This is a genomic window from Streptomyces rectiviolaceus (assembly GCF_039533825.1).
Classification (GTDB): Bacteria; Actinomycetota; Actinomycetes; order Streptomycetales; family Streptomycetaceae; genus Streptomyces; species Streptomyces rectiviolaceus.
This window is the reverse complement of sequence record NZ_BAAAUG010000094.1, coordinates 1-56,073: the sequence shown is the minus strand read 5'-3', so window position 1 is coordinate 56,073 and position 56,073 is coordinate 1. Positions and strand designations below refer to the sequence as shown.

The window sequence follows — 56,073 nt, the reverse complement described above, 5'->3', positions numbered from 1 at the left end:
GGTCGTGCACACCATTAGTCGCGGCAATCGACTTCCACGACTTAGGCGCAGCCGCCCCCGCGCCGGACCGAGCAATCCCCGCCCCCCGCGCAGCGGGAGCATCCGGCCGGGAGGGCTGGTAAAGCCACGCATCGAACAGCGAAGCCAGCGGCCGACCGGACACCTTCTCCGCGTACTTCACGAAGTCACCCACCTTCGCGTTCCCGTACGCATGCTCCTTCGGCCACCCCTTCAAAATCGCCGAGAAGGACTTCTCGCCGACCTCGTTCCGCAGCGCCTGCAGGGCCAGCGCCCCGCGGTCGTACACGGCGATGTCGAACTGGTTCTCCGGGCCCGGGTCACCCGGCTTGACCTTCCAGAACGGGTCGTCGGCGGGGTGCTGGGCGTACACGTGGTCCGCCAGCTCCTGTGCCGTACCCTCGCCCTCCTTCTCCGACCACAGCCACTGGCTGTACCGCGCGAAGCCCTCGTTGATCCAGATGTCCTTCCAGCCGTCGACGGACACGCTGTCGCCGTACCACTGGTGGGCCAGCTCATGGACCACGACGGACACGTTCGAGCCGTTCGCGAACTGCTTCGGGCTGTAGAACGGCCGCGTCTGCGTCTCCAGGGCGAAGCCGCTCGTCACGTTCGGGACGTACCCGCCCAGGGCGTTGAAGGGGTACTTGCCGAAGACCGTCTCCAGCCACTCGGCGACCTCGGTCGACCGCTCGATGCTCGCCCGCGCGGCCCCCGCGTTGTCGCCGAGGTCCTTGCTGTAGGCGTTCAGGACGGGCAGGCCGTCCGCGGTCTTGTCGGTCGTGATGTCGAACTTGCCGACGGCGAGCGTCGTCAGATAGCTGGCCTGCGGCTTGTTCGAGCGCCAGTTGAAGCGCGTCCAGCCGAGCCTCGAACTCTGCGACTGCAGAACGCCGTTGGAGATGGCCTGTGAGCCGTCCGGCACGGAGACCGATACGTCGTACGTCGCCTTGTCGAGCGGGTGGTCGTTGGACGGGTACCACCAGGCGGCCGACTCCGGCTCCTGCGCCGCCACGCCGCCGTCCGGCGTACGCGCCCACGCGGTGAAGCCGTTGATCTTCACTTCGCTCGGCTTGCCCGCGTACCGCACGACGACGGTGATCGGCGTGCCCTTGGGCAGGCCGGCCGCCGGAGTGATCTCGAGCTCCTGCTCGCCTGACTTCTTGAAGGCGGCCTTCTTGCCGTTGACGCGCACCTCGCTGACCTTCAGGCCGAGGTCGAGGTTGAAGCGGGAGAGGTCCTGTGTCGTGGTGGCGTTGATGGTCGCCGTGCCCTCGAGCAGGTCGGTCTTCGGCTGGTACTTGAGTCGCAGGTCGTAGTGCGAGACGTCGTAGCCGCCGTTGCCGCTTGCCGGGTAATAGGGATCGCCGATACCCGGGGCCCCCGGAGTGAAGTCAGCGGCCGATGCCGGGATCGCCAGCAGCAGAGAGGCCGCGAGAGCGCCCGGGGCGATGAGTCTGCGGTGCACAAGAGCTCCAAGTCGTACAAGTCGTAGGGGCACTTCGGTAGATGGGTCCGACCTTATTGAGCCCCGCGGCCACGCGTCATGTCCATGGTCGCTGCTGTCACACGATCGCCATTCGGCCGACATATGCCAAAACGCCCCATGAGGCTGTCATGGTCGCGTACCGCCCTCTGTCGCGCGCGAGTTGACCGGTGTACCTTCCGCGCCATGCCGATACGTGCGCGACGCACACGCCTGATCTGGAGATCACTGCTGACGGCGGCCCTCGCCGCCCTGTTGGCCACACTCGTGGCCCCGGGAGCCGCCCAAGGGAAACCGGGCGGCCCGCGTGAGAGCAAGCCCGTCTACTCGTACGAGAGCGCGATCCGCGAGTCCGTCTGGGTCGACACGAGGATCGACGGTGACGACGACGGGAAGTCCGACCGTGTCGCCGTCGACATCGTCCGGCCCCGCGAACCGGCGGAGCAGGGCCGGAAGATACCCGTGATCATGGATGCCAGCCCGTACTACTCCTGCTGCGGGCGCGGCAACGAGAGCCAGAAGAAGACGTACGACGCGGACGGCAACCCCGTCCAGTTCCCGCTCTACTACGACAACTACTTCGTGCCCCGGGGCTACGGATTCGTCGCCGTCGACCTCGCGGGAACGAACCGCTCCGACGGATGCGTGGACGTCGGTGGCCGCTCCGACGTCCAGTCCGCCAAGGCCGTCGTCGACTGGCTGAACGGCCGGGCCCGCGGCTACACCACCCGCACCGGGGGCAAGGGCGCCAAGGCGTCCTGGACGAACGGTGCCACCGGCATGATCGGCAAGAGCTACGACGGCACCATCGCGCAGGGCGTGGCCGCCACTGGAGTGCGAGGTCTCAAGACCATCGTGCCGATCGGCGCGATCTCCTCCTGGTACGACTACTACTTCGCCAAGGGCGCCCCGCTCTACGACAGCGGCCCCGAGTGGCTGTCGGACTACGTGGAGAGCCCCGAGGCGCGGGCCCGCTGCGGCGCCGTACAGAAACGGCTTGTCGACGAAGCGCCCCGCACCGGTGACTGGACGAGGCTGTGGGGCGAGCGCGACCACACCCCGGACGCGGACAAGGTGAGGGCCAGCGTCTTCGCCGTGCCCGGCATGCAGGACCTGAACGTCCGGATGAAGCACTTCGGCCAGTGGTGGGACGCCCTCGCCGACGAGGGCGTCGACCGCAAGGTGTGGCTGAGCCAGACCGGCCACGTCGATCCCTTCGACTTCCGGCGCGGTGACTGGGTGCGCACCCTGCACCGCTGGTTCGACCATGAACTCCTCGGCTACGACAACGGAATCGACCGCGAGCCGATGGCCGACATCGAGCGCGCCCCCGGGCAGTGGACCACCGACCGCGTGTGGCCCCCGCGCGCCACGGACACGGTCAAGCTCCGCCCGGGCAAGGGGACTTCACCCGGCGTCGGCACCCTCGGCACGCGGCCCGGCACCGGCAGCGAGACCTTCACCGACGACCCGAGGCTGAGCGAGACCGACTGGGCCGCGCAGATCGACACCTCCACCCCGTCGAAGGCCGGGTTCATCAGCAAGCCCCTGGGCAGCGACCTGCGTCTGTCCGGCTCCTCCGAGGTCACCGTCACCGCGACCCCGACGACCCGCACCGCCCACCTCTCCGCGGTCCTCGTCGACCTCGGCCCCGACACCATCCGTGACTACGCGAGCGCGGGCGAGGGCATCACCACGCTCCCCGAACGCACCTGCTGGGGCCCGAGCACCGGCGGCGACAGCTCCTGCTTCAAGGAGACGAAGGCGAAGACCGCCGACGTCGACTACACGGTCTTCAGCCGCGGCTGGGCCGACCTCGGCAACTGGGCCGACGACCACGAGGGCCGCCCCCTCACGCCGGGCAAGAAGCACACCATCACCCTCGACCTGGCCGCGAGCGACCACGTCGTACCGAAGGGGCACCGCCTCGCCCTGATCGTCGCGGGCACGGACAAGGACCTCATCGATCCTCCGGCCGACACCCCGACGCTCGCCATCGACCTGTCCCGTACGTCTGCGAAGGTCCCGCTGGTCGGCGGCGCCGACGCGTTCCGTACCTCCGACACCGTCACCCCCCGCGAATCCCGTCTCGACGGCGTGGCCCCGCCGCGTCCGTTCCGCCCCGTACCGGGAGGCAGCACTTCATGAGACCCCGCACCGGCCTCACACCCCGCACCGGCCTCACACCCCGCATCCGCACCCTGGCGCTCGCCTGCGCCACCGCCGCGCTCGCCGCACCGCTCCTGACCGTGCCCGCGCAGGCGACGCCGACCCCGCCCCGTACGGGATTCGAGGAGACCAACGGCGCACGCTGGACCAGTCAGCCCGAGGAACAGAAGTTCCTCGCGGCCGTCGACAAGGCGACCGACCGGGTCTCGGTCTCCCGCATCGGCACCACCAAGCAGGACCGGCCCGTGCAGCTTGTCCGCATCGGTGAACGCCCCACGAAGAACACGGTGTTGCTGATCTGCAGCCAGCACGGCGACGAGCCCTCGGGCCGTGACGCGTGTCTGTCGACGATCCGCGACCTGGCGTACGCGAAGGACAAGAAGACCCGGACGTTCCTCTCCCGCACCACGCTCCTCGTCGTCCCCACCGCCAACCCGGACGGCCGCGCCGCCGACACGCGCGGCAACTCCGACGGCGTCGACATCAACCGCGACCACATATCCCTGAAGACCGCGGAGGCCCGCGCCTTGGCCGCCGTCATCCGCGACCGGCAGCCGGACTCCATCTACGACCTGCACGAGTACGGAGCGACGCCCAAGTACTACGACAAAGACCTGTTCGACCTGTGGCCGCGCAACCTCAACACCGACGAGGCGGTGCACGAGGAGGCGCAGACCCTGTCCGAGGCTTATGTCAGGCCGGCGGCAAACAAGTCCGGATACACGACGGGAACATACGGAATCTGGACCGATCCCGTGACCGGTGAGCCCATCAAGCAGACGGCGGGCGACGGCCAGGAGCGCATCCTGCGCAACGTCTCCGGCATCAAGCACGCGGCGGGCCTGCTCATCGAGAGCCGCGTCGACCCGCTCACGGATGCGGAGGAGAAGGACGAGGCGCTGAACAACCGGCGCCGCGTGAATTCCCAACTCTCTGCGCTAGGCGGCCTGTTCGCCTACGCCGACGAGCGGCGCGGTCAGCTGGAGGCGGCCACGGGCGCGGCCCGCGTGGAAGGCTTCCGCGACCGCGGGCCCATCTATCTCGGCGGCGCGGACAACGACCCGGCCGAGCCGTCCGAAGTGATCCAGGACCCGCCCTGCGGCTACGGACTCGACGCCGCGCAGTACGGCGACATAAAGGACGAACTCGCCCTGCACGGAGTCAAGGTCAAGAGGGACGGAAAGGGCGCCTACGTACCGATGCGGCAATCCGCGCGATCTCTCGTACCGTTGCTTCTCGACGAACGCGCGCCCTACCACCTCGTCGCAGGTTCACCCGACACCAACTGTTGAGTGGTTGATAGGTGCGTCACATGTGGTACTGGGTAGCGGAACACAGAGTCTGTACGAATGCTTAACCGTGAGAGGTGTGCTTGTGACGCAAGACCAACAGAAAGCGGACGCCGGGGGAGGGGACGGGCACATCATGCATGCCGCTCACGGTGGCAGGCATCCCCAGACCGACCGCATCGTGTTCGGCGTGACCGCCGTGCTCACCCTGGCCTTCGTGGTCTGGGGCGCCGTGGCGACAGATTCCCTGGAGAACATCTCCACGGACATGCTCGACGGCCTGATGCACAACGGCGGCTGGTTCTTCATGCTGACCGCCAGCGGCTTCGTGGTCTTCGCGCTCTGGCTGGCCGTCAGCCGGTACGGGAAGATCACTCTCGGCAAGGAGGGTGAGGAGCCGGAGTTCCGCACCGTTTCCTGGGTCGCGATGATGTTCAGCGCGGGCATGGGCATCGGCCTGATGTTCTATGGAGTGAGTGAGCCGCTTGCCCACTTCACGACGCCACCGCCGGGCACCGATCCCGCCGACTCGGCGGCGGCCATGGAAACAGCGATGGCCACCACCCTCTTCCACTGGACGCTCCATCCCTGGGCGATCTACGCGGTGGTGGGCCTGGCGATCGCGTACAGCACCTTCCGGCGCAACCGGCGCCAGACGATCAGTGCTGTCTTCACGCCGCTCATCGGCGAGAAGCGCGCCAACGGCGGCTGGGGCCGTGTCATCGACATCCTGGCCATCTTCGCGACGCTGTTCGGCTCGGCGGCCTCCCTCGGCCTCGGCGCACTGCAGATCGGCAGTGGCGTCGAGGTGCTCGACTGGATGGACGACGCGGGCACGGGTCTGCTCGTCGTCATCATCGCCGTGCTGAGCCTCGCCTTCGTGGCGTCCGCCGTCTCCGGTGTGGAGAAGGGCGTCCAGTGGCTGTCCAACATCAACATGGTGCTCGCCGGAATCCTGGTGCTCTTCGTCTTCATCGCCGGGCCCACGGTCATCATGCTGGACATGCTGCCGACGTCACTCGGCGCCTACCTCAACGACCTGCCGCAGCTGGTGGGCCGCACCGAGGCCTCCAGCGGCAAGGGCGTCGCGGACTGGCTCAGTGGCTGGACCGTCTTCTACTGGGCCTGGTGGATCTCGTGGACGCCCTTCGTGGGCATGTTCATCGCCAGGATCAGCCGGGGACGTACGATCCGTCAGTTCGTCGGCGGCGTCATCCTGGTGCCCAGCACGGTCAGCCTGATCTGGTTCGCCGTCTTCGGCGGTTCGGCCATGACGGTCAAGGACCGGGGCGGCCTGGAGGGCGAGAGCACGCCCGAGGCCCAGCTGTTCGGCCTCCTGCACGAGTACCCGATCGCCACGGTCACGAGCCTGCTCGTGATGATCCTCGTGGGCATCTTCTTCGTGTCGGGTGCCGACGCGGCGTCGATCGTGATGGGCACGCTCTCGCAGAAGGGCGCGCTCGAACCGGGCAAGCTCGTCGTCGTCTTCTGGGGCATGACGACGGGAGCCGTCGCCGCGATCATGCTGCTCATCGGTGACGGTTCCGACGACGCCCTCACCGGGCTACGAAATCTGACGATTCTGGTCGCCGCACCCTTCACCCTGGTCATGATCGGGATGTGTGTGGCCCTGATGCGGGACCTGCGCCACGACCCGCTGATCGTCCGGGGCGAGCACGGCACGGACGCCGTCGAGAAGGCCGTGATCGCGGGCCACGAGCAGTACGACGGTGACTTCGAGCTCCGCATCGGCCCGAGCGACAGCAGCGACAACGGCGACGAGGAGGAGACCCCGGTCAAGCCGGTCTGAGTCCGCTCCGTTCTCAGGAGGCGGCCGCTTCGTCCGCGAGGCGTGCCGCCTCCTGCGCGCATCCCCAGGCCACGGTGACCCCGGCGCCTCCGTGGCCGTAGTTGTGCACCAACACCCGACCCATCGCGGGCAGTTCGCGCTCGATCCGCACCGCGGCGCGGAAGGGCCGCAGCCCCACCCGGTGGTCGAGCACCCGCGCCCCCGCGATCTCGGGCCGCACCGCCGCGCACCGCTTCACGATCGCGTCGGCCACCGCCGGATCGGGATCGAGCGACCAGTCGTCCTCCTGCGCCGTGCCGCCGAGTACGAGCCGGTCCGGCTGCGGGAAGAAGTAGGTGGAGATCTGTCCGGTGGCGTCGGCCGAGGCGAACCAGGTCCGCACGCCCGGGTTCTCCACGATCACCAACTGCCCGCGCACCGGCCGCACCGAGGCGTCGGGCACGAGGCTCCGCGCCCCGATCCCCGAGCAGTTGACCACGCAGGGCGCCTCGGTCAGCGGCTCGTCGAGGCTTCCCGCCGTCCGCGCCTCCACCGTCCCGCCCGCGCGTGCGAGGCGCTCGCGCAGCCAGGCCAGATGGACCGGCATGTCGATCAGCGGAACCCGCGCCCACACGCCGGGGCCGCCGTACTCGCCCGGGGTCGCGGCCCGCAGCCCCGGCACCTGGGCGGCCCAAGGGCCGAGGTCGTCCAGCCGGGTCTCGGCTTGTACGCCATCGACCATGCGTACGCCGGTCTCCGTCGGCCACGCCGCCAACTCCTCGTACACGGCGAGGGATTGGAGCGACCAGGCACCGACCGCCGCCGCCGGTTCGATGCGATAGGGCCACCACAGCGCACCCGCGACGGCCGAGGTCGTCCGCTCGGCGGGCTCCCGTGCCCACACCCGCACCCGGCGCCCGCGCTCGGCGAGCAGCACGGCGGTCGTCAGGCCGATGACACCACTGCCCACCACGATCACATCGCTGTCATTCATCCCGTCCATCCCGGGAACGTAGCGGAATGTGTCATGCCGTGCTCACATCACGCCCCAGATGGGGATACTCACACCATGTCTGCCGAGTACGCGACCTTCGGTCTGGCACCGGCCATGCGCGCCGGTGGAGTTCTCGCCAACGGTGACTACCAAGTCCACCGCGATTTCGTCGACTTCATCGTGAACGGGCGTCCGCTGCTGTTCCAGCTCTCCGACCTCGACGCCGTCTCCCCGCTCGCCTCCGACGTACCACCCGCGATCTTCACCCACCATGTACGCGGACTCCTCCTGGAGACGCAGGCGCCCCTGAGCGACGACCGGCACGTCATCTACGGCTGTCCCGAGTGCGAAGGCCTGGAGTGCGGGGCGGTCACCGCGGTCATCGAGCGGGCACCGGACGGCACCGACACCTACGTATGGCGTGACTTCGCCTGGCAGACGGCCGAGCGGGCCGATCTGGAACTCAACGGCTACCACGGCATAGGGCCCTTCCGCTTCAAAGGCGCCGAATACCGCGAGGCGCTGGGCCAGTTGCTGGCCGGCGGTGAACCGGCGGCGCGACGCAGGGTGCTCCTGATCGGCGCCCGCGTCGCCGTCCTCGCCAAGCTCGCGGCGGCGCTGCGCACCATCGGTGTCGGCGCCGAGATCGCCGCGGACGCGGCGGGCGTGCCGCCGGACGAGCTGCGGACGTACGGGGCGGTGGCCTTCGGGCGGTCCGTCCCCGCGGCGACGCGCGAGGGGGTGCGCGCGGCGTTCGACGGGGCGGGGCTCCAGGTCGCGTACGTCGACAGCCTGGCCCCGATCGTCCCGCTCCTGGTCGCCCAGATCGAACACGCCCTGGACCGCAGCCCGTTGGAGCAGCGGCGCCTGACGCGGCTGGCGGCGGCGGACGGCTCGGCGGACGTGGACATCACCTCGACGTGCCGGGTCCAGCTCATCGCGTACCGCCAGGACCTGCTCTCCCGCACGCAGGTCCACGAGGTCTTCGACGGCGTCCTGGAGCCGGGGGAGCACCGCATCGAGCTGGACGCGAAGGCGACGAAGGGGGAGTCGTTCGTGGTGGCACGGACGACGGACAGCGTTCTGGTGGCGCCGATAGAGAGATGATCCGCGACTCCGCGACCCCGCAGCAGTGCGGCTCTCGACCCTGTGACACAGGTCACATCATGACCTGTCACGCCAGGGCGAGCTCGTCTGTCCCATGGGCGTCACCGACACGACGCCCCCGAACCCGGGGCATGAGCGCGGGAGTTGCAGATGAAGAGCGAGCACCGGATCGTCGTCCTGGGTGCCGGTTACACCGGCCTGCTGTGCGCGATCCGCCTGGCGCGCCGCGCTCGGCGGACCGGCGTGCGCGTCACGCTGGTGAACCCCTCGCCCCGGTTCACCGAGCGGCTGCGGATGCATCAGATCGTCGGCGGGCAGGAGTTGGCGGACCACCGGATCTCTGACCTCATCGACGGGACGGGCGTCGTGTTCGTGCGGGGCACGGCGACGGCCATCGACACCGAGAGCCGGACGGTGGCGGTCGACGCGCCGGACGGCCCCGCCGAGCTCACCTACGACAGCCTGGTGTACGCCATCGGCAGCTCCACCGACACGAGCACGGTTCCCGGAGCCGACGAGAACGCGAGCACCCTGAACAGCCCGCGCGCCGCACGCGACTTCGCGGAGCGGCTCGCGGAACTCGCCGTTGCCGGCGGCACGGTGAACGTCTGCGGCGGCGGCCTCACCGGCGTCGAAGCCGCCACCGAGATCGCCGAGAGCCACCCCGGCCTCCGGGTCACGCTGATCAGCCGCGGCGAACCCGGCCCGCTGATGAACGCGAAGGCGCGCGCCCACCTGTACGCCGCGTTCGACCGGCTCGGCATCACGCTCCGAGTCGGCTCCGCCATCAGCAAAGTCCTGCCCGACGGCGTCGAGTTGGCCGACGGCACACTCGTCCCCGCCGACGCCTGCCTGTGGACCACCGGCGTACGGGTCCCGGCCCTCGCCGCGGACGCCGGCATCGCCGTCGACGAGCGCGGCCTGATCCTGGTCGACGCCACCCTCCGCTCGACCTCGCACCCGCAGATCCACGCGATCGGCGACGCGGCCGCTGTCCGCCAGGCCTGGGGGCAGGTCCACGGCACCTGCCAGAGCGGCCTGCCCACCGCCGCGTACACCGCCGACGCGCTGGCCAGGCGGCTGCGCGGCAAGAGCGTCAAGCCGTTCCGCTTCGGCTACTTCCACCAGCCCGTCAGCCTCGGCCGCCGGGACGCCGTCATCCAGTTCACCCACGCCGACGACACCCCGCGCCGCTGGTTCCTCAGCGGCAGGGCGGCCGTCACGTACAAGGAAACGATCAGTGGCAGCCCGCTGAAGATGTACCGCCTCAGCAAGCGCGTCTCCGTCTCCGCGTCGCTGTCCAAGGGCGGCCGCGCGACGCGTCCCGAGAGGACCACGCGATGAGGGTCCTGCTCGCCGGAGCCACCGGCGCGATCGGCCGCCCCCTGACCCGCGCGCTGATCGCCTCGGGCCACCACGTCCTCGCACTGTCCCGCAGCGAGGAGTCCGCGTCAGCCGTACGCGGACTCGGCGCCGAACCGGTCAGGGCCGACGCCCTGGACCGCGACGAACTCCTCGGCGCCGTCGCGGGGTTGCGGGCGGACGGGGTCATCCACCAGCTGACCTCGCTGAGGAAGCCGAGGCGCACTCTCGACGCGAACGACCCCAGCAACCTGTTGCGCACGCGTGGCACCGCCCACCTGCTGGAAGCCGCGAGGGCCCTCGGTGCGCGCCGGTTCCTCACCCAGTCGATGGTCCTCGGCCACGGGTACGCCGACCACGGCTCACGGACCTTCACCGAGGACGACGACTTCGGCGTCAAGCAAGGCAATGTCGCCGACTTCATCATCGACGGGCTCCGCTCCACCGAGGGCCAGGTCTTCGGGTCCGGTCACCTGGACGGCATCGCGCTGCGCTACGGCGTCTTCCACGGACCCGGCACCTGGTTCGACCCCACCCCAGGCAGCCGGCCGACCCCCGTGCCACGCGACGGCGGGGGCTCCGTCCCCTGGATCCACGTCGACGACGCGGCGGCCGCCACCGTGGCCGCCCTGGAGCGGGGGCGCGGCGGTGAGGCGTACACCGTCGTCGAGGACCTGCCCGCGACCTGGGGCGAGGTCGCCACCGCCACGGCGGCGGCCCGCGGCGGTCGCGCGCCGCGGCTCCCGTCCTGGCTGCTGCGCCGGATGGTCCCGTACCTCGGTGTCCTGATGGCCGACACCACGCTCCGCGCCTCGCACGCCAAGGCCGTACGTGAACTCGGCTGGCGGCCCGCCCACCACGCCACGGAGTACGGCGCGCGCCCCACCCGTACGCCCTAGGGAGCAGCCGGAGTTGTGCCCGCCGGAGGACGTGATACGCGGCGAAAACCACGATTCTCGTGAGGTCACCGCCGCACCGGAACGTCAGCAACGCACCTTCCCCATCAAGGAGTCAGCCACATGACTGCCATCGCCTCACCCACATTGGCCCCGACAGCGGCAACACGCACCGCCGGCCGCCAGGCCCTCACCGGAATCGGCTTCGCCGTCCTGTTCATCGCCGCCCTGGTCTTCTCCGGCCTCGCCGGAAGCACCACCTACCCCTCGCCCTTCGACGCGGACAAGGTGACGGAGACGTACTTCGCCCGCAACGGAGGCGTCGTCGTCGGCATGAGCGTCCTGCAGCTCCTGTCGGTCGTGCCGCTCGCCGCCTTCGTCCTGGCGCTGACCAGGAGGGCGGGCGCCGGACTCGCGCGGGCGAGCGGGCTGTGCGCCGCGGCGGGGCTCGCGGCCTGTGCGCTGACCGGTCTCGCGATTCCGGTACTCGACGCGAGCGGCGAAACCCTGCACACGCTGCACCACCTCACCTTCCTGGCGGGAGGCCCCGCGCACGTCCCGTTCCTGGGGATCCTCGTCGGCGCGAGCGCACTCGCCGCGCGTACGTCGGCTCCCCGCTGGACCACGGCCCTGGGCCTCGTGTCGGCGGGCCTCGCGCTCCTTTCGGTCCTCACCTTCGCGAGCGAGTCGTTCATGCTGCTCCTGCCGCTCGGCCGCTTCACGGCGATCCTCTGGATCGTGGTCACCGCGATACGGGCGGCTCGCCTCCGCAAGTGAAGAGGGGCGGTGCGGGCCGCGTACTCCTTGTCGCCCTGTTCGCCACGCTGCGAGCATGCCCCGATGACCGAAGCCACGCCCGCACTTGACCCGTTCCTCGAGCACCGGCGACTGCTGCACTCCACCGCCTACCGGATGCTGGGCAGCGTCGCCGATGCCGAGGACGTCCTGCAGGACGCGTGGCTGACCTGGAGCTCGGCGGACCGCGACGCGGTCCGCCACCCCAAGGCCTACCTCGTGCGCACGGTCACCAATCTGTCGTTGAACCGCCTCACATCGGCACGGGCCACCCGCGAGACCTACATCGGACCGTGGCTCCCCGAACCCCTCCTGACGTCACCCGACATAGCCGAGGAGACCGAGATGGCCGACACCGTCTCCACGGCCATGCTGGTCGTCCTGGAATCCCTGAGCCCGGTGGAGCGCGCGGTCTTCCTGCTCCGCGAGGTCTTCGGCTACTCGCACGCGGAGATCGCCGAGACCGTGGAGCGCCCCGAGGCCACCGTCCGGCAGATCGCCCGCCGCGCCCGCGCCCACGTGCAGGCGCGCCGCCCCCGCTTCGACACCGACGCCGACCAGCGCCGCCAGGTCACCGCGCGCTTCCTCTCGGCCTGCTCGGGCGGCGACCTGAACGCGGTCATGGAACTCCTCGCCCCGGACGTCACCGCCTGGTCCGACGGCGGCGGCAAGGTCACGGCGGCCCGCCGCCCGCTGTACGGCACGGACCATGTGGCGCGGTGGTTCCTCGGCGTCCTGGCCAAGCCCGCGCTGACGGGCGTCACCCTGGAGCCCGCCACGGTCAACGGCGAACTGAGCGTCCTGTTCAAGCTGGGTGACTACGTCGGAGGGTGCCTGACCTACGACCTCGCGGACGGCTTGATCCACAACATGCGGTTCCAGTTCAACCCGGACAAACTGAGCGGCCTGCACCTTTCGTGACGACCCGCCCCGTGAGGTCGTGACGGCCCGCCCCGTGAGGCCCGGGTCCGCGCCTCGCCTAAACTCGACCCCCTGATGACCGCAACCCTCGTCGCCAAGAATCTCGCCGCCCGCCACGGCGACCGCTCCCTCTTCTCCGCCCTGGAGCTGGTCGTCGCCCCCGGCGACGTCATCGGCCTCGTCGGCGCCAACGGCGCGGGCAAGTCGACCCTGCTCCGCCTCCTCGCGGGCCTGGACACCCCGGAGACCGGCGAACTCCGCCTCTCACCGCCCGGTGCGTCCGTGGGCCACCTCCCGCAGGAGCCCGACCGCCGCCCCGGCGAGTCCATCCGCAGCTTCCTGGCCCGCCGCACCGGCGTCGACGAGGCCCAGCGGACCATGGACGAGGCCACCCAGGGCCTGGTCGACGGAACCCCGGGCGCGGACGACGCGTACGCGCTCAGCCTGGAGCGCTGGCTGGCGCTCGGCGGCGCCGACCTGGACGAGCGAGCGGAGGAGGTCACCGCGTCGCTCGGCCTCGACGTCAGCCTCGACCAGCCGATGACCTCCCTCTCCGGCGGCCAGGCCGCCCGCGCGGGCCTCGCCTCGCTCCTCCTCTCCCGCTACGACGTGTTCCTCCTGGACGAGCCGACCAACGACCTCGACCTGGCGGGCCTCGACCGCCTGGAGAGCTTCGTACGAGGGCTGCGCGCCGGCACGGTGGTGGTCAGCCACGACCGCGAGTTCCTCACCCGCACCGTCACCAAGGTCCTCGAACTCGACCTCGCACAGCAGCAGATCAACCTCTACGGCGGCGGCTACGACGCCTATCTGGAGGAGCGCGAGGTCGCGCGCCGCCACGCCCGCGACGAGTTCGACGAGTACGCCGACAAGAAGTCCGCCCTGGAGGGCCGCGCCCAGATGCAGCGGGGCTGGATGGACAAGGGCGTCAAGAACGCCCGTCGCAAGGCGGGCGACAACGACAAGATCGGCCGGAACTTCCGCAGCGACTCCAGCGAGAAGCAGGCGGCGAAGGCACGCCAGACGCAGCGCATGATCGAGCGGCTCGACGTCGTCGACGAGCCCCGCAAGGAGTGGGAGCTGCAGATGGAGATCGCGTCGGCGCCGCGCTCCGGCAGCGTCGTGGCCACCCTCCGTGACGCGGAGGTGCACCGCGGCCACTTCACGCTCGGGCCCGTGACGCTGCAGATCGACTGGGCGGACCGGGTGGCGATCACCGGCGCGAACGGCGCGGGCAAGTCGACGCTGCTCGGCACCCTGCTGACCCGCATCCCCACGGACGCGGGCCACGCGGCCCTCGGCTCAGGGGTGCTCGTCGGCGAGGTGGACCAGGCCCGCGCGCTGTTCCACGGCCCGGAGTCGCTCCTGGACGCGTTCTGCGCGGCGGTGCCGGACACCGAACCGGCCGAAGTGCGCACGCTGCTCGCCAAGTTCGGCCTGAAGGCCGCGCACGTCCTGCGCCCCGCGGCCACCCTCTCCCCGGGCGAACGCACCCGGGCGGGCCTCGCGCTGCTCCAGGGCCGGGGCGTCAACCTCCTGGTCCTCGACGAGCCGACGAACCACCTCGACCTGCCGGCGATCGAGCAGCTGGAGTCGGCGCTCGACGCGTACGAGGGCACGCTGCTCCTGGTGACGCACGACCGCAGGATGCTGGATGCCGTACGGGTCACGCGCCGCCTGGAGGTGACGGAGGGCAAGGTGACCGAACTGTCACCCTGACCTCCGCCGACTCTCCCCGGATCCGGATCCCGGATCAGCGCTTCTTGGGGTCCAGGAGACCGGCCCGCCGCAGCGCGTCCGCCATCGCGTCATTGGCCGGCGGCGGCCCCTGCCGCTTCTGCTGCCGCTGGCCCTGGCCCTGACCGCTCTGGCCCTGACCGCCCTGCTGGCGCGGAGGCCGCTGCCCCCTCTGCTGCGGGGGACGCCCGCCCCGCTTGGGCTGCTCGCCGTCGGCCGGGCTGGCCTCGTCGTCCAGGCGCAGCGTCAGCGAGATCCGCTTGCGCGGAATGTCGACGTCCATCACCTTCACCTTGACGATGTCGCCCGGCTTCACCACGTCCCGCGGGTCCTTGACGAACGTCCTGGACATCGCGGAGACGTGCACGAGCCCGTCCTGGTGGACGCCGATGTCCACGAAGGCCCCGAATGCCGCCACGTTCGTGACGACCCCCTCAAGGACCATCCCGCCCGCCAGATCGGAGATCTTCTCGACGCCGTCCTTGAAGGTCGCCGTCTTGAACGCGGGTCGCGGGTCGCGTCCGGGCTTCTCCAGCTCCTTGAGGATGTCGCTCACGGTGGGCAGACCGAAGGAGTCGTCCACGAACTCGTCCGCCCTGAGCGAGCGCAGCGTCGCCGTGTCGCCGATCAGCGAGGCGACCTCGCCGCCCGTCTTCTTCGCCATCTTGCGCACCACCGGATACGCCTCGGGGTGCACGCTGGACGCGTCGAGCGGGTCGTCGCCGCCCCGGATGCGCAGGAAGCCGGCGCACTGCTCGTACGCCTTGGGGCCGAGGCGCGCCACGTCCTTGAGGCCCTTGCGGGAGGAGAAGGGGCCGTTCGTGTCGCGGTGGGTCACGATGTTCTCGGCGAGTCCCGCGCCGATGCCGGAGACCCGGGCGAGCAGCGGGGCGGAGGCCGTGTTCACGTCCACGCCGACGCCGTTCACACAGTCCTCGACGACCGTGTCGAGGGAGCGCGACAGCTTCACCTCGGAGAGGTCGTGCTGGTACTGGCCGACGCCGATGGACTTCGGGTCGATCTTCACCAGCTCGGCGAGGGGGTCCTGCAGGCGCCGGGCGATGGACACGGCGCCGCGCAGCGACACGTCCATGTCGGGCAGCTCCTGGGAGGCGAAGGCCGACGCGGAGTACACCGAGGCGCCCGCCTCGGAGACCATCACCTTCGTGAGGTTCAACTCCGGGTGCTTCGTGATGAGTTCACCGGCGAGCTTGTCCGTCTCGCGGGACGCCGTGCCGTTCCCGATCGCGACCAGGTCGACGGCGTGCTCCTTGGCGAGCTTCGCGAGGGTGGCCAGGGACTGGTCCCACTTGTTCGCCGGGACATGCGGGTTGATGACGTCCGTCGCGACGACCTTGCCGGTCGCGTCGACCACGGCGACCTTCACGCCCGTACGGAAACCGGGGTCGAGCCCCAGCGTCGCGCGCGTGCCCGCCGGTGCGGCGAGCAGCAGGTCGCGCAGGTTCGACGCGAAGACCCGCACCGCCTCGTCCTCGGCGGCCGTGCGCAGGCGCAGGCGCAGGTCGATCCCCAGGTGCACCAGGATGCGGGTCCGCCAGGACCAACGCACCGTGTCCTGCAGCCACTTGTCGCCCGGGCGCCCACGGTCCTGGACCCCGAAGCGGTGGGCGACCATCCCCTCGTACGAGGAAGGGCCCTCCGTGGCCTCCTCCGGCTCCAGAACGAGGTCGAGCACGTCCTCCTTCTCGCCGCGCAGCATCGCGAGGACGCGGTGCGAGGGCAGCTCCTTGAAGGGCTCGGCGAAGTCGAAGTAGTCGGCGAACTTGGCGCCCGCCTCCTCCTTGCCGTCGCGGACCTTCGCGGCCAGGCGGCCGCGCACCCACATGCGCTCGCGCAGCTCGCCGATCAGGTCGGCGTCCTCGGAGAACCGCTCGGCGAGGATCGCGCGGGCACCGTCCAGGGCGGCCTGCGGGTCGGCGACGCCCTTGTCGGCGTCCACGAAGGCCGCGGCGGCGGCGAGCGGCTCCACCGACGGGTCGCCGAGCAGGCCGTCGGCCAGCGGCTCAAGTCCGGCCTCACGGGCGATCTGCGCCTTCGTACGCCGCTTCGGCTTGAAGGGCAGGTAAATGTCCTCGAGCCGCGCCTTGGTGTCGGCCGCGCGGATCTGCGCCTCCAGCTCGTCGGTGAGCTTGCCCTGCTCGCGCACCGATTCGAGGATCGAAGCGCGCCGCTCCTCGAGCTCCCGCAGATAGCGCAGCCGCTCCTCGAGCGTGCGCAGCTGCGCGTCGTCGAGCATCTCGGTCGCTTCCTTGCGGTAGCGAGCGATGAAAGGCACCGTCGAGCCGCCGTCGAGCAGGTCGACGGCGGCCTTCACCTGCCGCTCCCGTACGCCGAGTTCTTCGGCGATCCTGCCTTCGATCGATGCTGGAGTGGACGTCTGCAGAGGTGCCACGTTTCCCGCCTTCTCACTGGGGTTGCGGGGCAATTGTGGCAGGTGGCGCCGACAGCGGGGGGATCAGACCCGGTGTGCCCGGCCGGGGCGGCGTCCCGGGCGGCGCCCGCCTCGCCGTGTGGAGCTCGAGGCACCGCTGAAGAGCCGGGCAACGGCGCGGAACGGCAGCGTCACCACGGTGGCGAGCGCCGCTCCTATCTGACGCAGGACATCTGCGATCGCACGGAACACGGGATTTCCCCTTTCGTCGCCCGGTCCGGCGCCAAGCGCGCGGGACCGGAGACGAACGAGTACCTCGGACGGCGCCGTCCATGCCCCCGCCCCCGCCGACGCCTGGCCCGGCCCGGCCGGTCCCCGTCTGCTCCTTACTCCTTGCCGAGCAGATCCGCCGGGAACGCCCCGGCCTCCAGCGCCGCGCCCGCGAACACCGTCCCCAGCTCCGTGAGGCGCTCGACGCCCGCCGCGCCCAGGTGCTCGTAGGGAGCACGGTCCAGGCGGTCCGTGGCCTCCTCGACGTCCTTGCGCAGCGCGACGCCCGCCTCCGTCAACTCGACCTTGCCGTCGTGCAGTCCGCGGACGCGGAGCCGCTCCACCGCGGCGTCCCAGTCCTCCTGGTTCCAGCCGCGCGTGCTGAAGTTCCACTTCGGCGTCATGCCCTTGCCGGTCGCCGTGTGGCTCACCAGCGCCTCCAGGCCGTCGAGTTCGGCGTGCTGGAGGGCCGTGAGGTGCCCGTCGCCCCGGTGCTCGCGCAGCAGCGTCGCGGCGTGCCAGAGCGCGAGGTGCGGCTGCTCGGGCACGGGCAGGTCCGCGTGGGCCGCGTACAGCGGGCGGGCGGAACGGGAGCAGGCCTCGGTGGCGCGCAGCGCGAGCTCGGCCGCCTCCGCCATCTCCGGGGATGCGATGGCTTCCTCTCCGAGGAGGCGCCGCAGGGTCGTGTCGACGGCACGCAGACGTGCCGCAAGTACGTCCTCGGGGGTCGCGGTGCGCCAGATGCCGGGCACGTGCCGGGCGACGAGGTCGTGCTTGTAGTTGTAGAACGCCGCCGTGACCACTCCGGCGCCGACCGGACCCATCGCCGCCGTGCGCACGGCGAAATTGACGGCCCTGGGGCTGGTGATGCCGATCTCGGTCAGCTCGCGTCCCGCGTCGGGCGAGAAGTAGTGCGTCGAGTGCAGCGAATTGAGCACGTTGTGACATCGACGTCCCGCGCGCGGGTGCAGTGCCGCCGCCGGGGAGGAAGGCGTGAGAGAAGTCATGAGCGCACGCTACCGACTGGTTGGTATGACGTGAAGCCCGGGGCTCTCGCACGCGAAGGCCGCCTCGGCGTCGCGTCCGCCCATGGCAGGAAGAGTGGGCCATTCGTCATTGCAGCCATCGCGCGCGGGGCCAAGAATCAGGGCATGGAGCAGCGAACTGTCCTGGTCGTCCTCTTCGACGGGGTCCAGAGTCTCGATGTCACGGGGCCGGTGGAGGTCTTCACGGGCGCCGCCGCGGTCCGCGGCGGAGACGAACCGGCGTACCGCATCCGCACCGCCTCCCTGGACGGCGCCCCCGTACGCACCTCGAGCGGGCTCACGCTCGTACCGGACTCCTCCCTCGCCGACGCCCCCGTGCCGCACACCCTGCTCGTCCCGGGCGGACTCGGCAGCCGCGAAGCCGACCCTCGCCTGGTCGACTGGCTCCGGACGAACGCCTCGCGCGCGCGGCGCCTGGTCTCGGTCTGCACCGGCGCCATCCTGTTCGCCGAAGCCGGGCTCCTGGACGGCCGCCGGGTGACGACCCACTGGGCGTACTGCGCCAAGCTCGCCCTCGACCACCCCGCCATCGAGGTCGACCCCGACCCGATCTTCGTCCGCGACGGCCATGTCGCCACGTCCGCGGGCGTGACCGCCGGCATCGACCTGGCCCTGGCCCTCGTCGAGGAGGACCTGGGCCGGGACGAGGCGCTGATGGTCGCGCGGTATCTCGTCGTCTTCCTGCGGCGCCCGGGGAACCAGGCGCAGTTCAGCGCCCAGCTCGCCGTACAGACGGCCCAGCGCGAGCCGCTGCGCGAGGTCCAGCAGTGGATCACCGAGCACCCGGACGAGAACCTCTGCGTCGATTCGCTCGCCGCCCGCGCCCGGCTCTCACCCCGGCACTTCGCCCGCGCGTTCCAGACGGAGACCGGGATGACGCCGGGCAAGTACGTCGAGCGCGTGCGCGTCGAGCATGCGCGCCGCCTCCTGGAGGACACCTCCCACGGGGTCGAGGAGGTCTCGCGCGCCTGCGGCTACGGCACCCCGGAGGCGATGCGCCGGGCCTTCGTCAAGACCCTCGGCGCGGCGCCCGCCGAGTACCGGCGGCGCTTCCACGCCCCCTTCCCCGCTCAGGCCGCCCCCGCCCCCGCACTCAACGGATAGGCACTCCATGCAGATCGCCATCGCCCTGTTCGAACGCTTCACCGCCCTGGACGCGGTCGGCCCGTACGAGACCCTCAGCCGGATGCCCGGCGCCGAGACCGTCTTCGTGGCGGAGCGCCCCGGGCCGGTGCGCAACGACAACGGCTCCCTGGGGCTCGTCGCCGACCGCGCCTTCGCCGACGTACCGAACCCCGACATCCTGGTCGTGCCCGGCGGCCCCGGCCAGAGCGACCAGATGGCGAACGAGACGCTCCTGGACTGGGTCCGCTCCGCCGATGCCACCAGCACCTGGACGACGTCCGTGTGCACCGGCTCCCTCCTGCTCGCCGCAGCCGGGCTGCTCAAGGGGCGCCGCGCCACCTCGCACTGGCTCGCGCTCGCGGAGCTGGAGCGGTTCGGCGTGGAGTCGACGGGGGAGCGGGTGGTGTTCGACGGCAAGTACGTCACAGCGGCCGGAGTCTCCTCCGGCCTCGACATGGGGCTCGCCCTCATCGGCCGGATCGCGGGCGATGAGCAGGCCCAGACCGTGCAGCTCCTGACGGAGTACGACCCCCAGCCGCCCTACGACGCCGGTTCCCCGCAGAAGGCGCCCGCGCACCTGGTCGAGAAGTTCCGCGCGGGGAGCCGCTTCAGCCAGTAGCGGCGCTGCCGGGCGTCCATGTGAAGCGCGGCTCGCGACGCTCCAGGAAGGCGGCGACTCCCTCCGCGGTGTCGCCGCCCGCGCGCGCCTGCCCGGTCCAGTACGCGTCCCGGTCCGTGTGTCCCGCGGCGAACTCCTTGGCCGCGGCCTGTGTCAGCTGCGAGCGCGAGGCAAGGATCCTGGTGAACTCCGCCACCCGCTTGTCCAGTTCGCCCGCGGGCAGCACCTCGTCCACCAGACCGGTGCGCAGCGCACGCCCCGCGTCGATCAACTCGCCCGAGAACAGCAGGTACTTGGCGGTCGCGGGCCCCACGAGCGACACCAGGCGCCGCGTGGACGAGGACGGGTAGACGATCCCCAGCTTCGCCGGAGTGATCCCGAACAGGGCGCCCTCGTCCGCGAACCGCAGATCGCAGGCGGCCGCCAGCTGGCTGCCCCCGCCCACGCAGTAGCCGCGCACCGCGGCAAGGGTCGGCTTCGGGAAGGCCGCGAGCGCCTCCTCGGCCCGCACGGCCAGATCCTGCGCATCGCCGGGCGCCTGGCGCAGCGAGGAGATGTCGGCCCCCGCGCAGAACGTCGCACCCTCGCCGGTCAGCACGACCGCCCGAACGGCCGGGTCGGCGGCGAGCCCGGCGAGCAGCGGCGGCACCTGGCGCCACATGTCCGCCGTCATGGCGTTGCGCTTGGCCGGATGGTCGATGACGACGGTGGCGACGCCGTGGGTGACGGCCTGCCTCAGCTGCGGCTCCATGCGCAGGATGCTATCCGCACTGCTCGAACGTACGATCAAGAAGGGGCGGCCCTGAGAACTCTGCGCAGCGGGGGAAGCAGGACGGAGACGCTGATGGCCCGATCCAAGAGCGCCCGGACCGCCGCACCGGAGGCCCAAGGCGCCAAGCAGCTCAACCGCAGCCTCGGCTGGCTCGCCGTGCTGGGCGCGATCCTGGCGGTGGCCGGTCTTGTGGGCCTCGTCTACACGGGCTTCGCCACCCTCACCTCCATGCTCCTCTTCGGCTGGCTGCTCCTGATCGGCGGCTGTGTCGGCCTGCTGCACGCGGTGCAGTCGCGCGGCACGAACTTCTTCTGGCTGGGTGTGGTCGTGGCCGCGCTGAACCTCGCCGCCGGTGTCGTGATCATCCGCAGGCCGGATGTGGCGGCGGAGGCGCTGACGATGTTCGCCGCGCTGCTGTTCCTGACCGGCGGTGTGTTCCGTCTTGTCGGCAGCCTGGTGGTGCGCGGCCCGCAGTTCGGCTGGACGCTCGTGCAGGGCGCCTTCGGTCTCCTTCTCGGCATCCTGGTGCTCGCCAACTGGCCGAGCAGCAGCCAGTACGTGATCGGCTGCTTCTTCTCGCTCGCGCTGCTCTTCGACGGCCTCGGCCTGCTCGCCGCGGGCCTGGGCGGGCGCCGGATCGTGAGCATGGTCGCGGAGGGACCGGACTCCGGCCGACCCGGCGGACGCGGCGGACCGGAAGAACCCGAACAACCCGTACAAACCGAAGAAAGCTTGAAAGCGAAACCGGAGGGGCAGGAACAGTCGCACAACTGACGCGCTCGGGCGTCAGTGATCAAATGTCGTCGATAGTCGCTGACTTATGGTCAGTCATGCGGTCCGGACCAGGACATTCCCAACACTCGATGCGTGGTGACAATCGAGCGCAAGGGCGGCGACCGGACGATGGACGGCGACGGGAGGGGGCCCGGCCCACTCCCTCGGGATACCGGAAAGGTGCCGTACGAGGGCGTGTGGCGCTTCACCGCCGCCGCCGTCGACGCCTCGGTGCCCCAGGCGCGGCACGCGGTACGTGACCTGCTCGCCAGGCAGGGCGTGCCCGCGCCGGACGACCTCGTGCAGGGCCTGCTCCTGATCGTCTCCGAACTGGTCACCAACGCGGTGCGGCACGCGGCCCTGCTCTCGCCGATGCTCGCGGTGGAGGTGGCGGTGGGCGCCGAGTGGGTGCGGGTCTCCGTGGAGGACGACCACCCCTACCGCCCGACCGCCCTGGTGGCCGACCACGGCCAGACCGGCGGCCGAGGTCTCCTCCTCGTCCGCGAGATCACGCAGGAGGCGGGCGGTGCCTGCGACGTCGAGCACACCGCGAGCGGGGGCAAGGTCATCTGGGCGGCCCTGCCCCTGAAGCCCGACGGTACGGCCCCGGACGGGAGTTGACTCACCAGCCGGCGGAAGGCCCCGTCAGCTCCCTGATCGCGGGGCGCGCCGCGTCCAGGACGGTCATGAACCACGCGGAGAACGGCCCGTTCGCATGCCGCTGAGCCAGCTCGTCGGCCGTCACGAACGCGGTCTCGCCGACCTCGGACGGGTCGGGCCCGAGCGGCGACTGGACCATCCCCACGAAGAGATGGTTGAACTCCTGCTCCACCAGGCCCGAATCGGGGTCCGGGTGGTTGTAGCGCACCGTGCCCGCCTCCGCGAGCAGCGAGGGCGAGACGCCGAGCTCCTCGTACGTCCGGCGCGCGGCGGCCGCGAACGGCGCCTCGCCCGGGTACGGGTGCCCGCAGCAGGTGTTCGACCAGACGCCGGGGGAGTGGTACTTGCCCAGGGCGCGCTGCTGCAGCAACAGCCGCCCCTGCTCGTCGAAGAGGAAGACGGAGAACGCCCGGTGCAGCTGCCCGGGCGCCTGATGCGCGGAGAGTTTCTCCGCGGTGCCGATCGTCCTGCCGTCCTCGTCCACGAGTTCCAGCAAGATCGCTTCTCCGGTGCCGTTCGACGAGCTGTTCGCCGCGGTGGCAGGTGTGGTCGGCATACCCATCCTTCGCTTCGGTCTTCGAGCCTCAAGTCTGCCGTACAAGAGGGGCGCTGCTCGCAAGGAACCACCGGAAGCCACCCTCAGGGGCGTCAGTGGCAGAGCTTCGCCTCGTGCTCCGCGTGGCCGACCGGCTCCAGTTGGAAGGTGCAGTGCTCGACGTCGAAGTGGTCGCCCAGGCATCCCTGCAGCTCATGCAGCATCTTCTCGTGGCCGATCGCGTTCAGCGTCTCGCTGCTGACGACCACGTGCGCGGAGAGGACCGGCATCCCCGAAGTGATGGTCCAGGCGTGCAGGTCGTGGACGTCCTCGACACCCGGCAGATCCAGTATGTGCGAGCGGACCTCGGCCATGTCGACGCCCTTGGGGGCGGACTCCAGGAGCACGTTGAGGGTCTCCCGCAGCAGCTTCACCGTGCGCGGGACGATCATGAGACCGATGACCAGCGAGGCGATCGGGTCCGCCGCCTGCCAGCCGGTCGTCAGGATCAGGACCGCCGCGACGATCACCGCCAAGGAGCCGAGCGCGTCGGCCATGACCTCGAGGAAGGCGCCGCGCACGTTCAGGCTGTCCTTCTGGCCGCGCATCAGGAGCGAGAGCGAGATCATGTTCGCCAGCAGGCCGATGACGCCGAAGACGATGGTCAGTCCGCCCTCGGTCTCGGCGGGCGTGATGAACCGCTGGATCGCCTCGTACAGGACGTAGCCGCCGACGCCGAGCAGCAGAAGGCAATTGGCGAGCGCGGCGAGGATCTCGGCGCGGGCGTAGCCGAAGGTGCGGTTCTCCGTCGCCGGGCGGTTCGCGAACTGGATCGCGAGCAGCGCCATGCCCAGGCCGAGGGCGTCCGTCGCCATGTGCGTCGCGTCCGCGATGAGCGCGAGCGAATCCGCCATGATGCCGCCGACGATCTCGACCACCATGACGGTGATCGTGATCGAGAGCGCGATGCGCAGCCGCCCTCGGTACGCCGCCGTCGCGGTCCCCCCGTGTGTATGTCCGTGGTCGTGCCCAGCCCCCATGGAAGCCGCCTCCGTGTGGTCGGTATCGGTCTTCTGTTCCCCGGTCGCGCGTCTGTCGCGATCACAGTGAACTACGGGTGGGGGGTATCCGGCAACACGGCACTGAACACCGTTGTCATATGCTCTGACCTGCGGAAATGACCGCAGGTCAGAGCGTTGACGTCATCAGGCGCCGCGCGCCTCGGGGTGGTGGAGGCACCAGCCGTCCCACGCTGATTCGACCATCTCGCGCACCCCGCGCCGCGCCTTCCAGCCCAGCTCGTCGGCGGCCAGTCGCGCGTCCGCGACGGCGCGCGGGGCGTCGCCCTCACGGCGCGGCTCCACGAGTGCCGGGCGGCTGTCTCCGGAGATCTCGCCGATGAGGGTGACGAGTTCGCGTACGGAAACACCCTCGCCGCGGCCGATGTTCACCGTCAGGTCGCCCCCGGGGTGCGCCTCGACGCGGCGGGCCGCCGCGAGGTGGGCGTCGGCGAGATCGGCGACGTGGATGTAGTCGCGGACGCACGTGCCGTCCGGCGTCGGATGGTCGTCGCCGAAGATCCGCGGCGCCTCGTCACGGGTGAGCCGGTCGAAGACCATCGGGATCACGTTGTAGACCCCGGTGTCCGCGAGCTCGGGGGCCGCGGCGCCCGCCACGTTGAAGTAGCGCAGGCACACGGTCGCGATGCCGTGCGCCCGCCCGGCGGCCCGCACCAGCCACTCCCCGGCGAGCTTCGTCTCGCCGTAGGGGTTGATCGGGACGCACGGAGTGTTCTCCGCCACCAGATCCACATCCGGCGGGTTCCCGTACACCGCGGCCGACGAGGAGAAGACGAACCGCTTGATGCCGGCGTCGGCCACCGCCTCGAGCAGCGTCACCAGGCCGCCCACGTTCTCCCGGTAGTAGCGCAGTGGCTGCTCCACGGATTCGCCGACCTGCTTGCGGGCCGCGAGATGCACCACACCCGTCACCTCGTGCTCGGCGAAGACCCGCCGCAGCAGCTCACCGTCGAGCGATGAGCCCCTAATGAGAGGGATGTCCGCGGGGAGCCGCTCCGGCACCCCGGCCGAGACATCGTCAAGGACGACGACCCGCTCCCCGGCGCCGGCCATCGCCCGCGCCACATGTGCCCCGATATATCCCGCTCCACCTGTGATCATCCACGTCATGGGCGTCGACTTTATGTCGTTTGTGCCGGTCGAACGAAGTGCGGTTTGTGGGCGCCGCCCCTGATCGACCATGATGATCGAGTTGGCACAGGCCCTCGCAGGCCGTGCTTATCGGGCCGTAAACGGGCGGTGAACGCCCGCTTCCAATCATCCGATAGCCTCTGCCGACGTGCCGCCCGGCCGCTGCCGGCCAGGGGCGCCCCTCATCACGCACGTGCCCGGCGCGAGCCGCGCCGGCAATCAAGGAGTGAGTTCGTCTGTCGACCGCCATCCTGACCGGTCAGCCGGTCCCCGGGTCGCCGCTCGAAGGCGATCTGCGGTCCCTGGGGTTTGACGTCCGGGTCGCCTCCGACGCCGCGGACACCGAGACGCTGCTCGCCGCCGTCCCCGCCGGGCAGCGGGTCGCGATCGTCGACACGCGCTTCGTGGGCCACGTCCACGCGCTCCGCCTCGGCCTCACCGACCCGCGCTTCCCGGCGTCGGCAGTCCCCGGCGCCGTCACCGCGCAGCCCGAGGCCCGAGCGGACCTGACAAGCGCGCTGCGCGCCACCGCCGGATCGGGCAACGGCGGCGGCTCCTCCGCAGTGACGGTCGAGGCTCTCGCGGACCACGTGGCCGAGGCGATCGAGGCCGAGGGCCGCGATCTCCACCGCCCCGACCTCGGCACCCTCGTCGCCACCGTGCCCAGCGATCCGCAGACGCGGAACGAGGCACGGCAGGCCGTCGCCGCGGTAGACGACGAAGCCGTACGCCTGCGGACGGCCGTCAAGTCGCGGGACGGCTTCTTCACGACGTACTGCATCTCCCCCTACTCGCGCTACATCGCCCGATGGTGCGCGCGTCGCGGCCTCACCCCGAACCAGGTCACCACCGCCTCGCTGCTCGTCGCCCTGATCGCGGCGGGCTGCGCGGCCACCGGCACCCGCGGCGGCTTCGTCGCGGCCGGCCTGCTGCTGCTCTTCTCCTTCGTCCTGGACTGCACGGACGGACAGCTCGCCCGCTACTCCCTGCAGTACTCGACGCTGGGCGCCTGGCTGGACGCGACCTTCGACCGCGCCAAGGAGTACGCCTACTACGCGGGCCTCGCGCTCGGCGCGGCCCAAGGCGGCGACGACGTATGGGCGCTGGCGCTCGGCGCGATGGTCCTGCAGACCTGCCGGCACGTCGTCGACTTCTCCTTCAACGAGGCGAATCACGACGCCACCGCCAACACCAGCCCCACAGCGGCCCTTTCGGACAAGCTCGACAGCGTCGGCTGGACCGTATGGCTGCGCCGGATGATCGTGCTCCCGATCGGCGAGCGCTGGGCGCTGATCGCCGTGCTCACCGCGGTGACCACCCCGCGCATCACCCTGGTCGTGCTGCTCATCGGCTGCGGGCTCGCCGCCTGCTACACCACCGCGGGGCGCGTGCTGCGCTCGCTGACCCGCAGGGCCACCCGCACCGACCGCGCCGCACAGGCACTCGCGGACCTGGCCGACACCGGGCCGCTCGCGTCCCCCTTTGCGGCGCTCAACAGCGGCGGGCTTCCCGCGCCTGTCCTCGCCTTCGCCGGCGGCGCGGTGCTCGCCTGCGTGGCGGGTCTCACGTCGTACGGCAGCCCGTGGGTGGTCGTCGCCGCCGTGATCTACGTCGTCACTTCGGGCCTCGCCGTCGCCCGGCCCCTCAAGGGCGCCCTCGACTGGCTGGTCCCGCCGTTCTTCCGCGCGGCCGAGTACGGCACGATCCTGCTGCTCGCCGCCAAGGCGGACGTGAACGGGGCCTTGCCCGCGGCTTTCGGCCTGGTGTCCGCTGTCGCCTACCATCACTACGACACGGTGTACCGCATCCGCGGCAACGCAGGCGCGCCGCCGCACTGGCTGGTGCGGGCGATCGGCGGGCATGAAGGCAGGACGCTGGTGGTCGCTCTCGCCGCCGCCCTGCTCACCGACACAGATTTCACCGTCGCGCTCACGGCACTCGCCGTGGCCGTGGCACTCGTGGTGCTCGTCGAGAGCATCCGCTACTGGGTGACCGCTCACAAACGCGGAGCACCCGCCGTACACGATGAAGGAGAACCCGCATGATCGGCCTCGTGCTGGCGGCCGGCGCCGGACGGCGTCTTCGCCCCTACACCGACACGCTCCCCAAGGCCCTGGTGCCGGTCGACGGTGACACCACCATCCTCGACCTGACCCTCGGCAACTTCGCGGAGATCGGTCTGACCGAGGTCGCGATCATCGTCGGCTACAAGAAGGAGGCGGTCTACGACCGCAAGGCGGCGCTCGAGGAGAAGTACGGCCTCAAGCTCACGCTGATCGACAACGACAAGGCCGAGGAGTGGAACAACGCCTACTCCCTCTGGTGCGGTCGTGACGCGATCAAGCACACGGTGATCCTCGCCAACGGCGACACCGTGCACCCCGTCTCCGTCGAGAAGACGCTGCTCGCCGCCCGCGGCGACGGCAAGAAGATCATCCTCGCCCTCGACACGGTGAAGAACCTCGCCGACGAGGAGATGAAGGTCATCGTGGACCCCGAGAAGGGCGTCCAGAAGATCACCAAGCTGATGGACCCGGCGACCGCCACCGGTGAGTACATCGGTGTCACGCTCATCGAGGGCGACGCGGCCGACCAGCTGGCCGACGCCCTGAAGACCACCTTCGAGCGCGACCCCGACCTCTACTACGAGGACGGCTACCAGGAGCTCGTCAACCGAGGCTTCAAGATCGACGTGGAGCCGATCGGCGACGTCAAGTGGGTCGAGATCGACAACCACGACGACCTCGCCAAGGGCCGGGAGATCGCGTGCCAGTACTGACGAGGCTCATCCCCTCGCCGGTCGTCGTGGACATCCGGCCGGGGGCGCTCAACGACCTGGCCGGTGTCCTCGCGGACCAGCGGATCTGCTCGTCAACCGGCAAGCTCGCCATCGCCATCAGTGGCGGCTCCGGCGCGGTGCTCCGTCAGCGGCTCGAACCGTCGCTGCCCAGCGCCGAGTGGTTCGAGGTGGGCGGCGGCACGCTCGATGACGCCATCAAGCTCGCCGACGCCATCAAGAAGGGCCGCTACGACGCGGTCGTCGGCCTCGGCGGCGGCAAGATCATCGACTGCGCCAAGTTCGCCGCCGCGCGCGTCGGCCTGCCGCTGGTCGCCGTCGCGACGAACCTGTCGCACGACGGTCTGTGCTCGCCGGTCGCCACGCTCGACAACGACGCGGGCCGCGGCTCGTACGGAGTGCCGAACCCCATCGCGGTCGTCATCGACCTCGATGTGATCCGTGAGGCCCCCGTGCGTTTCGTGCGCTCCGGCATCGGCGACGCCCTGTCCAACATCTCCGCGATCGCGGACTGGGAGCTGGCCGCACGCGAGCGCGGCGAGGACATCGACGGGCTCGCGGCCGCCATGGCGCGCCAGGCCGGCGAGGCCGTCCTGCGTCACCCGGGCGGTGTCGGCGACGACGCCTTCCTGCAGGTACTCGCCGAGGGTCTGGTCCTCACCGGCATCGCGATGTCCGTGTCGGGCGACTCCCGCCCGGCGTCCGGCGCCTGCCACGAGATCAACCATGCCTTCGACCTCCTCTTCCCCAAGCGCGCTGCCAGCCACGGCGAGCAGTGCGGCCTGGGAGCGGCCTTCGCGATGTTCCTGCGCGGAGCACGCGAGGAGTCGCTGTACATGGTGGAGGTGCTGCGCAGGCACGGCCTTCCCGTGACGCCGGAGGAGATCGGCTTCACCGTGGACGAGTTCGTCCAGGTCGTGGAGTACGCCCCGCAGACGCGCCCCGGGCGCTACACGATCCTCGAGCACCTCAATCTGAATTCCGACCAGATCAAGGACGCATACGCCGACTATGCCAAGGCCATCGGTAGCTGAACTCCGCCCCGTCGTTCACCCCGCAGGGGTGAAGGACCGGCGCAGCGGTGAGCACTGGGCGGGACGCCTGTACATGCGAGAGATCTCGCTGCGCTGCGACCGCTACCTGGTGAACACCAGGATCACGCCCAACCAGCTCACGTACCTGATGACCGTGGCCGGCGCCCTCGCCGCCCCGGCCCTCCTGGTGCCGGGGATCACGGGCGCCGTACTCGGCGTGATCATGGTCCAGCTGTATCTCCTGCTGGACTGCGTCGACGGCGAGATCGCCCGCTGGCGCAAGCAGTACTCCATGGCCGGGGTCTACCTGGACCGTGTCGCCGCCTACCTGTGCGACGCCGCGGTCCTCGTCGGCTTCGGCCTGCGCGCCGCCGACCTGTGGGGCTCGGGCCGTATCGACTGGCTCTGGGCCTTCCTCGGCACGCTCGCCGCGCTCGGCGCCATCCTGATCAAGGCGGAGACCGACCTCGTCGGCGTCGCCCGTCACCAGCAGGGCCTCGCGCCGGTCAAGGAGTCGGCCTCCGAGCCGCGCTCGTCCGGCATGGCCCTGGCCCGCAAGGCCGCCGGAGCCCTGAAGTTCCACCGGCTCGTGCTCGGCATCGAGGCGTCCCTGCTCATCCTGGTCCTCGCGATCGTGGACTCGGTCCGCGGCGACCTGCTCTTCTCGCGTATCGGTGTCGCCGTCCTCGCCGGCATCGCCATGCTGCAGACCCTGCTGCACCTCGTGTCCATCCTCGCCTCCAGCAGGCTGAAGTGAGTACGGCGGCAGGCAGTCGACCCCTGAAGGTCGGCGCGGTCATCATCACCATGGGCAACCGGCCGCAGGAGCTGCGCGCCCTTCTCGACTCGGTCGCCAAGCAGGACGGCGACCCGGTCGAGGTGGTGGTCGTCGGCAACGGCGCCCCCGTGCCCGACGTCCCCGAAGGCGTACGCACCGTCGAGCTGCCGGAGAACCTCGGCATCCCGGGCGGTCGCAACGTCGGTATCGAGGCCTTCGGCCCCGGCGGCACCGACGTAGACGTACTCCTCTTCCTCGACGACGACGGCCTCCTGGCCAACACGGACACGGCCCAGCTGTGCCGCGAGGCCTTCGAGGCCGACCCCAAGCTCGGCATCATCAGCTTCCGGATCGCCGACCCGGACACGGGGGAGACCCAGCGCCGCCACGTCCCGCGGCTGCGCGCGGCCGACCCGATGCGCTCATCCCGCGTGACGACCTTCCTCGGCGGCGCCAACGCCGTCCGTACGCAGGTCATGGCCGAGGTCGGCGGACTGCCCGACGAGTTCTTCTACGCCCACGAGGAGACCGACCTCGCCTGGCGTGCGCTGAACGCGGGCTGGATGATCGACTACCGCGCCGACATGGTGCTCTTCCACCCGACGACCGCCCCCTCGCGGCACGCGGTCTACCACCGGATGGTCGCCCGCAACCGGGTCTGGCTCGCCCGCCGGAATCTGCCCGTGCTCCTGGTCCCGGTCTACCTTGGTGTGTGGATGCTCCTGACCCTGGCCAGGCGGCCCTCGGGCCCGGCGCTCAAGGCCTGGTTCGGCGGGTTCAAGGAGGGCTGGACGACGCCCTGCGGACCTCGCAAGCCGATGAGGTGGCGTACGGTGTGGCGCCTGACCCGACTGGGCCGACCTCCTGTCATCTGACAAGCTCGGGTCTGAGAACATCTGGGCCATACCCCGGTCCCTGGCCCATGCCTACGCCCGACCGGCTGCGCATCTGAAGACGAAAGTTTCCACTCGTGAGTGAGACAACGCATGACGGCGGAGTCGCATTGACCGCGCCTCCGTCGCCCGATGACGGGCTCTCCCGGACCGAGCTCGCCGCCAAGTACGGTCTGACCGTCAGCGGCGCACGGCCCGGACTTTTCGAGTACGTCCACCAGCTCTGGGGACGGCGCCACTTCATCCTCGCCTTCTCACAGGCGAAGCTGACCGCCCAGTACAGCCAGGCCAAGCTCGGCCAGCTGTGGCAGGTGGCGACGCCGCTCCTCAACGCGCTCGTCTACTTCCTCATCTTCGGTCTGATCCTGGGCGCCGACCGGGGCATGCCCCGTGAGGTCTATGTCCCGTTCCTGGTCACGGGCGTCTTCGTCTTCACCTTCACGCAGTCCTCGGTGATGGCGGGTGTCCGGGCCATCGCGGGCAACCTCGGCCTGGTCCGCGCGCTGCACTTCCCGCGGGCCTCGCTGCCGATCTCGTTCTCGCTGCAGCAGCTCCAGCAGCTGCTCTTCTCGATGATCGTGCTGTTCATCATCATGATCGGCTTCGGCAGCTACCCCAAGCTTTCGTGGCTGCTGATCCTCCCGGTCCTGGCCCTGCAGTTCCTGTTCAACACCGGCCTCGCGATGATCATGGCAAGGCTCGGCAGCAAGACCCCCGACCTCGCGCAGCTGATGCCGTTCGTGATGCGTACGTGGATGTACGCGTCCGGCGTGATGTTCTCGATCCCGGTGATGCTCGAGGGCAGGCCCGCGTGGATCGCCGACATCCTGCAGTGGAACCCGGCGGCCATCTACATGGACCTGATGCGCTTCGCGCTGATCGACGGCTACGGCTCGGAGAACCTGCCGCCGCACGTCTGGGCGGTCGCGGCGGGCTGGGCCGTGCTGGTCGCCGTCGGCGGCTTCGTGTATTTCTGGAAGGCTGAGGAGCGATACGGCCGTGGCTGACGACACCAACGTCGACAAGACGCACATCCCCACCGTCATCGCCGACGAGCTGCACATCGTCTACCGCGTGAACGGCGCGAAGACGGGCAAGGGCAGCGCCACCTCCGCGCTGAGCCGCATCATCAGGCGCGGCGAGGAGCGGGGCGTACGCAAGGTGCACGCCGTGCGCGGCGTCAGCTTCACCTCCTACCGCGGCGAGGCCATCGGCCTGATCGGCTCGAACGGCTCCGGCAAGTCGACCCTGCTCCGTGCCATCGCGGGCCTGCTGCCCGCCGAGAAGGGCAAGGTCTTTACCGATGGCCAGCCCTCGCTGCTCGGCGTCAATGCGGCCCTGATGAACGACCTGACGGGCGAGCGCAACGTCATACTCGGCGGGCTCGCGATGGGCATGACGCGCGAGCAGATCAGGGAGCGCTACCAGGACATCGTCGACTTCTCGGGCATCAACGAGAAGGGCGACTTCATCACCCTGCCGATGCGCACCTACTCGTCGGGCATGGCGGCCCGCCTGCGGTTCTCCATCGCGGCCGCCAAGGACCACGACGTACTGATGATCGACGAGGCGCTTGCGACGGGTGACCGGAAGTTCCAGAAGCGCTCCGAGGCCCGCATCCGCGAGCTCCGCAAGGAGGCCGGCACGGTCTTCCTCGTCAGCCACAACAACAAGTCCATCCGTGACACCTGCGACCGCGTGCTGTGGCTCGAACGCGGTGAGCTGCGCATGGACGGGCCGACCGACGAGGTCATCAAGGAGTACGAGAAGTTCACGGGCAAGTAGCACGCCCCGTACGCCCGAATGAGCCAGGGCCCCACCGGAGTCAACCCGGTGGGGCCCTGTCGCGTCATGAGTCTTCGACTGCCCCGATGGTTGCCTCAAGTCCCTCTGGCCCAGGGAAGTTTGACGCCAATCGGTGTGTTGTTGTGATGCGCGGAACACCCCGACGATGCAGGCTGCGTTGTACAACGTAAGCTGTAACGGTGCTGATTCGCGGCAAGTGGGGCGATATCGCGCGGCGCCCCGGCTCATGGCACGGTCCGCCTCGCGGAGGGCCGGGCGGCGTGTCCGAAATGGGATGTATTGGGTCGGCAGTGTAGAACGGGAGATGTGACGGCAATGGCTACGGATGATCTCCAGCTGCGCGACGCATCCGCCGTCCTCGCGAAGGCCGCGGACGAGAACTTCCCGGTGGCGCCCTTCTTCCTGCCCCGCGCCTGGCGCGACGACCTCATGGCCGTGTACGGCTTCGCCCGCCTCGTCGACGACATCGGCGACGGCGACCTGGCCCCCGGCGGCGCCGACGCCCGCCACCTCGGTGTGGACCCCGCGGCTGCCCATGACCGGCTCGCCCTCCTGGACGCCTTCGAGGCCGACCTGCACCGGGTCTTCGACGCCACACCGCGGCACCCCCTGATGCGTGCGCTCCAGCCCACCGTCCGCCGCTGCGGCCTCACGCCCGAGCCCTTTCTCGGCCTGATCGCGGCCAACCGCCAGGACCAGCTCGTCGCGCGCTACGAGACGTACGACGACCTCCTGGCCTACTGCGAGCTGTCCGCGAACCCCGTGGGCCGCCTCGTTCTCGGCATCACCGGCACGGCGACCCCGGAGCGCATCCGCCGCTCGGACGCGGTGTGCACCGCCCTCCAGATCGTCGAGCACCTGCAGGACGTCGCCGAGGACCTGGGACAGGGCCGCATCTACCTGCCCGCCGATGACATGAAGCGATTTCATGTCCAGGAGCGGGATCTGGCCGCACCGACAGCAGGCGCGTCGGTGCGCGCACTGGTTGCATATGAAGCAGAACGCGCCCGCTGCCTCCTGAATGAAGGCACCCCCCTGGTGGGTAGCGTCCACGGCAGGCTGAAGGTGCTGCTTGCAGGTTTTGTGGCTGGGGGGAGGGCGGCGGTCCATGCGATCGCCGCCGCCGGATACGACGTACTTCCTGGACCGCCGAAGCCCACCAAGGCGCGTTTGCTGCGCGAGGTGGGGGCGGTTCTGCGAGGAGAGGGGTGAGCCGGACCGTGGAGTCAGGCCCGAACGTGTCCGCGCCGGTACTCGCCGCATACAGCTATTGCGAGGCCGTGACCGGGCAGCAGGCACGCAATTTCGCGTACGGCATCAGGCTGCTTCCGCTGCCCAAGCGCCGCGCGATGTCGGCGCTCTACGCCCTCTCGCGGCGCGTGGACGACATCGGCGACGGCGCGCTCGCGCCGGACATCAAGGCCGAGCGCCTCGACGAGACCCGGGCCCTGCTGGCCCGGATCCGCGAGGGCGAGGTGGACGAGGACGACACCGACCCCGTGGCGGTGGCGCTCGCGCATGCCGCGACGCACTTCCCCATCCCGCTCGGCGGGCTCGACGAGCTGATCGACGGTGTCCTGATGGACGTCCGCGGTGAGACGTACGAGACGTGGGAGGACCTCAAGGTCTACTGCCGGTGCGTGGCGGGGGCCATCGGGCGGCTCTCGCTGGGCGTGTTCGGTACGGAGCGGGGGGCGCTGAACGCCGAGCGCGCGCCGGAGTATGCCGACACGCTCGGTCTCGCGCTCCAACTCACCAACATCCTCCGCGACGTTCGCGAGGACGCCGAGGGCGGGCGCACCTATCTGCCCGCCGACGACCTCGCCAAGTTCGGCTGCTCCGCCGGGTTCTCCGGCTCGCAGCCGCCCGCCGGTTCCGACTTCGCCGGGCTCGTGCACTTCGAGGTGCGCAGGGCGCGGGCGCTGTTCGCCGAGGGATACCGACTGCTTCCCATGCTCGACCGGCGCAGCGGCGCCTGCGTCGCCGCCATGGCGGGCATCTACCGGCGGCTTCTCGACCGCATCGAGCGGGATCCGGAGGCGGTCCTGCGCGGTCGTGTCTCGCTGCCGGGCCGCGAAAAGGCGTACGTCGCCGTGCGCGGCCTCTCCGGTCTCGACGCACGCACCATCTCCCGACAGACCGTCAGGAGGCGTACTTGATGGGCATCCACGGCGAATGCGCTGAACGTAGGGCGACCTCCTGCAACCGGTGGGCAACCCTCCGCTGCGCCCCGGCGTCCCAGACTGCAACGGTCGAGGGGGAAAGCGCATGAGAGACGACGACACGCGACCGGCTGAGGAGGCCGAAGGCAACGCGGGACGAGGGAGCGCCGTGGTGGTCGGCGGAGGTCTCGCAGGCATCACCGCGGCGCTGTCCCTCGCCGACGCGGGGCTGCGCGTGACGCTGCTCGAAGGGCGGCCGCGCCTCGGCGGGCTCGCCTTCTCCTTCAAGCGCGGCGAGCTGACCGTCGACAACGGCCAGCACGTCTATCTGCGCTGCTGCACCGCCTACCGCTGGTTCCTCGACCGCGTCGACGGCGCGGCCCTCGCACCCCTGCAGGAACGTCTCGACGTGCCGGTCCTCGACGCCGACCGGAACCGGCTCGGGCGCCTTCGCCGCACCGCGCTGCCCGTGCCGCTGCACCTGGCGGCGAGCCTCGCCACGTATCCGCATCTGTCGCTCGCGGAGCGCGCCAACGTGGGACGCGCCGCGCTCGCCCTCAAGGGACTGGACCCGGCCGATCCGAAGCTGGACGGCCAGGACTTCGGCAGCTGGCTGGCCGCACACGGTCAGTCGGCGCGCGCGATCGAGGCCCTGTGGGACCTGGTCGGCGTGGCCACGCTGAACGCCGTCGCGGGGGACTCCTCGCTGGGGCTCGCCGCGATGGTCTTCAAGACCGGGCTGCTCTCGGAACCGGGCGCCGCCGACATCGGCTGGGCGCGCGTGCCCCTCGGTGATGTCCATGACACGCTGGCCCGCAAGGCGCTCGACTCCGCGGGCGTGCGAACCGAGCTGAGGACACGCGTCACCTCCATCTCCCGTACGGGGAACGGGGGTTGGAAGGTCGAAGTTCCCGGCGAGGCCATCGAGGCGGACACCGTCGTGCTCGCCGTGCCGCAGCACGAGACCCACGACCTGCTCCCGGACGGTGTCCTGGACGAGCCCGACCGGCTCCTCGACATCGACACCGCGCCGATCCTCAACATCCACGTCGTGTACGACCGCAAGGTGCTCAAGCGGCCCTTCTTCGCTGCCATCGGCTCGCCGGTGCAATGGGTCTTCGACCGGACCGACGCCTCCGGGCTCACCGAGGGCCAGTACCTCGCCCTGTCCCAGTCCGCCGCCCAGGGCGAGATCGACGCGCCCGTCGCCGCGCTGCGCGAGCGCTACCTGCCGGAGCTCGAGCGGCTGCTGCCCGCCGCGCACGGCGCCGAGGTGCGGGACTTCTTCGTGACGCGGGAGCGCACGGCGACGTTCGCGCCGACTCCCGGTGTGGGCCGGCTGCGGCCCGGTGCTCGCACCAAGGCCCCCGGCCTGTACCTGGCCGGGGCGTGGACCGCCACCGGGTGGCCCGCGACCATGGAGAGCGCCGTCCGCAGCGGCATCAGTGCCGCCGACGCGGCTCTCCGTGCACTGGACCGCCCCCGTGACCACCTCTTCGACGTCGAGGAGGCCGCGTGAAGCTCGACCTTCTGGGGTCAGGTCCCCAGAAATCCAGCACCGGAACAAGAGGAGAGACTGTGCCGACTGTGCCCTCGGCCGAATCGGCTGCCGACACGGTGGACGTGACCTCACTGCTCGAGCGCGGAAGGACGCTGGCCACCCCGGTGCTGCGGTCCGCCGTGGACCGCCTCGCGCCGCCCATGGACACCGTAGCCGCCTACCACTTCGGCTGGATCGACGCCGAGGGCAACCCGTCGGACGGCGACGGCGGCAAGGCCGTCCGCCCCGCGCTCGCCCTGCTCTCCGCCGAGGCGGCCGGCGCCGCGCCGGAGGTCGGCGTACCCGGAGCAGTCGCCGTCGAACTGGTGCACAACTTCTCGTTGCTGCACGACGATCTGATGGACGGCGACGAGCAGCGCCGACACCGCGACACGGTGTGGAAGGTGCACGGTCCGGCCCAGGCCATCCTCGTCGGCGACGCCCTCTTCGCGCTCGCCAACGAGATCCTCCTGGAGATCGGCACCGTCGAGGCGGGCCGCGCCACGCGCCGCCTGACCACCGCGACCCGCGCCCTGATCGACGGCCAGGCACAGGACATCTCCTACGAGCACCGCGAGCGGGTCACCGTCGAGGAGTGCCTGGAGATGGAGGGCAACAAGACCGGCGCCCTGCTCGCCTGCGCGGTCTCCATCGGCGCGGTACTCGGCGGCGCCGACGACCGCACCGCCGACACCCTGGAGAAGTACGGCTACCACCTCGGCCTCGCCTTCCAGGCCGTGGACGATCTGCTCGGCATCTGGGGCGACCCGGAGGCCACCGGAAAGCAGACCTGGAGCGACCTTCGCCAGCGCAAGAAGTCACTGCCCGTCGTGGCCGCGCTCGCCGCGGGCGGACCCGCGTCCGAGCAGCTCGGCGAGCTGCTCGCGGCCGACGCCAAGAGCAACGACTTCGACAGCTTCTCCGAGGAGGAGTTCGCCGCACGCGCCGCCCTGATCGAGCAGGCGGGCGGCCGGGAGTGGACCGCCGAGGAGGCCCGGCGCCAGCACACCATCGCCATCGAGGCGCTTGACACCATCCAGATGCCGGACCGGGTGCGGGCGCAGCTCGTCGCGCTCGCCGACTTCGTCGTCGTACGAAAGAGATGATCACTATCGATCAGATATGACTCGCAGTCGCCGGCCGGCGCCCAGCGCGTCGGCCGACGGCGGACCCACAGCAGAGAAGACGACTGCACGAAGGGGAAGCCATGACAGCGACGACCGACGGAAGCACCGGAGCGGTGACGCCCCGCGCGGCCTCGGCCAGCCAGCCACTCGACCGGGCCACCGCGACGGCAGGGTCACTTGACGCCGCCGCGCGCGCCATACAACGCTCCACCGATTTCCTGCTCGCGCAGCAGGACGCCCAGGGCTGGTGGAAGGGCGACCTCGACACGAACGTGACGATGGACGCCGAAGACCTGCTGCTCCGTCAGTTTCTGGGGATCCGGGACGAGAAGACCACGCACGCCGCCGCGCTCTTCATCCGCGGCGAGCAGCGCGAGGACGGAACCTGGGCGACCTTCCACGGCGGCCCGGGCGAACTCTCCACCACCATCGAGGCGTACGTCGCGCTGCGTCTCGCGGGCGACGCACCGGACGACCCGCACATGGCGAAGGCCTCCGCATGGATCCGCGACCAGGGCGGCATCGCCGCGAGCCGCGTCTTCACCCGCATCTGGCTCGCCCTGTTCGGCTGGTGGAAGTGGGACGACCTCCCCGAACTCCCGCCGGAACTCATCTACTTCCCCAAGTGGCTGCCCCTCAACATCTACGACTTCGGGTGCTGGGCCCGGCAGACGATCGTGCCGCTCACGGTCGTCTCCGCCAAGCGCCCCGTCCGGCCCGCGCCCTTCCCCCTTGACGAGCTGCACATCGACGCGCGCCTGCCGAACCCGAGCAAGCCCGTTGCCCCGCTGGGCAGTTGGGACGGCGTCTTCCAGCGGCTCGACAAGGCGCTGCACCTCTACCACAAGGTCGCCCCGCGCAAGGTGCGCAAGGCCGCGATGAACAGTGCCGCTCGCTGGATCATCGAACGCCAGGAGAACGACGGCTGCTGGGGCGGCATCCAGCCGCCCGCCGTCTACTCCGTGATCGCGCTGCATCTGCTCGGCTATGACCTGGAGCACCCGGTGCTCAAGGCGGGCCTCGCGTCGCTCGACCGGTTCGCGGTCTGGCGCGAGGACGGCGCCCGGATGATCGAGGCGTGTCAGTCGCCGGTCTGGGACACCTGCCTTGCGACCATCGCGCTCGCCGACGCGGGAGTGCCCGCCGACCATCCGCAGCTGGTCAAGGCGGCCGACTGGATGCTGGGCGAGGAGATCGTGCGGCCCGGCGACTGGTCCGTACGCAGGCCCCATCTCGCCCCCGGTGGCTGGGCGTTCGAGTTCCACAACGACAACTACCCGGACATCGACGACACTGCCGAGGTCGTCCTGGCCCTGCGCCGCGTCGACCACCCGGACCGCCCCCGCCTGGAGAACGCGATCGCCCGCGGCGTGCGCTGGAACCTGGGCATGCAGTCCAAGAACGGCGCCTGGGCAGCCTTCGACGCCGACAACACGAGCCCGTTCCCCAACCGGCTGCCGTTCTGCGACTTCGGCGAGGTCATCGACCCGCCGTCGGCCGACGTCACCGGGCACGTCGTCGAGATGCTCGCCATCGAGGGCAAGGCGCACGACCCGCGCACCCGACGCGGCATCGAGTGGCTGCTCGCCGAACAGGAGCCGGACGGCTCGTGGTTCGGCCGCTGGGGCGTCAACTACGTATACGGGACAGGGTCCGTGGTGCCCGCGCTCACCGCGGCAGGCCTGCCGGGCTCGCACCCCGCGCTGCGCCGCGCCGTCGACTGGCTCGAGTCGGTGCAGAACGACGACGGAGGCTGGGGCGAGGACCTGCGCTCCTACCGCTACGAGGAGTGGCGGGGCCATGGCGCCTCCACCGCGTCGCAGACCGCCTGGGCGCTGCTCGCGCTGCTCGCGGCCGGCGAGCGGGACTCCAAGGCAGTGGAGCGGGGCATCGTCCGGCTCGCAGAGACGCAGCGGGAGGACGGCTCCTGGGACGAGCCGTACTTCACCGGCACCGGCTTCCCCTGGGACTTCTCCATCAACTACCACCTCTACCGGCAGGTGTTCCCGCTCACCGCGCTCGGCCGGTACGTCAACGGGGAGCCGTTCGCGGGCCTCTCCGCCAAGGGGGGTTGATGGACCGGACCCCGGCCGCGGAGGGCCCCGCACCGCTGCTGATCGCCTGTGCACTCGGCATCGAGCACCTCGCCCTGCGCACGGGACCGGGAGGAGGCTCACACGGGCGGGTCACCATGCTCCGTACGGGGATGGGCCCCAAGAACGCCGAGCGCGCCGTCACCGGCGCCCTCGGCAAGGAGCCGCTGCGCCACGCCGCCGTCGTGGCCACCGGCTTCTGTGCCGGGCTCGCTCCCGGCATGCACCCCGGCGACCTGGTGGTCGCCGGGCAGACCCGCGACGCACACGGCCACACGCCCTGCGTCGGCACCGAACTGCTGGTCAAGGAGCTGGTGCGGGCCATGCCCGGACGCACCGTGCACACCGGCCCGCTCACCGGATCCGACCATGTCGTCCGCGGACACGAACGCGCCGACCTGCTCGCCACGGGCGCGATCGCGGTGGACATGGAGTCCGCCGCGACGCTGCGCAGCGCGATGCGGGCGGGAGCCCGGCCGGTTGCCGCCGTCCGGGTGGTCGTGGACGCCCCACAGCACGAACTCGTCCGCATCGGCACGGTGCGCGGTGGAATATCGGCTTTCCGTGTTCTTCGTGCCGTGCTTCCTGCATTTTTCGAATGGCACCGTTCTTCTTTGCTCCCTCGGAGGTGAGCCAGATGGCCATGCCGCTGCGCCAGACCATCAAGGTCGCGACGTATCTCTTTGAACAGAAGCTCCGTAAGCGTGAGAAGTTTCCGCTGATCGTCGAGTTGGAGCCGCTCTTCGCGTGCAATCTCGCGTGCGAGGGATGCGGGAAGATCCAGCACCCGGCCGGAGTGCTCAAGCAGCGCATGCCGGTGGCCCAGGCCGTGGGCGCCGTGCTCGAATCCGGTGCGCCGATGGTGTCCATCGCCGGTGGCGAACCGCTGATGCACCCTCACATCGACGAGATCGTGCGCCAGTTGGTGGCGAAGAAGAAGTACGTCTTCCTCTGCACCAACGCCATGCTGCTGCGCAAGAAGCTGGAGAAGTTCACGCCTTCCCCGTACTTCGCGTTCGCCGTGCACATCGACGGAATGCGGGAGCGGCACGACGAATCCGTCGCGAAGGAGGGCGTGTTCGACGAGGCGGTGGCGGCCATCAAGGAAGCCAAGAAGCAGGGCTTCCGGGTCACCACCAACTCGACCTTCTTCAGCAACGACACCCCGCAGAACATCATCGAGGTCCTCAACTACCTCAATGACGAGCTGCAGGTCGACGAGATGATGCTGTCGCCCGCCTACGCCTACGAGAAGGCGCCGGACCAGGAACACTTCCTGGGCGTCGAGCAGACCCGCGAACTCTTCAAGAAGGCCTTCGCGGGCGGCAACAGGCGGCGCTGGCGCCTGAACCACTCGCCGCTGTTCCTCGACTTCCTCGAGGGCAAGGCGGACTTCCCGTGCACCGCGTGGGCGATCCCGAACTACTCGCTCTTCGGCTGGCAGCGCCCCTGCTACCTGATGAGCGACGGGTACGTGCCGACGTACAAGGAACTCATCGAGGAGACCGACTGGAGCAAGTACGGCCGCGGCAAGGACCCGCGGTGCGCCAACTGCATGGCGCACTGCGGCTACGAGCCGACCGCCGTCCTGGCCACCATGGGCTCCCTGAAGGAGTCCATCCGCGCCGCCCGCGAGACGGTCTCCGGAAACCGCGGGTGACGTCATGACCCCTGGAACGCCTGTCGCACTGGGCCTTCCTGAGCTGCCGGTCCGGCCGATCTCGGAGCGTCGCGTCTCGCGGCGCATCGAGGTCGGGCCGGTGGCCGTGGGGGGTGGCGCGCCGGTGTCGGTGCAGTCGATGACGACGACGCGTACGTCCGACATCGGGGCGACGCTGCAGCAGATCGCCGAACTCACGGCGTCCGGCTGCCAGATCGTGCGGGTGGCGTGCCCGACGCAGGACGACGCGGACGCGCTGGCCACGATCGCGCGCAAGTCGCAGATCCCGGTGATCGCCGACATTCACTTCCAGCCGAAGTACGTCTTCGCGGCGATCGACGCCGGGTGTGCGGCGGTGCGGGTGAATCCCGGCAACATCAAGCAGTTCGACGACAAGGTGGGCGAGATCGCGCGGGCCGCGAACGACGCCGGTACGCCGATCCGGATCGGCGTCAACGCGGGTTCCCTGGACGCGCGCCTTCTCAAGAAGTACGGGAAGGCGACCCCGGAGGCGCTCGTCGAGTCGGCGCTCTGGGAGGCGTCGCTCTTCGAGGAGCACGGCTTCCGGGACATCAAGATCTCGGTGAAGCACAACGACCCGGTGGTCATGGTCAACGCCTACCGGCAACTGGCCGCCCAGTGCGACTATCCGCTGCACCTCGGCGTGACGGAGGCGGGCCCTGCCTTCCAGGGCACGATCAAGTCGGCGGTCGCCTTCGGCGCGCTGCTGAGCGAGGGCATCGGCGACACCATCCGGGTCTCGCTCTCCGCGCCGCCCGCCGAGGAGGTCAAGGTCGGCATCCAGATCCTGGAGTCGCTGAACCTCAAGCAGCGCCGCCTGGAGATCGTCTCCTGCCCGTCCTGCGGGCGGGCCCAGGTGGACGTGTACAAGCTGGCCGACGAGGTGACCGCGGGCCTGGACGGCATGGAAGTGCCGCTGCGCGTCGCGGTCATGGGGTGTGTCGTGAACGGTCCTGGGGAGGCCCGTGAGGCGGATCTCGGCGTCGCGTCCGGCAATGGCAAGGGGCAGATCTTCGTCAAGGGCGAGGTCATCAAGACCGTCCCGGAGTCGAAGATCGTGGAGACCCTCATCGAGGAGGCGATGAAGATCGCCGCGCAGATGGAGGACGAGGGCGTCACCTCAGGGGTGCCCGACGTCACCGTGAGCTGAGAAGAACCGAAGAACCAGAGAGGGGGCCCGAGCATGACCATTCTGGAAACCATTCGGGGGCCGCGCGATCTGAAGGCGCTGACCGAGTCCGAGCTCGACGAACTGGCCGAGGAGGTCCGGGAGTTCCTGGTGCACGCGGTCGCCAGGACCGGAGGTCACCTCGGGCCCAATCTGGGGGTGGTGGAACTCTCCATCGCACTCCACCGGGTCTTCGAGTCGCCGCTCGACCGCATCGTGTGGGACACCGGCCACCAGAGCTACGTACACAAACTCCTGACCGGCAGGCAGGACTTCTCCAAGCTGCGCGGCAAGGGCGGCCTGTCGGGCTACCCCTCGCGCGCGGAGTCCGAGCACGACATCGTCGAGAACAGCCACGCCTCGACCGCGCTCGGCTGGGCCGACGGCCTCGCCAAGGCGCGCGAGGTCCTGGGGGAGCGGGGCCATGTCGTCGCCGTCATCGGGGACGGAGCGCTCACCGGTGGCATGGCGTGGGAGGCGCTCAACAACATCGCGGCCGCGAAGGACCGGCCGTTGATCATCGTCGTCAATGACAACGAGCGTTCGTACGCCCCCACCATCGGCGGCCTCGCCAACCACCTCGCCACGCTCCGTACCACCGACAGCTACGAACGGGTCCTGGCCTGGGGCAAGGACATACTCCAGCGCACACCCGTCGTCGGACACACGCTGTACGAGTCGCTGCACGGCGCCAAGAAGGGGTTCAAGGACGCCTTCGCGCCGCAGGGCATGTTCGAGGACCTGGGGCTCAAGTACGTCGGGCCGATCGACGGGCACGACACCGGCGCCGTCGAGTCGGCGCTGCGACGCGCGAAACGCTTCCACGGCCCCGTCCTCATCCACTGCCTCACCGAGAAGGGGCGCGGCTACGAGCCCGCGCTCGCCGACGAGGCCGACCGCTTTCATACGGTCGGCGTGATGGACCCGCTGACCTGCGAGCCCCTCGCACCCTCCAACGGGCCTTCCTGGACCTCGGTGTTCGGCGACGAGATCGTACGCATCGGGGCCGAGCGGGACGACGTGGTCGCGATCACCGCGGCCATGCTGGGCCCGGTCGGCCTGACCAAGTTCGCCCAGGCCTACCCCGACCGGGTGTGGGACGTCGGGATCGCGGAACAGCACGCCACGGTGTCGGCGGCCGGCCTCGCGACCGGGGGCCTGCACCCCGTCGTCGCCGTCTACGCCACCTTCCTCAACCGGGCCTTCGACCAGCTCCTGATGGATGTCGCGCTGCACGAGTGCGGGGTCACCTTCGTGCTCGACCGGGCCGGGGTCACGGGTGTCGACGGAGCCTCGCACAACGGCATGTGGGACATGTCGATCCTCCAGGTCGTGCCGGGCCTGCGGATCGCCGCGCCACGCGACGCGGACCAACTGCGCGCGCAGCTGCGGGAAGCGGTGGCCGTGGACGACGCGCCGACGCTGCTTCGCTTCCCCAAGGAATCGGTGGGTCCATCGATCCCGGCGGTGAACCGGGTCGGCGGCATGGACGTGCTGTGCGACGACCCGGACCCCGAGGTGCTATTGGTGGCGGTCGGCGTGATGGCGCCCGTCTGTCTGCGGGCCGCGGAGCTGCTGCGGGAGCGGGGCCTCGGCTGCACCGTGGTCGACCCGCGCTGGGTCAAGCCGGTCGACGCCGAACTGCCCGCACTCGCCGCACGGCACCGTGTCGTGGGGGTCGTCGAGGACAACAGCCGGGCTGCGGGAGTCGGCGCCGCCGTCGCCCTCGCGCTCGGCGAGGCCGAAGTCGACGTACCCGTAAGGCGGTTCGGCATCCCCGAGCAGTTCCTCGCGCACGCCAAGCGCGCCGAGGTGCTCGCCGACATAGGGCTCACGCCGGTCGAGATCGCGGGGCGCATCAGCGCCACGCTGGCAGCCAAGGAGCACGGAGCATGACCAAGGAGTTCGACCTCGGCAGACTCCTCGCCGAGCGGGGCGCCGAGCGCTACGAACTGCACGCGCGGCACCTGAACCATCAGCTGCCGCGCATGCTGCAGACCATCGGCTTCGACAAGGTCTACGAACGGGCCGAGGGCGCGTACTTCTGGGACGCGGACGGCAACGACTACCTCGACATGCTCGCGGGCTTCGGAGTGATGGGCCTCGGCCGCCACCACCCCGTCGTGCGCAAGGCGCTGCACGACGTCCTGGACGCCTCGCTCGCCGACCTGACGCGCTTCGACTGCCAGCCGCTGCCCGGCCTCCTCGCCGAGAAGCTGCTGACCCACAGCCCGCACCTGGACCGGGTGTTCTTCGGCAACAGCGGCACGGAGGCCGTCGAGACAGCGCTGAAGTTCGCGCGGTACGCGACGGGCAGGCCGAGGGTGCTGTACTGCACGCACGCCTTCCACGGCCTGACCACCGGCTCACTCTCGGTCAACGGCGAGTCCGGCTTCCGGGACGGGTTCGCGCCGCTGCTCCCCGACACGGCCGTCCCGCTGGGCGATCTGGACGCCCTGCGCGAGGAGCTGAAGAAGGGCGACGTGGCCGGGCTCATCCTCGAACCCATCCAGGGCAAGGGCGTGCACGAGACTCCGCCCGGCTATCTGCGCGCCGCCCAGGAGCTGCTGCGTCAGCACAAGGCGCTGCTCATCGCCGACGAGGTGCAGACGGGCCTGGGCAGGACCGGCGACTTCTACGCCTACCAGCACGAGGAAGGCGTCGAGCCGGACCTGGTGTGCGTCGCCAAGGCGCTGTCCGGCGGCTATGTGCCGGTGGGCGCGACCCTCGGCAAGGACTGGATCTTCAAGAAGGTCTTCTCGTCCATGGACCGGGTGCTCGTGCACTCGGCGAGCTTCGGGTCCAACGCGCAGGCCATGGCGGCCGGGCTCGCGGTCCTGTCCGTCATGGACGACGAGAAGATCGTCGAGAACGCGCGCGTGACGGGTGGGCTCCTCGCAGCGCGGCTCGGCGCGCTCGTCGACCGCTATGAGCTGCTGAGCGAGGTACGCGGCCGGGGCCTGATGATCGGCATCGAGTTCGGCCGGCCCAAGTCGCTGAAGCTGCGCAGCCGTTGGACGATGCTGCAGGCGGCGCGCAAGGGACTCTTCGCGCAGATGGTGGTCGTGCCGCTGCTGCAGAAGCACCGCATCCTCACCCAGGTCTCCGGGGACCATCTGGAGGTCATCAAGCTGATCCCGCCGCTGACCGTCGGGGAGCGGGAGGTGGACCGCTTCGTGGAGGCCTTCACCGCGGTGATGGACGAGGCGCACAGCGGGGGCACGCTGATGTGGGACTTCGGGAAGACGCTGGTGAAACAGGCGGTCGCGAACCGCTGAGGCGCCGCACACCGCTGAGGCGCCGCACACCAGGGCCGGGGGCTTTTGCCTCTGAGGCAAGAAAGTTGCCTCGGGGGCAAGGGCCTGGCTCAATCAAGGTATGAGCACCGCCGAGCCCGTCGAGCCCGTCGAGCCGCCGGAGGCGGCAGAAGCGCTGCCGGCCGTCGCGCCCCAGCTGCGCGAGCTGCGCCGCCGCGCGTCCCTCACCCTGGAAGCCGCCGCCCGCGACGCCGGGCTCTCGCCCGCCCATCTCTCCCGCCTGGAGACCGGGCAGCGCCAGCCGTCCCTGCCGATGCTGCTCGCGCTCGCCCGTACCTACGGTACGACGGTCTCGGAGCTCCTGGGCGAGACGCCCGCCGACCGGGACGCGATCGTCCGCGCCGCGGACATGGAGCCGACACGGGCGGGCGGCTGGACCTACTGGCAGGCGGGCGCACCGGCACGCGGCATGCAGGCGCTGCGGGTGCATGTGCCGCACGGGGCGCAGGGCGACATCGTGCGCGTCCATCCCGGCGAGGAGTGGCTGTACGTCCTCCAGGGGCGCCTTCGGCTGCGGCTCGGCGACACCACGTACACGCTCGAGCCCGGGGACAGCGCGCACTTCGACTCGCTGACCCCGCACCGGATCGCCGCCGCCGACCACCTCGGCACCGACCTGCTCTTCGTCCACACCCTGCTGCAGAGTCCCGCCACCGCGCTGTGCCTCGGCGGGACCCCGCACAGCCCCACCACGGGAGACCCGCGATGACGGAACCTGAAGCGCAGCAGCCCGGCCAGGCGGAGCCGGGGCCTGGGCCCGCGCCCGCGCCCGCCAAGAAGGCAATGTCCATGGAGGAGAAGCTGCCCCGCGGACTCTGGATCCGGCTGATCATCTACGTGGCCGTCGGCCACCTCTTCGCGGCCTTCATCTACCTGCTGTTCTCGCTGGGCGCGCAGAACCAGTAGCCGTACGCGGGCCCGCTCAGTCCAGCAGGTGCTCGCGCAGCCGCTCGCGGATCTGCGGGGTCACCTTGAGGCCCTCGGTGAGGTAGGTCTCCGTGTCGCCCCAGGTCTGCTCGATCGTCTCGAAAGCAGCGGTCAGATACTCGGCGCGGGCCTCGAAGAGCGGGCTGAGCAGCTGCATGACCTCGGGGGACAGAGCACTGGGGGAGTTGTCGCCGCGGCGGACCTTGTAGCGGCGGTGGGTGGCGTTCGACTCCAGGTAGTCCGCCTCGATGGCCTCGCGCTCGACGCCTACGGCAAGGAGCGTGACGGCTATCGAAAGGCCCGCGCGGTCCTTGCCCGCGGCGCAGTGCATCAGGGCGGGGACGCTGTCCGCGGCCATCTCGTGCAGTATTCGGCTGTGCTCGGCGGTGCGGTCCTTGATGATCTCGCGGTACGTGGCGGTCATGCGCCCCGCGGCCTGATCGTCAGAGAGGGCCGCGCGCAGCTGGTCCAGGTCGCCGTCGCGGACCATCGTCCAGAACTCGGCGCCGTGGGCCGGGTCGGTCAGCGGCAGGTTCACGTTGCGTACGCCGGGGAGCTCGACGTCCGGGCCTTCGAGCCGCTGGTCGGCCGCGTTGCGGAAGTCGTAGATCGTGTGCAGGCCCAGGGTGGAGAGGAACGCGGCGTCGGCCGCCGTGGCGTGTGCGAGGTGACCGCTGCGGAAGAGCCGGCCCTGCCGGACGCGGCGGCCGTCCACGGTCGGAAGTCCGCCCACGTCACGGAAGTTGCGGACTCCGGCCAGCTCGGGCTCCGAGTCCGACAGCTCTGTCGGCGGGACTTGCTGCGTCACGGGGGCTCCTCCCGTCCGGCCGCCGGCGCGACTCGCCGGTGGGGTGCGACTTCGACCATACGACATGGGTTCCTGAGGCAATCACTGCCGGTGCATGAGCGTTGCCTCACAGGTGATCCCCCTTGATGATGTGCGTACGCGCGCGTGCCTGTGCGGATCGGGTCGGACCTGTGTCTGTGTATGTGGGGGACTGATGATCGAGGTCGGCGAAGACGGTCGTACGTGGCTGCTCTCGGGGCCCACCAGCAGTTATGCGCTGCGGCTCACGGATGACGACGAACTGCTCCATCTGCACTGGGGGCCGCGCATCGCGCTCGCCGACGCCGAGGCGCTCGCGGCGGAGCCGCTGCCGGAGGAGTGGGCCTTCGAGTCGCGGCTCGACGGGCGCGAGGAGTATCCGGTCGAGGGCGGGCGGCGCTTCGTGCGTCCCGCGCTCTCCGTACGGGGCGCAGGGGTACGCGGCAGTGAGTGGGGGTTCTCGGGAGCCGTGGCCGAGCACGACGAGCTGCGTCTCCAATTTGCCGACGCGGTCCATCAGTTGGGGGTCACGCTCGTCTACCAGGCGCGTGGGGACGTCATCGAGCGGTTCGCCGTCCTGCGCCACGAGGGGCCCGCGGACGCACCCGGACTTGAGCTGCTGCGCGCCGACTCCGCGACGTGGACGCTGCCCTCGCGCGAGCGCTGGCGGCTCTCGCAGCTCCATGGACGCTGGGCGGCCGAGTCGCGGCTCGTGCGCTCGGAGATCACGTACGGCGAGAAGGTCATCGGCAGCCGCCGCGGGCACACCGGGCACCAGCACCTGCCCTGGGTCGCGCTCGACGCCGAGGGGGCGACCGAGGAGCGCGGCGAGGTCTACGGCTGCGCGCTCGCCTGGTCGGGGTCCTGGCGGATCGGGGTGAGCCAACTGCCGGACGGCGCCGTGCAGATCACAGGTGGCCGGGGGCACGACGACTCCGGGCAGGAGCTGCTGATGCCCGGCACCGAGACGGTGACGCCGGTCTTCGCCGGGCTGTGGAGCGACGGCGGCTTCGGCGGGGCGAGCCGGGCCTGGCACGCCTACCAGCGCGCGCACGTGATCCCGGACGCCGATGTGCCGCGCCCGGTGCTCTACAACTCCTGGGAGGCCACCGGGTTCGACATCTCCGAGGAGCAGCAGCGGGCGCTCGCGGGGCGGGCCGCGGCGATGGGGGCCGAGCTGTTCGTGGTGGACGACGCGTGGTTCGGGCAGCGCGTCAGCGACCGCGCAGGGCTCGGCGACTGGACGCCCAACCCGGACCGCTTCCCCGGCGGTCTCAAGCCGCTCGCAGACGACGTGCACGCGCTGGGCATGCGGTTCGGGATCTGGGTCGAACCGGAGATGGTCAACCCGGACAGCGATCTCTACCGGGCGCGCCCCGACTGGGTGCAGCACCAACCCGGCCGCAGGCGCACGGAGTTCCGCAACCAGCTCGTGCTCAACCTCGCCCGCGCGGACGTCCAGGAGTACCTGTGGGAGCAGCTCGACGCGCTCCTCTCCAGTGCGCCCATCGACTATGTGAAGTGGGACTTCAACCGGTGCTTCACCGACGCGGGCTGGCCGGGCGAACGCTACCCGCAGGGGATCTGGAACGCCCATGTGCACGCTCTCTACGGGCTGTTGGACCGGCTGAGGGCCGCGCACCCCTCCGTCGCCTTCGAGTCCTGCTCGGGCGGCGGTGGCCGGATCGACCTCGGGATCCTCTCCCGCACCGACCAGGTGTGGACCTCCGACAACACCGACCCCCTGGACCGGCTGGCGATCCAGGACGGCTTCGGTCAGCTGCACCCGGCGCGGGTCATGGCCGCGTGGGTGACGGACAGCCCGAACACGCAGCTCAACGGCAGGGTCAGTACGTTGCGCTTCCGCTTCGTGAGTGCGATGGCGGGAGTGCTCGGCATCGGCGGCGACCTCATGGAGTGGAGCGCGGCCGAACTCGCCGAAGCGGGCGACTGGGTGGACCTCTACAAGAAGATCAGGCCCGTGGTGCAGCTCGGGGACCTCTACCGGCTGCGCCCGCCGTCGGAGCCGCTCAGCGCGGTGCAGTACGTCCACGGCGAGCAGACCGTGGTCCTCGCCTGGCTGCGGGCGCAGGCCCACGGGGAGGAGCCGCCCCGGGTGCGGCTGCGGGGGCTCGACGCCACGGCGGCGTACGAGTGCCAGGAGACGGGGAAGGTCCACCGGGGCGCGGTGCTGCTGCATCACGGACTGCGGACGGGGCTGCGCGGGGACCTGGACGCGGCGGTGTTCCGCTTCCGTCGGGTGTGAGCCGCTTCCGTCGGATGTAAGCGGCGCAGGGGCCCGCTGTGTATTCCTGGCTTGGACGAAACTTGACCGGTGGCTTATCTCACCCCCCGTCAACCCCTCCCTACGGTGGCGTAGGTCACTTAGCGAGGTGAAAGATATGCCGACGTGAGAGCAGAGTCGACATCCTTGATCCCAGACACATTCACCTCCTACGCAGCGGTCGGCGACAGCTTCACCGAAGGCGTGGGGGACCCCGGTCCTGACGGAACGTTCGTCGGCTGGGCCGACCGCCTTGCCGTCTTGCTCGACGACCGGATGCCGGAGCACACCTTCCGGTACGCCAACCTCGCCGTGCGCGGCAAGCTGCTCGACCAGATCGTCGCGGACCAGGTACCTCTGGCCAAGGATCTTGGCCCTGACTTCCTGACGTTCTGTGCGGGCGGCAACGACATCATCCGTCCGGGCACCGATCCGGACGAGGTCGCCGAGCGGTTCGAGCGGGCCGTCGCCGACCTCACGTCGTCGGTCGGCACGGTCATGGTGACCACGGGGTTCGACACCCGCGGGGTGCCGGTCCTCAAGCACCTGCGGGGCAAGATCGCCACGTACAACGGCCATGTCCGAGCGATCGCCGACCGCTACGGCTGCCCGGTCCTCGACCTGTGGTCCCTCAAGACCATCCAGGACCGCCGCGCCTGGGACGGCGACCGCCTGCACCTCTCGGCCGAGGGCCACACGCGCGTGGCGCTGCGCGCGGCCCAGGTCCTGGGCCTGGAGGTCCCCGCGGACCCGGACCAGCCGTGGCCCCCGGAGCCGCCGCGCGGCACGCTCGAGGTGCGGCGCGACGACATCAACTGGGCGCGCGAGTACCTGGTGCCGTGGTTCGGGCGGCGGCTCCGGGGCGAGTCGTCCGGGGATCACGTGGAGGCGAAGGGGAGCGTGGACCCGTACACCGTCCGGATGCACATCGAGTCCGCGTCCTGAGGGAAAACCTGATGCCCGCGCGGGCGGCGATCGCTACGGTGAAAGCGTCCAGGTGCGAAGGCGCGGGTTACTTCCACTCTTAATGGGGCGGTCGCGGGTTCGAGTCCCGTCGTCGACTTCGGGTCGGCGTAGCTCAGTCGGCAGAGCACCTTGTACCTGCGCCGACTTCGATCTCTGGACGCCTGGCGCGAGCCGTCTGCCCTCGGGGGAAACCGGGCAGGCGGCTTCGTTGCGTGTGGTCAGTCTGCCGGCGGGGCGTCCGCGGGCAGGTTCAGCTCCCGCGTCAGGGCCTCGTCCACCCACGCGAGCATGCGGGCGCGGGGCAGCGTGCCGTCGTAGGCCGTCATCTGGACCGCCAGGCCGTCCAGGAGCGCGGTGAGGCGCAGGGCTGTGGTCTGCGGGTCGGGGCAGGTGAACTCGCCTGCCGCGACACCCTCCCCGATGACCTCCGCCAGCGCCGCCTTCCACTCCTGGTCCAGCTCGCGCGTCACCGTGCGCAGGGCGGGCTCGCGCAGTGCGGCGGACCAGCCCTCGATCCACAGGCGCCAGCCCTTGGCCTGGCCGGTGGGGGCGTACCAGCGGACGGCGGCGCGCAGCCGGCGCAGGGCCGTGGTGCGACGGCTCAGGAGGGCGCGGAGATGGGCGAGGTCGCCCTCCGCGGCGTGCGCGAAGGCCGCTGCCACCAGCTTCTCCTTGGTGGAGAAGTGGTACAGGACCAGCGCGTTGCTCACCCCGAGCCCCGCGGCCACGTCCGCGATGCGCACGGCCGCCACGCCGCGTACCTCGATCTGTTCGACGGTGGCGGCGAGCAGCTCCGCCCGCCGTTCCGCCACGCTCAACCGCACTCTCGCCACGTCGCGCAGCCTATCCACCGTTCGTCCGCACCCCTAGGCGCTCGTGTACCAGCCGAACCGCTCCCCGATCACCGGCAGACGTTCGGCCGCCAGCGCGTGGGCGGCCGCGCGCGGCGTCGTGCCGTCCGCCTCAGCACGGCGCAGCATCACGTCGACCAAGGCCCGCATCGAGCGGCGCGTGTGCGCGAAGGCCTCGTCCGCGTCGGCCCCGATGTCACCGAAGAGCGTCCACCACCACCAGGCGTTGGTCCCAGAGTTGACGACGACGTCCGGCAGGACGGTGATCCCGCGCTCCGCGAGGAGCCGCTCGGCCTCCGGCAGGACAGGCATGTTGGCTGCCTCCGCGATCCAACGGGCCGTGATCCGCGCCTGGTTGGCCTGGTTGATCGTGTACGACACCGCGGCGGGGACCAGGATCTCCGCCTCCGTGGACAGCCAGGCCTCGCCCGGCAGCTCACGGTCGCCGGGGCGCAGGGCCGAGCGGTCCACCGTGCCGTGCGCGTCGCGGGCGGCGAGCAGCGCCTCCACGTCGAGTCCCGCCGGGTTGGCGATCGTGCCCTTGATGTCGGCGACGGCGACCGTCGTCAGGCCCGCCCGCGTGAGGAAACGGGCGGTCGCGCCGCCCATCGTGCCCAGCCCTTGCACGGCCACGCGCGCACCCGCGTGCGCGTGCCCCGCACGGTCGAGCGCCGCGAGGACCGCTTCGGCGACCCCGTGGCCGCCGACCAGCTCGTCGAGGCCGATCCCGTCGACCTCCACGGCGAACGCGTCCGCCAGGCGTCCGCGGGCCGCCGCCTCGTCGTCCAGGAGGGGGTAGACGGCCTGGACGGTAGAGATCAGGCCTGCTTCCGCCGCCGCCCTGTCGACCAGGTCCTGGGTCAGGCCCAGGTCCTCGCCCGTCGTCCAGGAGCTCTCGATGTACGGGCGCATCGCCCTCAGGTAGCGCACCAGGACGTCGTACGCCTCCGGGGCGCGCGGATCGCAGTCGATGCCGCCCTTGGCGCCGCCGAGCGGGATGTAGCGGGCGCTGGGGTCGTAGTGCAGGGCCTCCTTCATCGTCATCCCGCGGGCAAGGCCCGTGACCTCGTCGAGGGTGCAGCCGGGGCGCATCCGCAGACCGCCGCTGCAGACACCGCGTACGAGACGGTCCATGACCAGGAATCCCCGGTGACCGGTGATGTGGTCGGTCCAGGTGACGGAGAGCAGGGGGGTGGGCGGAACGGCGGCGGGCGCGACGGGAACCGCTGGCACCGCTGGCAGGGCTGGCATGGAGCGCACTCCTACTGAATGAGGGATCAGTAGGAGTACATCACGCGCCGACGGGTGCGTGGCCGGTGCGGGCCCCTCCGGACGGCCGCTGTCGGAGGCGGTGCCCATAATGGAGTTCTGACCTACCCCTTCCAGGAGGTGCTGTGTCCCGTTCGCTGAGCTCTGGGCTCCGCTCGCTCAGGACCGCCCCCTTCGGCGCGGATCCGTCCGGTGAGCGGCTCGCGAGGATCCGCAGATCGCCGAACTTCGCCGATGGGTCCTTCCAGAACCCCGAAGGGGCGCGGACCCGGCCCACCGGTTCGACGCTCGAGTTCGCGAAGATCTACTTCCGTAAGGAGGAGCGGATCCGGCGCGGCCCCACGGGCACCGTCCCCGTGCACGCCACGACCCTCGCCGACCTCGCCAAGCCCCCGACCGGCGGATTGCGCATCACCTGGATGGGGCACTCCAGTGTGCTCGCCGAGATCGACGGGCGGCGGGTGCTCTTCGACCCGGTCTGGGGCGAGCGGTGCTCTCCCTTCTCCTGGGTCGGGCCCAAGCGGCTGCACCCCGTGCCGGTGCCGCTCGCGGCGCTCGGCCCGGTGGACGTCGTGGTGATCTCCCACGATCACTACGACCACCTCGACATGCCCACCATCCAGGCCCTGGTCGGCACGGACACGGTCTTCGCGGTGCCGCTGGGCGTCGGTGCCCACCTGGAGCGCTGGGGCGTCCCCGCCGACCGACTGCGCGAGCTGGACTGGAACGAGACGGCGAAGGTGGCGGGCCTGACCCTGACGGCGACGCCCGCACGCCACTTCTGCGGCCGCGGCCTGCGCAACCCGCAGCACACCCTCTGGGCGTCCTGGGCCGTCACGGGACCCGAGCACCGCATCTACCACAGCGGGGACACCGGCTACTTCAGCGGCTTCCGGGACATCGGCGCGGAGCACGGACCGTTCGACGTCACGATGATCCAGATCGGGGCCTACAGCGAGTTCTGGCCCGACATCCACATGACGCCGGAGGAAGGGGTGCGCGCGCACCTGGACCTCCAGGGCGGGCGCCCCGACGGTGTGATGCTGCCGATCCACTGGGGCACGTTCAACCTCGCGCCGCACCCGTGGTCCGCGCCCGGCGAGGGCACGGTCGCCGCGGCGGGCCGCGCGGGGGCGAGCATCGCGCTGCCCGTCCCGGGCCAGCCGTTCGAGCCCGCATCGGACTCCGTTCCGACCGAGCCGTGGTGGCGCGGGGTCGCGATGGAACCGGCGGGCGGCTGGTCGCCTCCGCATGTCGCCGCCGCGGCCGCCGAGCTCTCCGCCCCCACCGAGCGCACGGAGGGCACCGGAGAGCCCGAGGCGGCGCGGGTCGGCTGACGCGCTGACGCACGCAGGCCGGGAGGCACCGCGGGTTTCCGCGGCGCTTCCCGGAGGCGGGGGCTACCGGCGTCCGCCGAACTCCCAGTCGTGGACCTCGATCCCGGCGTACCGGTCAGGGTTCAGGACGGCGCGGGCCGTGCCCGGGTCCGCGGCCCTGACCAGCGCCGCCGTGCCCACCCAGGTGGTGCCGTCGTCGGACAGCAGCGGCCCGTACGCGATCAGTTCGTCCCGGTCGGACGGCACGTCGAGGTCGGCGTCCAGGCCCGAGCCGAGGCCGATGACCAGGTACCGGTTGCCGTCGGTGGCGCCACCGGGGAAATCCCACATGGTGCGCCCCAGCGTGTTGCGCCACCGGCGCAGCAGCACGTCGCGGTACGCGCCCGCCTGGTAGTTGGGCTCGTCGAAGGCGAACGCGCGGGCGGCGGCGGGATCCGGCAGGTCGACGACGTGCACGCTGCCGGTGGGCGTCTCGCCGTCGGCGGCGAACGTCGGGCCGCGCGCGATCAACTCAGCCGCGTACCGGTCCATGTAGGACCAGTGGTCCTCGAGCAGTTCGTCACGCAACTTGACGGAGCCGGGCCGATCGCGGTGGTAGCAGAAGAATTCCATGCCACCGACTCTCGCCAACGGACGGCGGAGTCTCAACGGGATTCGGCAACGATGAGCTCACACTCCCGGCGTGGCGGCGTTCCCTCGGGCAGAACTGGCGTCCGAAGGGGTATTCGGACGGCCGTGCGATGTGTCATACCAGAGCGGGACGCGGGGTGCCGGACTTTGTCAACTGCCCCCCGCACATGAAGCGTTGGTGACTACCGTGAGTGTTCGCCGGTCGACGCAGGGATCTTGGCAGGGAGCTTGCATGTGCCCTCCCGACCGGTACGGCGATGCCGCGAAGCCACGCGTCGCGCGCCCGTCGGAGCCCGCACCCTGACCGAGGACGCTGATGTCTCACCTCCGTGCACCGGCCGCCCGCGCAGACCGCCGTGAGGGCGGGCGGCACGGCAGGCCCGGGAGCCGAACCGCCGCGCCGCTGCCCGAGACCCGGATACGTCCCCAGCTCCTGCGCATCGCCGTACTGCCCGCCGTCGCTGTGGTGCTCTGCGCGGGTGCCGCCGTCCTGTTCATCGTCAGGTCGGCCCCCGGACCGCTCGACCCCGCGCTCCTGCTCATCCTCGGCGCCGCCGGGGTCATCAGCCTGTTCAGCGTCGTGATCGCCGCCGTCGCAGCCGACCGCACCGCCACCTCCGTACGCGACCGCGTCGGCGCCCTGCGCCGCACCACCGCGCGCGGACAGGCCGAGCTGCGCGAAGTCGTCGAGAAGCTGCGCCGTGGCGACGGCCCCCCGCCGCGCAGGGCTCCCGCCGGAACCGCCCCGGACGGCGACGAGTTCGGGCTGCTCGCCGACGATCTTTCGCGGGCCCAGGACGTCGCCGTCACCGCCGTCGTGCAGGCCTCGCAGCTCTCCAGCCACGCGGGCAGCGAACAGAAGGTCGAGGTCTTCGTCAATCTCGCCCGGCGGCTGCAGTCCCTCGTGCACCGCGAGATCTCGATCCTCGACGACCTGGAGAACGAGGTCGAGGACCCGGAGCTGCTCAAGGGCCTCTTCCACGTCGACCACCTGGCCACCCGCATCCGCAGGCACGCCGAGAACCTCGCCGTGCTCGGCGGCGCCATGTCGCGCCGCCAGTGGAGCAACCCGGTCTCCATGACGGAGGTGCTCCGCTCGGCCATCGCGGAGGTCGAGCAGTACTCACGGGTCAAGCTGGTGCCGCCCATCGCCGGTACCCTGCGCGGCCACGCCGTCGCCGACGTCATCCACCTCCTCGCCGAACTCGTCGAGAACGCCACGGTGTTCTCCGCCCCGCACACCCAGGTCCTGCTGCGCGCCAACCTGGTGACGGCGGGGCTCGCCGTCGAGGTCGAGGACCGCGGGCTCGGCATGCCGCTGACCGAACAGAACAAGATGAACCACCTGCTCGCCGACCCGGACCAGGTCAACGTCGCGAGCCTCCTCCAGGACGGGCGGATCGGCCTCTACGTGGTCTCCGCGCTCGCCCGCAGGCACGGCATCGCCGTCCGCCTCCAGACCAACATCTACGGCGGCGTGCAGGCCGTACTGATCCTGCCGCAGGGCCTGTTGGGCACCGAGCCGCCGCAGAGCGAGCCCGGCGGCGCCGGGCGCCCGGAGAGGGCCCCGGAGGCCGCGCCGCCCGGCGCCCCCGGCGACGTACGGGCAAGGGCACAGACG

Annotated in this window: 49 protein-coding genes; 36 read left to right on the top strand and 13 right to left on the bottom strand. The window is 70.7% G+C overall.

What is annotated here, in order from left to right:
* Window positions 1–1,486: M1 family metallopeptidase (locus tag ABD378_RS26325; protein ID WP_344524450.1), on the bottom strand; the 1,486-nt coding region annotated here is incomplete at its 3' end.
* Between the two features lie 204 nt (window positions 1,487–1,690).
* Between ABD378_RS26325 and ABD378_RS26320 the strand changes: the two genes are divergently transcribed.
* The 3 genes from ABD378_RS26320 (at window position 1,691) to ABD378_RS26310 (ending at window position 6,772) form a co-directional block, all read left to right on the top strand.
* Window positions 1,691–3,652: a Xaa-Pro dipeptidyl-peptidase gene (locus tag ABD378_RS26320; protein WP_344524448.1), complete on the top strand. Its 1,962-nt coding sequence runs from the start codon at window positions 1,691–1,693 to the stop codon at window positions 3,650–3,652.
* Complete coding sequence (locus ABD378_RS26315) at window positions 3,649–4,965, top strand: M14 family metallopeptidase (protein ID WP_344524446.1); 1,317 nt, start codon at window positions 3,649–3,651, stop codon at window positions 4,963–4,965. The genes ABD378_RS26320 and ABD378_RS26315 overlap by 4 nt, the downstream gene beginning before the upstream one ends.
* A gap of 133 nt (window positions 4,966–5,098) precedes the next feature.
* Entirely contained in the window at window positions 5,099–6,772 is a 1,674-nt protein-coding gene (locus ABD378_RS26310) for a BCCT family transporter (protein ID WP_344524444.1), read from the top strand.
* Between the two features lie 13 nt (window positions 6,773–6,785).
* Here ABD378_RS26310 and ABD378_RS26305 read toward each other — a convergent pair whose 3' ends face one another.
* Entirely contained in the window at window positions 6,786–7,754 is a 969-nt protein-coding gene (locus ABD378_RS26305; protein WP_344524442.1) for an FAD-dependent oxidoreductase, read from the bottom strand.
* Window positions 7,755–7,820: 66 nt separating this feature from the next.
* On the opposite strand from ABD378_RS26305, the gene ABD378_RS26300 reads away from it, so the two are divergent.
* From ABD378_RS26300 to ABD378_RS26275, 6 genes are all read left to right on the top strand, one after another.
* Window positions 7,821–8,852, top strand: a complete 1,032-nt coding sequence (locus ABD378_RS26300; protein ID WP_344524440.1) for an oxidoreductase — start codon at window positions 7,821–7,823, stop codon at window positions 8,850–8,852.
* A gap of 150 nt (window positions 8,853–9,002) precedes the next feature.
* Window positions 9,003–10,196, top strand: coding sequence for an NAD(P)/FAD-dependent oxidoreductase (locus ABD378_RS26295; protein ID WP_344524438.1), 1,194 nt, complete (start codon window positions 9,003–9,005; stop codon window positions 10,194–10,196).
* The gene (locus ABD378_RS26290; RefSeq protein ID WP_344524436.1) at window positions 10,193–11,113 is read left to right on the top strand and encodes an NAD-dependent epimerase/dehydratase family protein; all 921 of its coding nucleotides are present in this window, start codon (window positions 10,193–10,195) and stop codon (window positions 11,111–11,113) included. Before ABD378_RS26295 ends, ABD378_RS26290 begins: the two co-directional genes overlap by 4 nt.
* Before the next feature lie 120 nt (window positions 11,114–11,233).
* Window positions 11,234–11,887 (top strand): hypothetical protein, encoded by a 654-nt coding sequence (locus ABD378_RS26285; RefSeq protein ID WP_344524434.1) that lies wholly within the window; start codon window positions 11,234–11,236, stop codon window positions 11,885–11,887.
* Between the two features lie 63 nt (window positions 11,888–11,950).
* Entirely contained in the window at window positions 11,951–12,826 is an 876-nt protein-coding gene (locus tag ABD378_RS26280; protein WP_344524432.1) for an RNA polymerase sigma-70 factor, read from the top strand.
* A gap of 75 nt (window positions 12,827–12,901) precedes the next feature.
* Complete coding sequence (locus tag ABD378_RS26275) at window positions 12,902–14,545, top strand: ABC-F family ATP-binding cassette domain-containing protein (protein WP_344524430.1); 1,644 nt, start codon at window positions 12,902–12,904, stop codon at window positions 14,543–14,545.
* Between the two features lie 34 nt (window positions 14,546–14,579).
* Here ABD378_RS26275 and ABD378_RS26270 read toward each other — a convergent pair whose 3' ends face one another.
* From ABD378_RS26270 to ABD378_RS26260, 3 genes are all read right to left on the bottom strand, one after another.
* Window positions 14,580–16,976, bottom strand: a complete 2,397-nt coding sequence (locus ABD378_RS26270; protein WP_344524427.1) for a Tex family protein — start codon at window positions 16,974–16,976, stop codon at window positions 14,580–14,582.
* Window positions 16,977–17,039: 63 nt separating this feature from the next.
* On the bottom strand, window positions 17,040–17,207 hold the full coding sequence (locus ABD378_RS26265) for an LPFR motif small protein (protein WP_344524425.1): 168 nt from the start codon (window positions 17,205–17,207) through the stop codon (window positions 17,040–17,042).
* A gap of 134 nt (window positions 17,208–17,341) precedes the next feature.
* A complete protein-coding gene (locus tag ABD378_RS26260; protein ID WP_344524421.1) occupies window positions 17,342–18,232 on the bottom strand; it encodes an SCO6745 family protein in 891 nt (296 codons plus the stop codon).
* A 144-nt stretch (window positions 18,233–18,376) separates the two neighbouring features.
* Between ABD378_RS26260 and ABD378_RS26255 the strand changes: the two genes are divergently transcribed.
* Both ABD378_RS26255 and ABD378_RS26250 read left to right on the top strand, forming a co-directional pair.
* On the top strand, window positions 18,377–19,375 hold the full coding sequence (locus ABD378_RS26255) for a GlxA family transcriptional regulator (protein ID WP_344524419.1): 999 nt from the start codon (window positions 18,377–18,379) through the stop codon (window positions 19,373–19,375).
* 7 nt (window positions 19,376–19,382) lie between these two features.
* Entirely contained in the window at window positions 19,383–20,015 is a 633-nt protein-coding gene (locus tag ABD378_RS26250; RefSeq protein ID WP_344524417.1) for a DJ-1/PfpI family protein, read from the top strand.
* Here the strand turns inward: ABD378_RS26250 and ABD378_RS26245 are convergent.
* Entirely contained in the window at window positions 20,005–20,766 is a 762-nt protein-coding gene (locus ABD378_RS26245) for an enoyl-CoA hydratase/isomerase family protein (RefSeq protein ID WP_344524415.1), read from the bottom strand. The genes ABD378_RS26250 and ABD378_RS26245 overlap by 11 nt on opposite strands.
* A 93-nt stretch (window positions 20,767–20,859) precedes the next feature.
* On the opposite strand from ABD378_RS26245, the gene ABD378_RS26240 reads away from it, so the two are divergent.
* Together ABD378_RS26240 and ABD378_RS26235 are read left to right on the top strand one after the other, a co-directional pair.
* Window positions 20,860–21,561 (top strand): HdeD family acid-resistance protein, encoded by a 702-nt coding sequence (locus tag ABD378_RS26240; protein ID WP_344524413.1) that lies wholly within the window; start codon window positions 20,860–20,862, stop codon window positions 21,559–21,561.
* Window positions 21,562–21,690: 129 nt separating this feature from the next.
* Window positions 21,691–22,182, top strand: a complete 492-nt coding sequence (locus ABD378_RS26235) for an ATP-binding protein (RefSeq protein WP_344524468.1) — start codon at window positions 21,691–21,693, stop codon at window positions 22,180–22,182.
* Window position 22,183: 1 nt separating this feature from the next.
* Here ABD378_RS26235 and idi read toward each other — a convergent pair whose 3' ends face one another.
* From idi to galE, 3 genes are all read right to left on the bottom strand, one after another.
* Complete coding sequence (idi, locus tag ABD378_RS26230) at window positions 22,184–22,777, bottom strand: isopentenyl-diphosphate Delta-isomerase (RefSeq protein ID WP_344524412.1); 594 nt, start codon at window positions 22,775–22,777, stop codon at window positions 22,184–22,186.
* Between the two features lie 92 nt (window positions 22,778–22,869).
* Entirely contained in the window at window positions 22,870–23,796 is a 927-nt protein-coding gene (locus ABD378_RS26225; RefSeq protein WP_344524411.1) for a cation diffusion facilitator family transporter, read from the bottom strand.
* Between the two features lie 165 nt (window positions 23,797–23,961).
* Window positions 23,962–24,945, bottom strand: coding sequence for a UDP-glucose 4-epimerase GalE (gene galE / locus ABD378_RS26220; RefSeq protein WP_344524410.1), 984 nt, complete (start codon window positions 24,943–24,945; stop codon window positions 23,962–23,964).
* A gap of 257 nt (window positions 24,946–25,202) precedes the next feature.
* Here galE and ABD378_RS26215 point away from each other — a divergent pair, with 257 nt between their 5' ends.
* The 19 genes from ABD378_RS26215 to ABD378_RS26125 all read left to right on the top strand — a co-directional run bounded on the left by ABD378_RS26215 (window position 25,203) and on the right by ABD378_RS26125 (window position 46,268).
* Window positions 25,203–27,011 (top strand): DUF5941 domain-containing protein, encoded by a 1,809-nt coding sequence (locus ABD378_RS26215; protein WP_344524466.1) that lies wholly within the window; start codon window positions 25,203–25,205, stop codon window positions 27,009–27,011.
* Window positions 27,008–27,745 carry a phosphocholine cytidylyltransferase family protein gene (locus ABD378_RS26210; RefSeq protein ID WP_344524409.1) on the top strand — a complete coding sequence of 246 codons (738 nt, stop codon included), beginning with the start codon at window positions 27,008–27,010 and terminating at the stop codon, window positions 27,743–27,745. The genes ABD378_RS26215 and ABD378_RS26210 overlap by 4 nt, the downstream gene beginning before the upstream one ends.
* Window positions 27,733–28,797, top strand: coding sequence for an iron-containing alcohol dehydrogenase family protein (locus tag ABD378_RS26205; protein ID WP_344524408.1), 1,065 nt, complete (start codon window positions 27,733–27,735; stop codon window positions 28,795–28,797). Before ABD378_RS26210 ends, ABD378_RS26205 begins: the two co-directional genes overlap by 13 nt.
* Complete coding sequence (locus ABD378_RS26200) at window positions 28,775–29,554, top strand: CDP-alcohol phosphatidyltransferase family protein (protein ID WP_344524407.1); 780 nt, start codon at window positions 28,775–28,777, stop codon at window positions 29,552–29,554. Before ABD378_RS26205 ends, ABD378_RS26200 begins: the two co-directional genes overlap by 23 nt.
* 50 nt (window positions 29,555–29,604) lie before the next feature.
* Entirely contained in the window at window positions 29,605–30,450 is an 846-nt protein-coding gene (locus ABD378_RS26195) for a glycosyltransferase family 2 protein (protein WP_344524464.1), read from the top strand.
* Between the two features lie 95 nt (window positions 30,451–30,545).
* Window positions 30,546–31,475 carry an ABC transporter permease gene (locus ABD378_RS26190; protein ID WP_344524406.1) on the top strand — a complete coding sequence of 310 codons (930 nt, stop codon included), beginning with the start codon at window positions 30,546–30,548 and terminating at the stop codon, window positions 31,473–31,475.
* Window positions 31,468–32,253 (top strand): ABC transporter ATP-binding protein, encoded by a 786-nt coding sequence (locus tag ABD378_RS26185; RefSeq protein ID WP_344524405.1) that lies wholly within the window; start codon window positions 31,468–31,470, stop codon window positions 32,251–32,253. Before ABD378_RS26190 ends, ABD378_RS26185 begins: the two co-directional genes overlap by 8 nt.
* Window positions 32,254–32,589: 336 nt before the next feature.
* Complete coding sequence (gene hpnC, locus ABD378_RS26180) at window positions 32,590–33,486, top strand: squalene synthase HpnC (RefSeq protein ID WP_344524404.1); 897 nt, start codon at window positions 32,590–32,592, stop codon at window positions 33,484–33,486.
* The gene (gene hpnD / locus ABD378_RS26175) at window positions 33,483–34,433 is read left to right on the top strand and encodes a presqualene diphosphate synthase HpnD (RefSeq protein ID WP_344524403.1); all 951 of its coding nucleotides are present in this window, start codon (window positions 33,483–33,485) and stop codon (window positions 34,431–34,433) included. The genes hpnC and hpnD overlap by 4 nt, the downstream gene beginning before the upstream one ends.
* A gap of 64 nt (window positions 34,434–34,497) precedes the next feature.
* On the top strand, window positions 34,498–35,955 hold the full coding sequence (gene hpnE / locus ABD378_RS26170; protein WP_344524462.1) for a hydroxysqualene dehydroxylase HpnE: 1,458 nt from the start codon (window positions 34,498–34,500) through the stop codon (window positions 35,953–35,955).
* Entirely contained in the window at window positions 35,952–37,082 is a 1,131-nt protein-coding gene (locus tag ABD378_RS26165) for a polyprenyl synthetase family protein (protein ID WP_344524402.1), read from the top strand. Before hpnE ends, ABD378_RS26165 begins: the two co-directional genes overlap by 4 nt.
* 101 nt (window positions 37,083–37,183) lie before the next feature.
* The gene (shc, locus tag ABD378_RS26160; protein WP_344524401.1) at window positions 37,184–39,178 is read left to right on the top strand and encodes a squalene--hopene cyclase; all 1,995 of its coding nucleotides are present in this window, start codon (window positions 37,184–37,186) and stop codon (window positions 39,176–39,178) included.
* Window positions 39,178–39,828: a phosphorylase family protein gene (locus tag ABD378_RS26155; RefSeq protein WP_344524400.1), complete on the top strand. Its 651-nt coding sequence runs from the start codon at window positions 39,178–39,180 to the stop codon at window positions 39,826–39,828. The genes shc and ABD378_RS26155 overlap by 1 nt, the downstream gene beginning before the upstream one ends.
* A 5-nt stretch (window positions 39,829–39,833) precedes the next feature.
* Window positions 39,834–40,856, top strand: a complete 1,023-nt coding sequence (hpnH, locus tag ABD378_RS26150; protein WP_344524398.1) for an adenosyl-hopene transferase HpnH — start codon at window positions 39,834–39,836, stop codon at window positions 40,854–40,856.
* 4 nt (window positions 40,857–40,860) lie between these two features.
* On the top strand, window positions 40,861–42,027 hold the full coding sequence (gene ispG / locus ABD378_RS26145) for a flavodoxin-dependent (E)-4-hydroxy-3-methylbut-2-enyl-diphosphate synthase (protein ID WP_344524396.1): 1,167 nt from the start codon (window positions 40,861–40,863) through the stop codon (window positions 42,025–42,027).
* A gap of 33 nt (window positions 42,028–42,060) precedes the next feature.
* Entirely contained in the window at window positions 42,061–43,941 is a 1,881-nt protein-coding gene (gene dxs, locus ABD378_RS26140) for a 1-deoxy-D-xylulose-5-phosphate synthase (protein WP_344524394.1), read from the top strand.
* Entirely contained in the window at window positions 43,938–45,323 is a 1,386-nt protein-coding gene (locus ABD378_RS26135) for an aspartate aminotransferase family protein (RefSeq protein ID WP_344524392.1), read from the top strand. Before dxs ends, ABD378_RS26135 begins: the two co-directional genes overlap by 4 nt.
* A gap of 100 nt (window positions 45,324–45,423) precedes the next feature.
* Window positions 45,424–46,071 carry a helix-turn-helix domain-containing protein gene (locus ABD378_RS26130; protein ID WP_344524390.1) on the top strand — a complete coding sequence of 216 codons (648 nt, stop codon included), beginning with the start codon at window positions 45,424–45,426 and terminating at the stop codon, window positions 46,069–46,071.
* Window positions 46,068–46,268 (top strand): DUF6126 family protein, encoded by a 201-nt coding sequence (locus ABD378_RS26125; RefSeq protein WP_344524388.1) that lies wholly within the window; start codon window positions 46,068–46,070, stop codon window positions 46,266–46,268. The genes ABD378_RS26130 and ABD378_RS26125 overlap by 4 nt, the downstream gene beginning before the upstream one ends.
* A 16-nt stretch (window positions 46,269–46,284) precedes the next feature.
* On the opposite strand, the gene ABD378_RS26120 is transcribed toward ABD378_RS26125, so the two are convergent.
* Window positions 46,285–47,097 carry a tyrosine-protein phosphatase gene (locus ABD378_RS26120; RefSeq protein ID WP_344524386.1) on the bottom strand — a complete coding sequence of 271 codons (813 nt, stop codon included), beginning with the start codon at window positions 47,095–47,097 and terminating at the stop codon, window positions 46,285–46,287.
* 193 nt (window positions 47,098–47,290) lie between these two features.
* On the opposite strand from ABD378_RS26120, the gene ABD378_RS26115 reads away from it, so the two are divergent.
* Window positions 47,291–49,381, top strand: a complete 2,091-nt coding sequence (locus ABD378_RS26115) for an alpha-galactosidase (RefSeq protein WP_344524384.1) — start codon at window positions 47,291–47,293, stop codon at window positions 49,379–49,381.
* 165 nt (window positions 49,382–49,546) lie between these two features.
* On the top strand, window positions 49,547–50,344 hold the full coding sequence (locus ABD378_RS26110; RefSeq protein ID WP_344524382.1) for an SGNH/GDSL hydrolase family protein: 798 nt from the start codon (window positions 49,547–49,549) through the stop codon (window positions 50,342–50,344).
* A gap of 239 nt (window positions 50,345–50,583) precedes the next feature.
* Here the strand turns inward: ABD378_RS26110 and ABD378_RS26105 are convergent, their stop codons facing one another.
* Window positions 50,584–51,198 carry a TetR/AcrR family transcriptional regulator gene (locus tag ABD378_RS26105; protein WP_344524380.1) on the bottom strand — a complete coding sequence of 205 codons (615 nt, stop codon included), beginning with the start codon at window positions 51,196–51,198 and terminating at the stop codon, window positions 50,584–50,586.
* A gap of 33 nt (window positions 51,199–51,231) precedes the next feature.
* Window positions 51,232–52,467, bottom strand: a complete 1,236-nt coding sequence (locus ABD378_RS26100; protein WP_344524378.1) for a glutamate dehydrogenase — start codon at window positions 52,465–52,467, stop codon at window positions 51,232–51,234.
* Between the two features lie 143 nt (window positions 52,468–52,610).
* Here ABD378_RS26100 and ABD378_RS26095 point away from each other — a divergent pair, with 143 nt between their 5' ends.
* Window positions 52,611–53,822, top strand: a complete 1,212-nt coding sequence (locus ABD378_RS26095) for an MBL fold metallo-hydrolase (RefSeq protein ID WP_344524376.1) — start codon at window positions 52,611–52,613, stop codon at window positions 53,820–53,822.
* Window positions 53,823–53,885: 63 nt separating this feature from the next.
* On the opposite strand, the gene ABD378_RS26090 is transcribed toward ABD378_RS26095, so the two are convergent.
* Window positions 53,886–54,434: a YciI family protein gene (locus tag ABD378_RS26090; protein ID WP_344524374.1), complete on the bottom strand. Its 549-nt coding sequence runs from the start codon at window positions 54,432–54,434 to the stop codon at window positions 53,886–53,888.
* 334 nt (window positions 54,435–54,768) lie between these two features.
* Here ABD378_RS26090 and ABD378_RS26085 point away from each other — a divergent pair.
* A partial coding sequence (locus tag ABD378_RS26085; protein ID WP_344524372.1) for a sensor histidine kinase occupies window positions 54,769–56,073 on the top strand: 1,305 nt, incomplete at its 3' end.

What these genes read in the sequence shown, in the direction of transcription:
- ABD378_RS26320 (WP_344524448.1), top strand. Translation starts at nt 1,691, where the DNA reads ATGCCGATACGTGCGCGACGCACACGCCTGATCTGGAGATCACTGCTG.
- ABD378_RS26315 (WP_344524446.1), top strand. Translation starts at nt 3,649, where the DNA reads ATGAGACCCCGCACCGGCCTCACACCCCGCACCGGCCTCACACCCCGC.
- ABD378_RS26310 (WP_344524444.1), top strand. Translation starts at nt 5,099, where the DNA reads ATGCATGCCGCTCACGGTGGCAGGCATCCCCAGACCGACCGCATCGTG.
- ABD378_RS26305 (WP_344524442.1), bottom strand. Translation starts at nt 7,754, where the DNA reads ATGGACGGGATGAATGACAGCGATGTGATCGTGGTGGGCAGTGGTGTC.
- ABD378_RS26300 (WP_344524440.1), top strand. Translation starts at nt 7,821, where the DNA reads ATGTCTGCCGAGTACGCGACCTTCGGTCTGGCACCGGCCATGCGCGCC.
- ABD378_RS26295 (WP_344524438.1), top strand. Translation starts at nt 9,003, where the DNA reads ATGAAGAGCGAGCACCGGATCGTCGTCCTGGGTGCCGGTTACACCGGC.
- ABD378_RS26290 (WP_344524436.1), top strand. Translation starts at nt 10,193, where the DNA reads ATGAGGGTCCTGCTCGCCGGAGCCACCGGCGCGATCGGCCGCCCCCTG.
- ABD378_RS26285 (WP_344524434.1), top strand. Translation starts at nt 11,234, where the DNA reads ATGACTGCCATCGCCTCACCCACATTGGCCCCGACAGCGGCAACACGC.
- ABD378_RS26280 (WP_344524432.1), top strand. Translation starts at nt 11,951, where the DNA reads ATGACCGAAGCCACGCCCGCACTTGACCCGTTCCTCGAGCACCGGCGA.
- ABD378_RS26275 (WP_344524430.1), top strand. Translation starts at nt 12,902, where the DNA reads ATGACCGCAACCCTCGTCGCCAAGAATCTCGCCGCCCGCCACGGCGAC.
- ABD378_RS26260 (WP_344524421.1), bottom strand. Translation starts at nt 18,232, where the DNA reads ATGACTTCTCTCACGCCTTCCTCCCCGGCGGCGGCACTGCACCCGCGC.
- ABD378_RS26255 (WP_344524419.1), top strand. Translation starts at nt 18,377, where the DNA reads ATGGAGCAGCGAACTGTCCTGGTCGTCCTCTTCGACGGGGTCCAGAGT.
- ABD378_RS26250 (WP_344524417.1), top strand. Translation starts at nt 19,383, where the DNA reads ATGCAGATCGCCATCGCCCTGTTCGAACGCTTCACCGCCCTGGACGCG.
- ABD378_RS26245 (WP_344524415.1), bottom strand. Translation starts at nt 20,766, where the DNA reads ATGGAGCCGCAGCTGAGGCAGGCCGTCACCCACGGCGTCGCCACCGTC.
- ABD378_RS26240 (WP_344524413.1), top strand. Translation starts at nt 20,860, where the DNA reads ATGGCCCGATCCAAGAGCGCCCGGACCGCCGCACCGGAGGCCCAAGGC.
- ABD378_RS26235 (WP_344524468.1), top strand. Translation starts at nt 21,691, where the DNA reads ATGGACGGCGACGGGAGGGGGCCCGGCCCACTCCCTCGGGATACCGGA.
- idi (WP_344524412.1), bottom strand. Translation starts at nt 22,777, where the DNA reads ATGCCGACCACACCTGCCACCGCGGCGAACAGCTCGTCGAACGGCACC.
- ABD378_RS26225 (WP_344524411.1), bottom strand. Translation starts at nt 23,796, where the DNA reads ATGGGGGCTGGGCACGACCACGGACATACACACGGGGGGACCGCGACG.
- galE (WP_344524410.1), bottom strand. Translation starts at nt 24,945, where the DNA reads ATGACGTGGATGATCACAGGTGGAGCGGGATATATCGGGGCACATGTG.
- ABD378_RS26210 (WP_344524409.1), top strand. Translation starts at nt 27,008, where the DNA reads ATGATCGGCCTCGTGCTGGCGGCCGGCGCCGGACGGCGTCTTCGCCCC.
- ABD378_RS26200 (WP_344524407.1), top strand. Translation starts at nt 28,775, where the DNA reads ATGCCAAGGCCATCGGTAGCTGAACTCCGCCCCGTCGTTCACCCCGCA.
- ABD378_RS26195 (WP_344524464.1), top strand. Translation starts at nt 29,605, where the DNA reads ATGGGCAACCGGCCGCAGGAGCTGCGCGCCCTTCTCGACTCGGTCGCC.
- hpnC (WP_344524404.1), top strand. Translation starts at nt 32,590, where the DNA reads ATGGCTACGGATGATCTCCAGCTGCGCGACGCATCCGCCGTCCTCGCG.
- shc (WP_344524401.1), top strand. Translation starts at nt 37,184, where the DNA reads ATGACAGCGACGACCGACGGAAGCACCGGAGCGGTGACGCCCCGCGCG.
- ABD378_RS26155 (WP_344524400.1), top strand. Translation starts at nt 39,178, where the DNA reads ATGGACCGGACCCCGGCCGCGGAGGGCCCCGCACCGCTGCTGATCGCC.
- hpnH (WP_344524398.1), top strand. Translation starts at nt 39,834, where the DNA reads ATGGCCATGCCGCTGCGCCAGACCATCAAGGTCGCGACGTATCTCTTT.
- ispG (WP_344524396.1), top strand. Translation starts at nt 40,861, where the DNA reads ATGACCCCTGGAACGCCTGTCGCACTGGGCCTTCCTGAGCTGCCGGTC.
- dxs (WP_344524394.1), top strand. Translation starts at nt 42,061, where the DNA reads ATGACCATTCTGGAAACCATTCGGGGGCCGCGCGATCTGAAGGCGCTG.
- ABD378_RS26135 (WP_344524392.1), top strand. Translation starts at nt 43,938, where the DNA reads ATGACCAAGGAGTTCGACCTCGGCAGACTCCTCGCCGAGCGGGGCGCC.
- ABD378_RS26130 (WP_344524390.1), top strand. Translation starts at nt 45,424, where the DNA reads ATGAGCACCGCCGAGCCCGTCGAGCCCGTCGAGCCGCCGGAGGCGGCA.
- ABD378_RS26125 (WP_344524388.1), top strand. Translation starts at nt 46,068, where the DNA reads ATGACGGAACCTGAAGCGCAGCAGCCCGGCCAGGCGGAGCCGGGGCCT.
- ABD378_RS26115 (WP_344524384.1), top strand. Translation starts at nt 47,291, where the DNA reads ATGATCGAGGTCGGCGAAGACGGTCGTACGTGGCTGCTCTCGGGGCCC.
- ABD378_RS26100 (WP_344524378.1), bottom strand. Translation starts at nt 52,467, where the DNA reads ATGCCAGCCCTGCCAGCGGTGCCAGCGGTTCCCGTCGCGCCCGCCGCC.
- ABD378_RS26090 (WP_344524374.1), bottom strand. Translation starts at nt 54,434, where the DNA reads ATGGAATTCTTCTGCTACCACCGCGATCGGCCCGGCTCCGTCAAGTTG.